Origin of the sequence: Aliiglaciecola sp. CAU 1673, assembly GCF_029223185.1 — a bacterium.
Taxonomy (GTDB): domain Bacteria; phylum Pseudomonadota; class Gammaproteobacteria; order Enterobacterales; family Alteromonadaceae; genus Bowmanella.
The window spans coordinates 171,286-228,956 of the sequence record NZ_JARHUG010000004.1 but is presented as its reverse complement, the minus strand read 5'-3'; the positions used below and the strand labels follow the sequence as shown (position 1 = coordinate 228,956).

The 57,671-nt window shown below is 49.5% G+C and carries 51 protein-coding genes and 2 pseudogenes (2 of these 53 only partly in view); 28 read left to right on the top strand and 25 right to left on the bottom strand.

What is annotated here, in order from left to right:
* Positions 1-647, top strand: the 3' portion of a protein-coding gene (locus tag P2G88_RS05600) for an NADP-dependent isocitrate dehydrogenase (RefSeq protein ID WP_275794759.1). Its footprint begins 1,585 nt before the window's first position; the window shows 647 of its 2,232 coding nt (coding positions 1,586-2,232); the start codon falls outside the window, past its left edge; its stop codon occupies positions 645-647.
* 107 nt (positions 648-754) lie between these two features.
* Positions 755-2,020, top strand: coding sequence for an NADP-dependent isocitrate dehydrogenase (gene icd / locus P2G88_RS05595; RefSeq protein WP_275794757.1), 1,266 nt, complete (start codon positions 755-757; stop codon positions 2,018-2,020).
* Between the two features lie 72 nt (positions 2,021-2,092).
* Here the strand turns inward: icd and cspD are convergent, their stop codons facing one another.
* Positions 2,093-2,314 carry a cold shock domain-containing protein CspD gene (gene cspD / locus P2G88_RS05590; RefSeq protein WP_275794756.1) on the bottom strand — a complete coding sequence of 74 codons (222 nt, stop codon included), beginning with the start codon at positions 2,312-2,314 and terminating at the stop codon, positions 2,093-2,095.
* A 196-nt stretch (positions 2,315-2,510) separates the two neighbouring features.
* On the opposite strand from cspD, the gene clpS reads away from it, so the two are divergent.
* Positions 2,511-2,825: an ATP-dependent Clp protease adapter ClpS gene (gene clpS, locus P2G88_RS05585; protein WP_275794755.1), complete on the top strand. Its 315-nt coding sequence runs from the start codon at positions 2,511-2,513 to the stop codon at positions 2,823-2,825.
* A gap of 43 nt (positions 2,826-2,868) precedes the next feature.
* On the top strand, positions 2,869-5,136 hold the full coding sequence (clpA, locus tag P2G88_RS05580; RefSeq protein WP_275794754.1) for an ATP-dependent Clp protease ATP-binding subunit ClpA: 2,268 nt from the start codon (positions 2,869-2,871) through the stop codon (positions 5,134-5,136).
* A 62-nt stretch (positions 5,137-5,198) separates the two neighbouring features.
* On the opposite strand, the gene infA is transcribed toward clpA, so the two are convergent.
* From infA to P2G88_RS05555, 5 genes are all read right to left on the bottom strand, one after another.
* Positions 5,199-5,417 carry a translation initiation factor IF-1 gene (infA, locus tag P2G88_RS05575; RefSeq protein WP_006010397.1) on the bottom strand — a complete coding sequence of 73 codons (219 nt, stop codon included), beginning with the start codon at positions 5,415-5,417 and terminating at the stop codon, positions 5,199-5,201.
* 193 nt (positions 5,418-5,610) lie between these two features.
* Entirely contained in the window at positions 5,611-6,309 is a 699-nt protein-coding gene (locus tag P2G88_RS05570; RefSeq protein WP_275794750.1) for an arginyltransferase, read from the bottom strand.
* Positions 6,306-7,022 (bottom strand): leucyl/phenylalanyl-tRNA--protein transferase, encoded by a 717-nt coding sequence (aat, locus tag P2G88_RS05565; RefSeq protein WP_275794749.1) that lies wholly within the window; start codon positions 7,020-7,022, stop codon positions 6,306-6,308. The genes P2G88_RS05570 and aat overlap by 4 nt, the downstream gene beginning before the upstream one ends.
* A 31-nt stretch (positions 7,023-7,053) precedes the next feature.
* Positions 7,054-8,007 carry a thioredoxin-disulfide reductase gene (trxB, locus tag P2G88_RS05560; RefSeq protein ID WP_275794748.1) on the bottom strand — a complete coding sequence of 318 codons (954 nt, stop codon included), beginning with the start codon at positions 8,005-8,007 and terminating at the stop codon, positions 7,054-7,056.
* A 51-nt stretch (positions 8,008-8,058) separates the two neighbouring features.
* Complete coding sequence (locus P2G88_RS05555; protein ID WP_275794747.1) at positions 8,059-9,537, bottom strand: RimK family protein; 1,479 nt, start codon at positions 9,535-9,537, stop codon at positions 8,059-8,061.
* 170 nt (positions 9,538-9,707) lie between these two features.
* Here P2G88_RS05555 and P2G88_RS05550 point away from each other — a divergent pair, with 170 nt between their 5' ends.
* The 5 genes from P2G88_RS05550 to P2G88_RS05530 all read left to right on the top strand — a co-directional run bounded on the left by P2G88_RS05550 (position 9,708) and on the right by P2G88_RS05530 (position 16,763).
* Complete coding sequence (locus P2G88_RS05550; RefSeq protein WP_275794746.1) at positions 9,708-10,805, top strand: GNAT family N-acetyltransferase/peptidase C39 family protein; 1,098 nt, start codon at positions 9,708-9,710, stop codon at positions 10,803-10,805.
* An 89-nt stretch (positions 10,806-10,894) separates the two neighbouring features.
* Complete coding sequence (yfbV, locus tag P2G88_RS05545; RefSeq protein ID WP_275794745.1) at positions 10,895-11,341, top strand: terminus macrodomain insulation protein YfbV; 447 nt, start codon at positions 10,895-10,897, stop codon at positions 11,339-11,341.
* 147 nt (positions 11,342-11,488) lie between these two features.
* Positions 11,489-13,525 carry a S9 family peptidase gene (locus tag P2G88_RS05540; RefSeq protein WP_275794802.1) on the top strand — a complete coding sequence of 679 codons (2,037 nt, stop codon included), beginning with the start codon at positions 11,489-11,491 and terminating at the stop codon, positions 13,523-13,525.
* A gap of 3 nt (positions 13,526-13,528) precedes the next feature.
* The gene (locus P2G88_RS05535; protein WP_275794744.1) at positions 13,529-14,578 is read left to right on the top strand and encodes a CNNM domain-containing protein; all 1,050 of its coding nucleotides are present in this window, start codon (positions 13,529-13,531) and stop codon (positions 14,576-14,578) included.
* A 58-nt stretch (positions 14,579-14,636) separates the two neighbouring features.
* On the top strand, positions 14,637-16,763 hold the full coding sequence (locus tag P2G88_RS05530) for a patatin-like phospholipase family protein (protein ID WP_275794743.1): 2,127 nt from the start codon (positions 14,637-14,639) through the stop codon (positions 16,761-16,763).
* Here P2G88_RS05530 and P2G88_RS05525 read toward each other — a convergent pair.
* Entirely contained in the window at positions 16,744-17,547 is an 804-nt protein-coding gene (locus P2G88_RS05525) for a thioesterase family protein (RefSeq protein ID WP_275794741.1), read from the bottom strand. The two genes, P2G88_RS05530 and P2G88_RS05525, sit on opposite strands and share 20 nt — an antisense overlap.
* Before the next feature lie 187 nt (positions 17,548-17,734).
* Here P2G88_RS05525 and P2G88_RS05520 point away from each other — a divergent pair, with 187 nt between their 5' ends.
* On the top strand, positions 17,735-20,101 hold the full coding sequence (locus P2G88_RS05520; protein ID WP_275794740.1) for a PilZ domain-containing protein: 2,367 nt from the start codon (positions 17,735-17,737) through the stop codon (positions 20,099-20,101).
* Positions 20,102-20,128: 27 nt separating this feature from the next.
* On the opposite strand, the gene P2G88_RS05515 is transcribed toward P2G88_RS05520, so the two are convergent.
* Entirely contained in the window at positions 20,129-21,751 is a 1,623-nt protein-coding gene (locus P2G88_RS05515) for a response regulator (protein WP_275794738.1), read from the bottom strand.
* A gap of 261 nt (positions 21,752-22,012) precedes the next feature.
* Here P2G88_RS05515 and P2G88_RS05510 point away from each other — a divergent pair, with 261 nt between their 5' ends.
* The 6 genes from P2G88_RS05510 to gmhB all read left to right on the top strand — a co-directional run bounded on the left by P2G88_RS05510 (position 22,013) and on the right by gmhB (position 28,102).
* Positions 22,013-23,503: a CoA-acylating methylmalonate-semialdehyde dehydrogenase gene (locus tag P2G88_RS05510; protein ID WP_275794736.1), complete on the top strand. Its 1,491-nt coding sequence runs from the start codon at positions 22,013-22,015 to the stop codon at positions 23,501-23,503.
* Positions 23,504-23,573: 70 nt separating this feature from the next.
* Positions 23,574-24,731 carry an acyl-CoA dehydrogenase family protein gene (locus P2G88_RS05505; protein ID WP_275794734.1) on the top strand — a complete coding sequence of 386 codons (1,158 nt, stop codon included), beginning with the start codon at positions 23,574-23,576 and terminating at the stop codon, positions 24,729-24,731.
* 10 nt (positions 24,732-24,741) lie between these two features.
* Positions 24,742-25,884, top strand: coding sequence for an enoyl-CoA hydratase/isomerase family protein (locus tag P2G88_RS05500; RefSeq protein WP_275794733.1), 1,143 nt, complete (start codon positions 24,742-24,744; stop codon positions 25,882-25,884).
* 10 nt (positions 25,885-25,894) lie between these two features.
* Entirely contained in the window at positions 25,895-26,791 is an 897-nt protein-coding gene (mmsB, locus tag P2G88_RS05495; protein WP_275794732.1) for a 3-hydroxyisobutyrate dehydrogenase, read from the top strand.
* A 16-nt stretch (positions 26,792-26,807) separates the two neighbouring features.
* Positions 26,808-27,569: an SDR family oxidoreductase gene (locus tag P2G88_RS05490; RefSeq protein ID WP_275794731.1), complete on the top strand. Its 762-nt coding sequence runs from the start codon at positions 26,808-26,810 to the stop codon at positions 27,567-27,569.
* Positions 27,569-28,102: a D-glycero-beta-D-manno-heptose 1,7-bisphosphate 7-phosphatase gene (gmhB, locus tag P2G88_RS05485; protein WP_275794730.1), complete on the top strand. Its 534-nt coding sequence runs from the start codon at positions 27,569-27,571 to the stop codon at positions 28,100-28,102. The genes P2G88_RS05490 and gmhB overlap by 1 nt, the downstream gene beginning before the upstream one ends.
* A gap of 12 nt (positions 28,103-28,114) precedes the next feature.
* Here the strand turns inward: gmhB and P2G88_RS05480 are convergent, their stop codons facing one another.
* Together P2G88_RS05480 and P2G88_RS05475 are read right to left on the bottom strand one after the other, a co-directional pair.
* Positions 28,115-29,653 (bottom strand): DUF3413 domain-containing protein, encoded by a 1,539-nt coding sequence (locus P2G88_RS05480; protein WP_275794729.1) that lies wholly within the window; start codon positions 29,651-29,653, stop codon positions 28,115-28,117.
* Positions 29,650-29,904: a DUF1414 domain-containing protein gene (locus tag P2G88_RS05475; RefSeq protein WP_275794728.1), complete on the bottom strand. Its 255-nt coding sequence runs from the start codon at positions 29,902-29,904 to the stop codon at positions 29,650-29,652. The genes P2G88_RS05480 and P2G88_RS05475 overlap by 4 nt, the downstream gene beginning before the upstream one ends.
* Positions 29,905-30,075: 171 nt before the next feature.
* On the opposite strand from P2G88_RS05475, the gene yejK reads away from it, so the two are divergent.
* The 3 genes from yejK to P2G88_RS05460 all read left to right on the top strand — a co-directional run bounded on the left by yejK (position 30,076) and on the right by P2G88_RS05460 (position 32,835).
* Entirely contained in the window at positions 30,076-31,083 is a 1,008-nt protein-coding gene (gene yejK / locus P2G88_RS05470; protein WP_275794727.1) for a nucleoid-associated protein YejK, read from the top strand.
* Positions 31,084-31,163: 80 nt separating this feature from the next.
* The gene (locus P2G88_RS05465) at positions 31,164-32,045 is read left to right on the top strand and encodes a 6-carboxytetrahydropterin synthase (protein WP_275794726.1); all 882 of its coding nucleotides are present in this window, start codon (positions 31,164-31,166) and stop codon (positions 32,043-32,045) included.
* Complete coding sequence (locus P2G88_RS05460; protein ID WP_275794725.1) at positions 32,038-32,835, top strand: M23 family metallopeptidase; 798 nt, start codon at positions 32,038-32,040, stop codon at positions 32,833-32,835. Before P2G88_RS05465 ends, P2G88_RS05460 begins: the two co-directional genes overlap by 8 nt.
* Here P2G88_RS05460 and P2G88_RS05455 read toward each other — a convergent pair.
* Entirely contained in the window at positions 32,825-34,621 is a 1,797-nt protein-coding gene (locus P2G88_RS05455) for a PDZ domain-containing protein (protein ID WP_275794724.1), read from the bottom strand. The genes P2G88_RS05460 and P2G88_RS05455 overlap by 11 nt on opposite strands.
* A 120-nt stretch (positions 34,622-34,741) precedes the next feature.
* Here P2G88_RS05455 and P2G88_RS05450 point away from each other — a divergent pair, with 120 nt between their 5' ends.
* The 4 genes from P2G88_RS05450 to P2G88_RS05435 all read left to right on the top strand — a co-directional run bounded on the left by P2G88_RS05450 (position 34,742) and on the right by P2G88_RS05435 (position 37,895).
* A complete protein-coding gene (locus P2G88_RS05450; protein WP_275794723.1) occupies positions 34,742-35,425 on the top strand; it encodes a flagellar brake protein in 684 nt (227 codons plus the stop codon).
* A 10-nt stretch (positions 35,426-35,435) separates the two neighbouring features.
* Positions 35,436-35,897: an Mpo1-like protein gene (locus tag P2G88_RS05445; RefSeq protein WP_275794722.1), complete on the top strand. Its 462-nt coding sequence runs from the start codon at positions 35,436-35,438 to the stop codon at positions 35,895-35,897.
* Positions 35,898-36,007: 110 nt separating this feature from the next.
* A complete protein-coding gene (locus P2G88_RS05440) occupies positions 36,008-37,093 on the top strand; it encodes a histidine kinase (RefSeq protein ID WP_275794721.1) in 1,086 nt (361 codons plus the stop codon).
* Positions 37,077-37,895 (top strand): LytTR family DNA-binding domain-containing protein, encoded by an 819-nt coding sequence (locus P2G88_RS05435; RefSeq protein ID WP_275794720.1) that lies wholly within the window; start codon positions 37,077-37,079, stop codon positions 37,893-37,895. The genes P2G88_RS05440 and P2G88_RS05435 overlap by 17 nt, the downstream gene beginning before the upstream one ends.
* On the opposite strand, the gene P2G88_RS05430 is transcribed toward P2G88_RS05435, so the two are convergent.
* The 5 genes from P2G88_RS05430 to P2G88_RS05410 all read right to left on the bottom strand — a co-directional run bounded on the left by P2G88_RS05430 (position 37,885) and on the right by P2G88_RS05410 (position 44,411).
* On the bottom strand, positions 37,885-40,032 hold the full coding sequence (locus tag P2G88_RS05430; RefSeq protein ID WP_275794719.1) for an ATP-binding protein: 2,148 nt from the start codon (positions 40,030-40,032) through the stop codon (positions 37,885-37,887). The two genes, P2G88_RS05435 and P2G88_RS05430, sit on opposite strands and share 11 nt — an antisense overlap.
* Before the next feature lie 221 nt (positions 40,033-40,253).
* Positions 40,254-41,318: an extracellular solute-binding protein gene (locus tag P2G88_RS05425; RefSeq protein WP_275794718.1), complete on the bottom strand. Its 1,065-nt coding sequence runs from the start codon at positions 41,316-41,318 to the stop codon at positions 40,254-40,256.
* 85 nt (positions 41,319-41,403) lie between these two features.
* Positions 41,404-42,897 (bottom strand): methyl-accepting chemotaxis protein, encoded by a 1,494-nt coding sequence (locus P2G88_RS05420; protein WP_275794717.1) that lies wholly within the window; start codon positions 42,895-42,897, stop codon positions 41,404-41,406.
* 95 nt (positions 42,898-42,992) lie between these two features.
* A complete protein-coding gene (locus P2G88_RS05415) occupies positions 42,993-43,721 on the bottom strand; it encodes a transporter substrate-binding domain-containing protein (RefSeq protein WP_275794716.1) in 729 nt (242 codons plus the stop codon).
* 12 nt (positions 43,722-43,733) lie between these two features.
* Positions 43,734-44,411 carry a TorF family putative porin gene (locus P2G88_RS05410; RefSeq protein ID WP_275794715.1) on the bottom strand — a complete coding sequence of 226 codons (678 nt, stop codon included), beginning with the start codon at positions 44,409-44,411 and terminating at the stop codon, positions 43,734-43,736.
* Positions 44,412-44,717: 306 nt separating this feature from the next.
* Between P2G88_RS05410 and P2G88_RS05405 the strand changes: the two genes are divergently transcribed.
* Both P2G88_RS05405 and P2G88_RS05400 read left to right on the top strand, forming a co-directional pair.
* Complete coding sequence (locus P2G88_RS05405; protein ID WP_275794714.1) at positions 44,718-47,828, top strand: efflux RND transporter permease subunit; 3,111 nt, start codon at positions 44,718-44,720, stop codon at positions 47,826-47,828.
* Between the two features lie 21 nt (positions 47,829-47,849).
* Entirely contained in the window at positions 47,850-48,920 is a 1,071-nt protein-coding gene (locus P2G88_RS05400; protein ID WP_275794713.1) for an efflux RND transporter periplasmic adaptor subunit, read from the top strand.
* Here P2G88_RS05400 and P2G88_RS05395 read toward each other — a convergent pair.
* Positions 48,904-49,905 (bottom strand): ATP-dependent 6-phosphofructokinase, encoded by a 1,002-nt coding sequence (locus tag P2G88_RS05395; RefSeq protein ID WP_275794711.1) that lies wholly within the window; start codon positions 49,903-49,905, stop codon positions 48,904-48,906. The two genes, P2G88_RS05400 and P2G88_RS05395, sit on opposite strands and share 17 nt — an antisense overlap.
* Before the next feature lie 95 nt (positions 49,906-50,000).
* Here P2G88_RS05395 and P2G88_RS05390 point away from each other — a divergent pair, with 95 nt between their 5' ends.
* Positions 50,001-50,846: a DUF6279 family lipoprotein gene (locus tag P2G88_RS05390; RefSeq protein WP_275794710.1), complete on the top strand. Its 846-nt coding sequence runs from the start codon at positions 50,001-50,003 to the stop codon at positions 50,844-50,846.
* Between the two features lie 5 nt (positions 50,847-50,851).
* Positions 50,852-52,045: an L-2-hydroxyglutarate oxidase gene (gene lhgO, locus P2G88_RS05385; RefSeq protein WP_275794709.1), complete on the top strand. Its 1,194-nt coding sequence runs from the start codon at positions 50,852-50,854 to the stop codon at positions 52,043-52,045.
* 35 nt (positions 52,046-52,080) lie between these two features.
* Here lhgO and P2G88_RS05380 read toward each other — a convergent pair whose 3' ends face one another.
* Entirely contained in the window at positions 52,081-52,365 is a 285-nt protein-coding gene (locus P2G88_RS05380; protein ID WP_275794708.1) for a hypothetical protein, read from the bottom strand.
* Positions 52,362-54,014 carry a tetratricopeptide repeat-containing response regulator gene (locus P2G88_RS05375; protein WP_275794706.1) on the bottom strand — a complete coding sequence of 551 codons (1,653 nt, stop codon included), beginning with the start codon at positions 54,012-54,014 and terminating at the stop codon, positions 52,362-52,364. The genes P2G88_RS05380 and P2G88_RS05375 overlap by 4 nt, the downstream gene beginning before the upstream one ends.
* A 201-nt stretch (positions 54,015-54,215) precedes the next feature.
* Here P2G88_RS05375 and P2G88_RS05370 point away from each other — a divergent pair, with 201 nt between their 5' ends.
* Positions 54,216-54,677, top strand: coding sequence for a VC2046/SO_2500 family protein (locus P2G88_RS05370; protein WP_275794704.1), 462 nt, complete (start codon positions 54,216-54,218; stop codon positions 54,675-54,677).
* 40 nt (positions 54,678-54,717) lie between these two features.
* Here P2G88_RS05370 and P2G88_RS05365 read toward each other — a convergent pair.
* The 6 genes and pseudogenes from P2G88_RS05365 to P2G88_RS05340 all read right to left on the bottom strand — a co-directional run.
* Positions 54,718-54,783: pseudogene (locus tag P2G88_RS05365) on the bottom strand (SEC-C metal-binding domain-containing protein); the annotation flags it as partial.
* 39 nt (positions 54,784-54,822) lie between these two features.
* Positions 54,823-55,182 (bottom strand): annotated as a pseudogene (locus tag P2G88_RS05360) (YchJ family metal-binding protein); the annotation flags it as partial.
* A gap of 25 nt (positions 55,183-55,207) precedes the next feature.
* Positions 55,208-55,594: a hypothetical protein gene (locus P2G88_RS05355; protein ID WP_275794703.1), complete on the bottom strand. Its 387-nt coding sequence runs from the start codon at positions 55,592-55,594 to the stop codon at positions 55,208-55,210.
* 118 nt (positions 55,595-55,712) lie between these two features.
* A complete protein-coding gene (locus P2G88_RS05350) occupies positions 55,713-57,029 on the bottom strand; it encodes an anti-phage deoxyguanosine triphosphatase (RefSeq protein ID WP_275794702.1) in 1,317 nt (438 codons plus the stop codon).
* A gap of 3 nt (positions 57,030-57,032) precedes the next feature.
* Positions 57,033-57,644 (bottom strand): 5'-deoxynucleotidase, encoded by a 612-nt coding sequence (yfbR, locus tag P2G88_RS05345; protein ID WP_275794701.1) that lies wholly within the window; start codon positions 57,642-57,644, stop codon positions 57,033-57,035.
* Positions 57,641-57,671 carry the 3' end of a pyridoxal phosphate-dependent aminotransferase gene (locus P2G88_RS05340; protein ID WP_275794699.1) on the bottom strand. It continues 1,196 nt past the right edge of the window, so only the last 31 of its 1,227 coding nucleotides appear in the window; its start codon lies beyond the right edge, outside the window — the gene reads right to left on this strand; the stop codon is at positions 57,641-57,643. The genes yfbR and P2G88_RS05340 overlap by 4 nt, the downstream gene beginning before the upstream one ends.

Here is a 57,671-nt window from a genome sequence, read left to right as displayed (position 1 = left end):
ACACCATGGAGCGTTGTATCCGCGGTTTGGATACCATATCTGTGACGGGTAACGTATTAAGAGATTACCTGACCGATCTGTTCCCTATTTTGGAGCTTGGCACCAGTGCCAAAATGCTCTCCATCGTGCCTCTGATGGCTGGTGGTGGCCTGTTTGAAACCGGCGCCGGCGGCTCAGCGCCCAAGCATGTTCAACAGTTTGTGGAAGAAGGACATTTGCGTTGGGACTCCCTTGGTGAATTTCTCGCTTTAGCCGTATCTCTTGAGGAAGTAGCCATCAAGCACAGCAATAGCAAGGCCAAGGTATTGGCTGTAGCCCTGGATAAAGCCACGGAAAAGCTGCTGAATGAGAACAAGTCGCCGCTTCGCCGTGCTGGTGAATTAGACAACCGTGGCAGCCACTTCTATCTTGCCATGTATTGGGCCGAAGCCTTGGCTGCCCAAACCGACGACAAGGCATTGGCTGAGCAATTTAAGCCTTTGGCAGAAAAGCTGGCCGCTAACGAGGCCAAGATCCTTGCCGAAATCGACGCCACTCAGGGGCATCCGCTGGATATCGGTGGTTACTACTACCCCGATGAAGCAAAGATCAGCAAGGCCATGTTCCCAAGCGAAGTGTTCAAAACCGCCTTGGCAAGCGTCCAGTAAAACACCTCTTTTACTATCTTAAGCCCGGCTTTATGCCGGGTTTTTCTTTTGTACCAGTGCTCCTTGGCTATGCTTTATCTGGATCCAGTTGGTGAAGGAGCAGGTAAATGAACAGCAAGGTGGTTATCCCCGATAAAGGGGAAAAGATCAAGATCAGTAAAGAGGGGGCTCTAGAGGTACCCAAACATCCCATCATTCCCTTTATCGAAGGGGACGGAATAGGTGTTGATGTGACGCCGGTGATGCAGAAGGTGGTCAATGCGGCGGTGAACAAGGCATTTGGTGGAGAGCGTCAGATCGCCTGGATGGAAGTGTATGCAGGTGAAAAGGCTACCAAAGTCTATGGTAGTGAGGTGTGGCTGCCTGAGGAAACCCTGGAGCTTGTTAAAGCTTACAAGGTGGCGATAAAGGGCCCGCTAACCACCCCGGTAGGCGGTGGGATCCGTTCACTGAATGTCGCCCTTCGGCAAGAATTGGATTTGTATGTATGCTTGCGGCCTGTCCGCTACTTTCAGGGGACTCCCAGTCCGCTCAAACAACCTGAAAAGACCGATATGGTGATTTTTAGGGAAAATTCAGAAGACATATATGCCGGTATCGAATACAAAGCTGGCAGCGCGCAGGCACAAAAGGTCATCGACTTCTTAAAAAATGAGATGGGGGCCACCAAGATCCGTTTTGACAAGGATTGTGGTATTGGCATTAAACCCACCTCCAAAGAGGGCTCTTATCGACTGGTGCGTGCGGCATTGCAATATTGTATCGACAACAATCGGGACTCCCTGACCTTGGTGCACAAAGGCAATATCATGAAGTTTACCGAAGGTGCATTTAAGGACTGGGGGTATGAATTAGCCAAACAGGAATTTGCTGCCAAAGAAATTGATGGTGGTCCCTGGTGCGCCTTTTCCCACCCCAAGACCGGTAAGCAGATCGTGGTCAAAGATGTGATTGCCGATGCTTTTTTACAGCAGATTTTGCTGCGGCCTGAAGAATACGATGTGATTGCCACCATGAACCTTAATGGTGACTATATCTCCGATGCCCTGGCAGCCCAAGTGGGCGGCATTGGTATCGCGCCGGGAGCCAATCTCGGAGAAGGCGTTGCTATTTTTGAGGCTACCCACGGAACGGCCCCGCGTTATGCGGGACAAGATAAGGTTAATCCCGGCTCAATTATTCTTTCTGCGGAAATGATGCTGCGACACCTAGGATGGACAGAGGCCGCAGACCTTATTATCAAAGGTATGGAAGGGGCGATACAGGCGAAAACCGTCACCTATGATTTTGAGCGGCTCATGGAAGGAGCAACGTTACTAAGTTGCTCTGCCTTTGGCGATGCCATGATCAACCATATGTGCCCTGAAGCTTAATAAACATCAAAAGGCAGATGCAACAGCACCTGCCTTTTCAAGCCATATACTTCTAACGCCGGAGCGGTAGGCTTATCTTTGCGGTTCGTCGTCCGCTACCGCGATATTTTCGGCGTGCAGCCCTTTAGGGCCTTGCTGGACTTCGAAGGTCACTTCTTGCCCGGCTTTCAGTGAACGGTAACCGTCCATCTGAATCGTAGAATAATGGGCAAAAACGTCTTCACCGCCGTCTTCGGGAACAATAAAGCCAAACCCTTTTGCGTTATTGAACCATTTTACCTTGCCAACTGCCATACTTCTGCTTCCTCTTGAGCCCTTGATCTGTCCTGAAGCCGTCCTCATATAATGCAAAGAGGGCAGCGGTTTCCGAGAATGGAAACATAGAAAAATGTAGATTTTTTAGCCTCTGTGTGTCAAGGCCATTTTTTACATTTCATTAAAAAGTCAAAAATCCCATAATGGAAGCCAACACAAGAGCTATTATTTTTGTATGAGTAGAGACAATATTATCAGCCACGATAAACAACTTGAGGCGGTGAAGAAAAAGGTTGAACCGCCGCCGATGTATAAAGTGATATTGAATAACGATGACTACACTCCGATGGATTTTGTTGTTGAGGTATTGATGCGCTTTTTCAGCATGAATGCGGAGAAAGCCAATCAGTTGATGTTGACCGTGCATTATCAGGGCAAGGCAATTTGTGGCATATTTACTGCGGAGATTGCGGAGACCAAAGTGATGCAGGTCAATCAGTACGCCAGAAAACACCAGCACCCGCTGATGTGTTCGATGGAGCAAGCTTAGTCAGGCAATGTCTGAATAAGGGCCAGTAGTAAAAGGGGCAAGTATGTTGAATAAAGACTTGGAACAAACCTTAAACCAGGCATTTATCTTTGCCAGGGAGCATCGTCACGAGTTTATGACGGTGGAGCACTTGCTCTTGGCCTTACTAGACAATAAGTCCGCCAGAGATGCGCTGAGGGCTTGTGGTGCCAATATTGAAGCAATCAAAACTGAGTTAACCGACTTTGTTAAAGATACAACGCCTTTGATTCTGGATGGTCCGGAGTCTGATCGCGAGACACAACCTACGTTAGGGTTCCAACGGGTATTGCAACGAGCGGTTTTCCACGTGCAATCCTCCGGCAAGGATGAAGTGACCGGCGCCAATGTGTTGGTGGCCATTTTCAGCGAGCAGGAATCTCAGGCGGTTTATATTCTGAAGAAAGCAGATGTTACCCGACTTGATGTAGTTAACTATATCTCCCATGGGGTGACAAAAGGTGATGAAGATCGCCCTAGTCAGGCGGATCGTGAGGAAGAAGGTCCAGAAGTGGAAGAGGGGACATCAACGCTGGATAAGTATTCCACTAACCTCAACCAGCAGGTTAGGGAAGGCAAGGTTGATCCTTTGATCGGTCGCGACCTCGAGCTTGAACGTACGATTCAGATCCTTTGCCGTCGTCGCAAAAATAACCCCTTGCTGGTGGGCGAAGCCGGCGTGGGCAAAACTGCTATTGCTGAAGGCCTGGCTTACCGTATCGTGAGTAAAGAAGTGCCAGATGTGATTGCTGAAGCGACGGTTTATTCACTTGATTTAGGTGGACTGCTGGCCGGGACCAAATACCGTGGAGATTTTGAAAAACGCCTCAAATCCATTCTACGCGAGTTAGAAAAAGATCAGCACGCTATTCTTTTTATCGATGAGATCCACACTATCATTGGTGCCGGTGCCGCCTCCGGTGGGGTGATGGATGCCTCCAACCTGCTCAAGCCCAAATTGTCCAGTGGCGAGCTGCGTTGTATCGGCTCTACTACCTATCAGGAATACCAGGGCATTTTTGAGAAAGATCGGGCACTTGCTCGTCGTTTCCAGAAAATCGATGTCATCGAGCCTACCGTGGATGACACCACCAAGATCCTGATGGGACTAAAATCCCGTTACGAGGAGCATCATGGGGTGCGCTATACGCAAAAAGCGGTGAGGGCGGCAGCGGAATTATCTGCCAAATATATCAATGAGCGCCATTTGCCGGACAAGGCCATTGACGTTATCGACGAAGCCGGGGCCAGTCAGCGTTTGTTGCCGGTATCCCGGCGCAAGAAGACTATTGGTGTACCCGAAATCGAGCAGATTATTGCCAAGATGGCCCGGATCCCGGAGAAATCTGTTTCTGCGTCTGACAAAGAAGTGCTTAAGAATCTGGATCGCAATCTGAAAATGGTGGTCTTTGGTCAGGACAATGCTATCGAAACCCTGACCAATGCTATTCGCTTGTCTCGTTCAGGTCTTGGTAATGAAACCAAGCCCATTGGTAACTTCCTGTTTGCCGGTCCCACCGGTGTGGGTAAAACCGAGGTAACCCAGCAACTCGCCAAGATTATGGGCGTGGAACTGGTGCGTTTCGATATGTCCGAATATATGGAGCGCCATGCGGTTAGCCGCTTGATTGGTGCGCCTCCAGGTTATGTGGGTTTCGATCAAGGTGGTCTTTTGACCGATGCCGTGATCAAGCATCCCTATTCGGTGGTGCTCTTGGATGAGATAGAAAAGGCCCACAGTGATATCTACAACATCCTGTTGCAGGTGATGGACCACGGTACGCTGACCGACAACAATGGTCGCAAAGTCGATTTTCGCAATGTGGTATTGGTGATGACCACCAACGCCGGTGTGCAGGAAACGGTGCGCAAGTCTATCGGCTTTAAGCAGCAGGATCACAGTCATGATGCACTGGCAGAAATCAACCGCATCTTCAGTCCCGAATTCAGAAACCGGTTGGATGGGATCATTTGGTTTAATCATCTCGAGCCTGATGTGATCCTCCAAGTGGTGGATAAATTTGTTGTGGAGCTGGAAGTGCAGTTGGACAACAAAGGTGTATCTTTGGAATTCACCAATGCTGCCAGGACATGGCTGGCTGAAAAAGGCTATGACAAAGCCATGGGGGCCAGACCGATGGCCAGAGTGCTGCAGGAGCACGTTAAGAAAGAGTTGGCAAACGAACTGCTGTTCGGTCGTTTAGCCGATGGCGGCAGCGTCAAAATCGATGTGAAAAACGACAAGTTGTCTTTTCACTATCCAGTGGCCAAGAAGTCCAAGGCCGAAGCCTGATAGAGCCATGGTCCAAATAAAAAAGCCCAACTTTTGTTGGGCTTTTTTGATCATTCTATCAATTAACGCGCGCGATAAATAATCCGACCCTTGGACAAATCATAAGGGGTCATTTCGACTGTGACTTTGTCGCCGGTGAGGATACGGATATAGTTTTTGCGCATTTTGCCGGAAATGTGCGCAGTTACCACGTGACCGTTCTCTAATTCAACACGGAACATCGTATTTGGAAGTGTATCCAGCACGGTACCTTCCATTTCAATACAGTCTTCTTTCGCCATTTAAAAAAATTACCTTTGTTAATACATCGTTGTCAGCATAAATTCACCCGACAAAATGCCTGTCTAAGCCGCAGAAAGAGGGCTTTAAAACAACCGCCTAGTGATTACAGTCTATTTCAAGACTTAGGTTTCTGGACAGGGTAGGGCAAAATGCCGCGCAGATTTTGCCCAATATCCTTTACAGTGTAAAGCGTTAGCCGTGTTTTTTTACCACTAAGTGCCATTGGTGGTTGATGAAACGCTGATGTGGCAGGAAATTGGCTTTGTAATTCATTTTGGCACAATCATCCACCTGATAACCTAGATAGAGGAATTCTTTGTCCATCTGCCTGGCCATTTCTATTTGCTTTAAAATGGCAAAGGTTCCCATAGAGCGCTTCTCACATTCAGGATCAAAGAAAGTGTAAAGTGCCGATAATGCATCGGGTACCTCATCGGTCACGGCAACGCCAACCAACTTGTCTTCCTGATGAAACTCAATAAAGCGCATATTACCGGCAGAGCGACCGATAAAATGGCGATACTGTTCGAGGCTTGGGGGGTACATGCTGCCTTCAGCGTGCCGTGCGCCGATATAGCGTTCATACAGATTGTAATACGAGTCAATGTCTTCATCCCCGAATGTAACATCAATATCGGTGTTGCGCTTAAGGATGCGCTTTTGACTGGAGGATGGTGAAAACACTGCTACTGGAATACGAATGGATTCGCAGGCTGAACAGCTCGGGCAATGAGGCCGGTAAATGTGCTCTCCGCTGCGTCTGAAGCCTGCCGCCAACAGATTACCGTACAGCTCTGCTGCTGGCTCATATTCATCGCTAAGCACAATTAACTGCTCTTGCTGCTGTGGCAGATAACTGCAGGGAAAAGGCCGTGTTAATGCGAACTTCATGGGCTCACTATGAACTGGATTGACTGAGGCGTCCAGCAACCTTCAGGGGCCGGCGTACCAGCACTTTGGTGAAGTCGTTTCAGGAATTGTTGGCGCGGAATTTCTGTCGCGCCTAAAGAGGCCAGATGCGGGTTTTGTAATTGACAATCGATAAAGTCAAAATGGTATTTTAGCAGGTGATTTACTAAAAACAGCATGGCCAGCTTGGAGGCATCGGTGCGCAGGTGAAACATGGATTCGCCACAAAAAACCTTGCCCATACCTAAACCATAGAGCCCGCCGACTAATTCTTCCTCTTCCCATATTTCCACCGAGTGGGCATAGCCCGCTCTATGCACGGCTTGATAGGCGGCTATCATCTGTTTGGTGATCCAAGTACCGCTGCTGCCCCTCGGCGTGCTGGCGCAAGCCTCAATAACCCGGTCAAAGGCAAGGTTGAGACTGGCGCGATATCTTCCCGAGCGTGCCAGCTTGGCCAGGCTTTTCGAGCAGTAGAAATCCTTTAGCTCCAAGATGCCGCGTTTAGAGGGTGACCACCAGAGAATGGGCTCACCCTCGCTGAACCAGGGGAAAATACCATTTTGGTAGGCAAGCAGCAGTCGCTTAACCGATAAATCGCCGCCAAAGGCTAATAACCCATCCGGCTCAATCAGCGCGTTGTCAGGACGGGGGAACCGAAGCCGGTGATCGAGTTTGATAAACTGCTCTTGCATAAGAAAAATAAGGCCTCTTTCGAGGCCCGGATTATTTCAGCGCGTCCAGATACTTTTCTGCATCAAGGGCGGCCATACAGCCGGTGCCGGCTGAGGTAATGGCCTGACGATAAACATGGTCGCAGACATCCCCTGCGGCGAATACACCAGGGATGCTGGTCGCGGTAGCATTGCCTTCCAGACCACTTTGGATCCTGATGTAACCATCATGCATATCCAACTGACCGACAAACATATCGGTATTGGGTTTGTGACCAATGGCTACAAACAAGCCGGTAACGGCCAGTTCACTGGTGCTGTTATTTTCTGTGCTACGAAGACGAAGGCCATTGACGCCCATATCATCGCCTAACACTTCATCCAGCGTTTGGTTCAGGTGCAATACAATATTGCCATTTTCAACCTTGTCCATCAGCCGATCGGTGAGGATTTTTTCACTGCGGAAGCTGTCACGGCGGTGTATCAGGTGCACTTCTGAGGCGATATTGGACAGATACAGTGCTTCTTCCACGGCAGTATTGCCACCACCAATAACCGCTACTTTCTGCTTGCGATAAAAGAAGCCATCGCAGGTGGCACAAGCTGATACGCCTTTACCCATAAAGGCCTGCTCACTCTCCAAGCCCAGGTACTTGGCAGAGGCGCCGGTGGCAATGATCAGCGCATCGCAGCTATAAACACCTTGATCGCCTTTAAGAATAAAGGGACGCACCTTGAGATCAACTTCGTTAATGTGGTCGAAGATAATCTTGGTATCAAAACGCTCGGCGTGCTTTTGCATGCGCACCATTAAATCCGGTCCTGTCAGTCCTTCAGGATCGCCTGGCCAGTTCTCCACTTCAGTGGTGGTGGTCAACTGACCGCCTTGCTGCATACCGGTGATCAGCACAGGGTTAAGATTAGCTCGGGCAGCATAGACTGCAGCCGTGTAGCCGGCAGGGCCGGAACCAAGAATCATCAGGCGGCTATGCTTTATGTCAGCCATAATATCTCCAATTGTCTAACTCTAATCTGGGGTTGTTTGAGCTTGTATGGCTCAGTGGCGTTGTTGCAATTCCAGTCTGCGTAAGAACTCAGCCATCACTTCGTAATACAGAGCTTGTCCAAGAAACTTGTCTTCAACCGCCGAATCGATACTGGGGTTATCGTTCACTTCGATAACCGCCACTTTTCCTTCTTTGGTTTGCTTTAAATCGACACCATAAAAGCCGTCGCCGATCAAACGGCAGGCTTTCAGTGCGGCTTCCAGTACCGCTTGCGGTACTTCATAGGTCGGTAGGGTATCAAATTTACCTGAGGTTACCTTATTGCTGCCGTCATCATGGCGATAGATTTGCCAATGCCCTTTCACCATGTAATAACGACATGCATACAATGGCTTGTTATTCAGCACCCCGACACGCCAATCGTATTCCGTATATAGGTACTCTTGGGCCAAAACCAAGGCGGAGGTCTTACTTAACTTTTTCATGGCATCGGCCAGTTCTTCCATGGATTTGACCTTGTACATGCCTTTAGAGAAGGCTCCGTCAGGTATTTTCAGGACAATCGGGAAACCCAGGTAATCGATGGCAGCTTGCAGGCTGTCTTTATCGGTCTGGCTCATCAACAAGGTTTTTGGCGTGGGGACCTTATTGGCGCGCAATAAGTCAGCCAAGTACACCTTATTGGTGCAACGCAAAATGGAGGTTGGATCGTCTATGACTACCATACCTTCAGCTTCGGCCTTTTTTGCAAAGCGATAAGTGTGGTGGTCAATCGAAGTGGTTTCGCGAATAAAGAGTCCGTCATATTCAGCTAAACGCACATAGTCTTTGGCACCAATCGGCTCCAGGTTAATGCCAAGTTTTTCTGCCGCTTTAACAAAGTTGCTCAGCGCCTTCTTATCGCTGGGCGGTAGTTTTTCCTCTGCATTCACCAGCATAGCCACTTCATATCGGTAATGTTTGCGGGCTTTGGGTTTTCGCCAAAGCCTGTTGCTGTAACGCTCTAAGGTATTGGCTAGAAACTCTTGCTCTTCTTCAACGGTAATTTCCTTAAGGGAGAGAGCATGAACGCGTTCTAAAGACCATTTTTTATCTTTTTCAAGTGTTACTTCCAAGATGGGAGCAGGAAAGCGCTCAAAGAGGTCTTTAGCCAATTCGCTCAACTCGGGCTCTATGCTCTCGCCCAGGAAAACCTTAAAGGTCAGACTTTTCTGTCCGGCGGCCGCTTTGAGCTTGGCCATCGACTTATTCACTTCTTCAAGTTGCAAGCTATAAAGGTTTTTCTGGCGCAAGTCATTGAGTACGGTGATATTGGGGATCACCTTGTGTCCTCTCGCTTCGGCCAGTAATGAGCAGTAGTAGCCACGACCAAGGGCACGTTTGTTGCGGCAAAAGTTCAGTACCCTGACGGTCTTTTCGCCTTTGATTTCGGTTTTTTCCAGGTATTGCTCAAAAGAGATCACTTCTTTGCTGGGGAAGTAGGGGGCCCAATCGGCCAAATCGTCTACAACGATAAAATAACCTGACATAGTTTTTCCTTTTGCGCGGGTGCGTCCTGATGTCGTATTTGCTCAGTAAAATACACCAATTTATCCCTGCTAAATAATAGTTTTACTCGATGAAGCTGGCAGATTCAGCAGATTGCAGTTTTATGAATAAGCCTTAAACTAACGCCACACGCAAATTCGAGCTTAAGCCGTTGGAAAGCCTGCAAACACGTCTTGCCACTGCGGCTGACATCCCTAATCTTGCTGCTCTGGAAAAGGCCTGTTTCGAGACAGATCGCCTATCCAAACGCAGTTTCAGTTATTTTATTCGTCAGGGTCACTGTTCGTTGATTGTCTCTTATCAAGGTCAGATCTTGGCTGGCTATGCGTTAGTGCTTTATCGCAAAGGAACACAGTTGGCGAGGCTCTATTCGATTGCGGTATCAGGTGAATTTCGCGGAAAAGGGGTGGCACAACTTTTACTCAAAGAAGTAGAGCGGCTGGCCAGTGAAGAACTGTGTATTTTCCTTCGACTGGAAGTACGGGTAGACAATGACGCCGCAATTACTCTGTATAAAAAGCTAAAATACCGCAGTATCGGTAAAGTAGAAGGCTACTACGAGGATGGCGCCGATGCATTGCAAATGGAAAAAAGCCTGACCCAGGCCAAGCTCAGTAAAAATCCCACCAAACGCTACGAACAACAGACCGATTTCACCTGCGGACCGGCCAGTTTAATGATGGCCATGAATAAGCTACAACCAGACTATGAGATGGGACTGGAAGAAGAAATTCAGATTTGGCGGGAAGCGACTACTGTATTTATGACCTCTGGCCATGGTGGTTGTAGCGGTTTTGGCCTGGCGCTCAGCGCTTGGCGCCGGGGGTTCAAGGTGCATCTGTACAATAACCAAACCTCAGTACCTTTCATCAATAGCGTCAGGGATCCGCAGAAGAAAGTGGTGATCGAGCAGGTGCATCAGCATTTCATAAAACAATTGGAACACACCGATGTATTGATCCGCTACTCACCGCTAACCCTGCCGCAATTGGATCAGTATCTTTCCCAGGGGGCGGTGTTAGTCAGCCTTATCAGCATGTGGCGACTAACCAGAGATAAAGCACCACATTGGGTGCTGGTGTCTGCCGCTAACCAGGACTGTGTCACCATCACCGATCCTGAGCGAGATAGAGAACCCTGGCAAACGGAGCTGGACTTTACTGATGTGCCTGTAGAGCGCCAGGAGTTTATTCGGATGGCCTCGTTTGGCCGCGACAGGTTGACAAGCACGCTGGTGATTTATCGCTGATTTGCGATGAAGTAACCAAATGCGACGAGCACATTTTGTACAGAAGCTGATAGACTAATATTAAGGCATTTGAAATTTGAGGTAGCCTGATGGCGCAGTCATTGACCACCATGCTCAGGGATGGACGAAGCTATATGGACACCTGGCCCATGCAAAAGGAACTCTATCCTTTGTTTCCTGAATGCCGGGTGATTGCCGCTACTCGCCTTGGCATCAAAGTGATGCCTCCTTTGGCTATTCTGGTTGCCATCGTCCATTACACCGTGCTGGGGCAGGATAACCTTCCGCAAAGTATTGCCTTGGCAGCCTTTTTCTTAAGTATGCCTCTGCAGGGCTTGTTGTGGCTCGGCCATCGTTCTAATCAGATGCTGCCCCCGGGGTTGGTTGCCTGGTACAAAGATCTGCATCAGAAAATGCGATTGCACGGCTGTCAGGTGCAAATGGTCAAAGCCAGGCCAAGGTATAAGGAATTAGCAGGACTACTCAAAACCGCATTCAGTGAACTGGACAGGGTATTCACCAAGCAGTGGTTCTGATCTTCATTTAGCATTTCATCAATAAGGGCTCCTCTGGGAGCCCTTTGTATTTGCAACATTTGGTCAAAACTTTGCTTGTGTTGGGTGACATTCGCCGATTGCAGTGCAACAATCTGCTTTCCAATCAAGGATTTGACAAACATGAAAATGAAATTGTTGAAAAGCTTCGCCATTGCCTTGTCGCTGATATCAGCCTTTGTAAAGGCCGAAACTGACCAGCAAAGACTCAGCGCTGTGGACCTGTTTCAATTGGAATATGCTGCCGATCTGGAGATAAGCCCCAATGGAGACCGGGTTTATTTTGTCCGCCATTTTATGGATATCCAGAGTGACAAGAAGCTGGGCAATATCTGGTTTGTGGATCTCGATGGGAAAATGCGTCCGCTGACCAGCGGTAAACATAGCGATCGTGGATTAGCACTGTCCCCTGATGGTCAAAAACTGGCTTATACCTCCAATGCATCAGGCAGTTCGCAAATTCATATGATGTGGTTGGATAATGGGCAACAAGCCAAACTCACCAATCTGCAAGAAGCGCCTGCGCAACTGAGTTGGTCGCCCGATGGGCGCTTTTTAGCCTTCAGCCAGTTTGTGCCAGAGGAGACTAAGGCACCGGTATCCCTCAAAGGCAAACCCAGTGATGCCAAATGGGCTGAGCCTGCTGTGTTCATCGACGATCTTTATTACCGTCAAGATGGTGCAGGTTACAACAAACCCGGCCATCAGCAGATTTTCGTGCTTAGCACCGACGGTGGTACCCCAAGACAGCTGACTTTTGATGCCTTCGATCATGGTGGTCCTTTGAGTTGGGGAGCCGATGGTCAACACTTGTATTTCTCCGCCAATCGCCATGCAGATCATGAAATGGTACCACTGAATACCGAGCTGTACCGCTTGGCTATCGACAGTGGCGAGATTCAGGCGTTAACCGATAGAAATGGGCCGGACCAATCCCCACATGTCTCTCCTGATGGTAAATGGCTGGCTTATCTGGGCTTTGATGATAAAGGCACAAACTATGAGAACCAGCGCCTTTATCTGATGCCCACAGAGGGAGGTAAAAACAAGGTACTCACCAGCGACTTGGATCGCAGCATCAATCAAATCCAGTGGGATGCTAAGAGCAAAGGGCTGTATTTCAGTTTTGATGATATGGGTAAGACCAAGCTGGCGTATCAATCCCTAAACGGTAATAGGCAGATTCTTACCGACACATTAGGTGGCCAGTCTCTGGGCAGACCCTATGCCAGCGGTGAATTCGCCGTATCCAAAGGCGATGCGGTGGCGTTCAGCTATTCTGTGCCATCCCGTCCGGCCGATGTGGCCTTGGTTAAATCAGGTAAAACCAAGGTACTTACCCATCTTAATGAGGATGCTCTGGGACACAAGACATTAGCCAGGGTTGAAGAAATCTGGTTCAAATCAAGCGCTGACAATCTGGATATTCAGGGATGGGTGGCATATCCACCGGATTTTGATCCTGCTAAGCAATATCCGCTTATTCTGGAAATTCATGGTGGTCCGGTAGCTAACTATGGTCCGCATTTCGCCTCTGAGATCCAGTTATATGCCGCAGCGGGCTATGTGGTGCTCTATGTTAATCCCAGAGGCAGTGACAGCTACGGTGAGGACTTTGCACAGAAAATTCATTTAAATTATCCCAGCCAGGATTATGATGATTTGATGTCTGGTGTGGATGCGTTGATCAAAAAGGGGAACATTGATCCAAAGCGCCTGTATGTTACCGGCGGCTCAGGCGGCGGGGTACTGACCGCCTGGATTGTGGGACATACTGACCGCTTCAAGGCGGCGGTGGTGGCTAAGCCGGTCATAAACTGGTTCAGCTTTGTGCTGACGGCGGATTATTACCCTTTCTTCACTCAATATTGGTTTGGCAAAAAGCCCTGGGAAGATATGCAAGGCTATATGCAGCGCTCTCCCATCAGTTATGTGGGCAATGTCAAAACCCCCACCATGTTGCTCACCGGTGAAGCGGATTACCGTACGCCGATTTCTGAAACTGAACAGTTCTATCAGGCACTCAAGTTACAGGGGGTTGAGACCGCCATGGTGCGTATCCCTGGCGCTTCTCATGGGATCTATATGCGCCCGAGCAATTTGATGAGCAAGGTCGAGTATATTCTTTGGTGGTTCTCTCAGTATCAGCCTGCACAGGAGCCCTAGTGCATGTTGTTGCTGATTATTTATATCGCGATTGCCATTGGAGTATCTTTCCTGTGTTCCATCGCTGAGGCAGTGATCCTGAGTGTGTCCACTGCCTACATTTCGGTATTGGAAGGGGAAGGGCGGCAATCCGGGCAGTTGTTGCAAGCACATACACAGGATATTAACCGGCCGCTTTCCGCCATCCTTACCCTGAATACCTTTGCTCATACCTTTGGCGCAGCTGGCGCTGGGGCACAGGCGGCCATTATCTTTGGTGATGCCTATCTTGGTCTGGCGTCTGCCATTTTGACCCTGATGATATTGATATTCTCTGAAATTATTCCCAAAACCTTGGGAGCCACCTACTGGCGGCAATTGGCGCCGGCCACGGCCTACTTGCTCAAATATCTGATATTGATGATGTATCCCTTTGTGAAGATGTCTCAATGGCTGACCCAGCACATCGCCTCAGAAAACCCCCTGCGAGGCCTTAATCGTGATGAGTTAGTGGCAATGGCGCAGCTCTCCAAGCAAGAAGGACAATTGGCCATTCAGGAAGCCAATATCCTCGAAAATCTGTTGGCGTTGCATCAGATGAAAATTCGTGATGCCATGACCCATCGCACAGTGGTGTTTTCTTTACCCGAGAACATGCAGGTAGAGACGTTCTTTCACAAGCATGATGACGTCAGCTTCTCACGTATTCCCGTGTACGAAGAAGAGCCAGAAAAAGTCAGTGGCTTTGTGCTGAAAACTGACCTGTTACTGGCCCAGGCCAGGGGGAACGGGCACCGACAGCTCAAAGAATATCGCAAGGATATGGTGACCATGCTCAGCAGCATGCCGTTGGCGCAAACCTTTGACTATTTTCTGAATAACCGTGCGCATATGCTGCTGGTGGTCGATGAGTATGGTGGGCTGGAAGGGATCCTGACGCTGGAGGATTTGCTGGAGGCACTGATTGGCATGGAAATCGTTGATGAGAAAGATAAAACCATCAGCATGAAAAAATTGGCCCACTTAATGGCAAAACGCCGTGAAACGGACATGATTATCAAGAAGAACGATTGATAACAGGCGAAGTTGACAAGGGAGTGGTCCGTCACGCCTTGATTGCGGAATATGCTCAATGCACGATGAAAACAGTACGCCTTCCCTTGAGCCATTGTTGAAATACGCCCAGCGAATTAACTGCGCCAAGGGCGATGAACTCATTCATCATAGCGACAACAATCTTTATTTTTACCGGCTGATAAGTGGTGATGCCAGTGTTCGTTTGGTTCGCCAGCAACACCTTATCCAAGTGATGAACGTCAATGCAGGGGATTGGATTGGACTGCGTCCGATGGAAGTGCAGGAGCGATATGGGTTCAGTCTTATTTGCAATGGAGAGTGTGAATTTGATCGTATCCCGTGGTCAGAGATCGAAGAATCGATACAAACAGCGATAGCTGACGCCCAATTGGCGACATTTTCTCACCGACTCCATGTCGTTGGCTTATTGATCAACACCTTCTTACGCAACTACCCCAATGTCTCCGCCGACTTCTTAAAAGATCTGATTAAAAGTGCCCGCTTTACCCGCCTTGAGGAAAATCAAACCCTCTTTGGTCATGGTGACAAGGGACAGGTAATGTATTTTCTGCTTAGCGGCAAAATAGACGTCTATGTGGGTGAAGGGCAGTTAAAGCGGGTTGGCGAAATTTTCCATGGCGAACCTTTTGGCGAGATGTCTCTGTTCAGTAATGAAAGTCGTAATGCCACCTTGGTGGCTACCCGCTCAAGTGACATAGTCAGCTTGGACAGAAGGCATTTTGATCGGCTGTCGATTAAGTACCCCTGGTTAAGCACCTATATCGTCAGCAGCCTTATCGACAGGATCAAGAAACAAAAAGAACGGGGTAAGCGGGAAATCAAACCGGTAAACCGGCTGCTGCTTCAAATTGGTGGTGGTGAGACCCATAAGCTGGGCAAGCGCCTAAAAGATATGCTGGTGTTGCGTGATGTGCGTTTGGTGAGCCGCGAGGAGATCCGCCAGCATTTTGGCGACAAACCCCTTGAACAGCTGGTGCACACCAAACTGGTAGATTACCTTGAAAACGCAGAACAACTGAATCCTACCAATATTTTCTACGCGCAAATAGACGACCTGGAATGGACCAAGTTCTGTCTTGAGCGCGCCGATGAGGTGTGGATGCTGGTCAACACTCAGGAACTACCCGTCAGCACCAAAAAGCAGCTTGCCCCCTTGCTACCGATGTATTCCTGGCAGAAGCAGAAGAAATTCTTGATCCTGCATCATCCCGGCAGTATTGCGCAAAGTGCCCGCTGGCTGGACAGCATTGCCTGTGAACGACATTTCCACACCAATGGTGAGCAGGGCTCTATGGAGCGTCTTACCCGCTATCTGACCGATAAGTCATTTGGTTTGGTGCTTGGGGGAGGGGGCGCTCGCGGATTCGCCCAGGTAGGGGTGCTTAAGGCATTGGAAGAAGCCGGACTTAAGGTCGACTGGGTGGGTGGGACCAGCATGGGCTCCATTATCGGAGGCTGGATTGCCATGGGCTGGGATAGCACTCGCATTTCCGAAGCGGTGAAACGCTTTTTTGTCTCGGTCAACCCCCTTGGTGATTACACCTTGCCGATGATTTCACTGTCTAAAAGTCAGCGCTTGGACATGTTGCTGCAACAGGGATTTGGGGAAGTGCTGATAGAGGATCTGCCTTTACCCTATTTTTGTGTTTCCTCTGACATGAGTATTGCCAAGGAAAAAGATCATGAACGCGGTATTTTGTGGAAGGCGGTCAGAGCCAGTGTCTCCATTCCCGGGGTGGTAGCGCCTGCTATTGAAGATGGACATTATCTTGTGGATGGTGGGCTGTTCAATAATTTGCCCTGCGATCTGATGCGCCAGCGCAACAACGGGCCTATTGCCGCCATCGACGTCAGCCCCGATGATACTTACCTGACGCAACTGGAGTCTGTGCCATCACCTTGGCTCGTCATACTGAATAAGCTGATGGGGCGGCCTCAGCCAAAAGTGCCGACCATATTAGATACGCTTTTACGCTCTTCTTTACTGGCCAGCAAAGACAGACAACGCGCCAACCGGGAAATCGTTGATTACTTCCTGCAACCCAGTATTCAAAACGTTGGCATGCTCGATTTTAAGCATGCCGAGCGCATTATGGCCATGGGCTATCAGGAAGGTCTGCGGTTATTAGAACAAGGACAAATCAGTCAAATACCGCAATGATCTGACGGCTAATGGCGACCAATTCCCCCTTACTATCCCAAATATTGGCTTCGCTGTGGCAATAGCCGTCGGCTGCCTGGCGGGTTTGCGCCTGATAGGCAAACCATTCATCGGGTGCCACGGGACTGTGGGGATGAATAAATTCCAGATTCCAACTCATGGTACTGGCGGGTGCAGGCCAACGCAGCATCTGCAATATGGTGGGGGGCCAGGCATCAATCAGGGCAATTAAATGGGCATCGGTAACTTGTTCTGGTGCTTCTTTAAAACGCATCCAGCCGTGCACATTTGACTCTTTTTTGCCGGTAAAGGGCAGGCCGCCTTCCACCATGGCCAGGTCCATATGTTGCAGAAACTTCGGGGTTACCTTTGGGATTTGCGGAATAAAAGCGGCCTTCTTTGGCGGCGCCATCTGGTGCTTGTCGTGGTTTTCGATTCGAATTTTCGACTCTCTGTCTACGCCAAAGCAAGCCTGACAAAATACCGCCACCTGGTCATTTTGCACGGCTTTTGCAACCACCTGGCTGACATTGCGCCCTTCGCGCAGCACTTCCACATCGATACGAAAGGGCAAATCCGGCTCCAGGGGACCAATAAAGTTGGTGGTTAAAGATCGCAAGCATCGATCCTGACTGACTTTCTCCCTGAGGGCGGCATACAGCAAAGCGGCGGATAAACCGCCGAAGAGAGTACGGCCTTGCGCCCAACTCTTTGGCACCGTAAGGCTATGTGCAGGATCGCTTGCCGATGCTTTGGCTTGGTGGATTAGCTCATCGATATTCATAAACAGCCCCAGTGAATACGTTGTTATAAAGCTTAACTGGTCGGATGTCCTTGGTAAAGGCGAGGTCGGGATCACCTTTGTGTTTTTCGATAAAAAATATTTAACAAATTATTGATAATTGTCTGTTAAAAGAGCAGATTATTGGTGACTGGAGCCGACTCCCCATTCTTTGCGCGGCGTCTGATTTTTGCTGAACAAGGAGAGCAGCACCAACGGGGTATCAGTTTTGGCCTTTAGTGACGAAGAACTCATCATTAAGCAGTATCACAAAGTTGTGAGGGCCCTTATTCCTTACCAGCAGCAAAACAAACTGTTGGAGGGGCTCAACAAGTTTTCTGGTCAATTGCCTGGCCGGATTAGAGCAGTGATCAAGAAAGAAGTCATGCGGCTGACTTCGCCCACTGACACGCCCGCTGATAATTCTGCCTTCGCCCAATTCCCTGTAAAAAAGTTCAAGCATTTTGGCGTCACGATGCGATTGGACCGGGTCGGCAAGGAAATCCTCGAAAAAGAGTCTCAGCTTTATCAAGACCGCTATACCGTTGGGGTGCTTGAGTCTGTGATGAGTTCCGAGTCTTATCAATCACAGGTAAGGCTCGCGCAACAAAAGAAAATTGTTGAAGCCTTTACTGTTCAGACCCAAACCCTTGAGGATATTGAGTTTGGCCCTGACTTAGCCATTTGCCCCAATTATCCGGTGTTTTGTACCCACTTTGAAAAAGGCAAAAGCCTGCCAATTGCCGCGTTGTCAGCCTTTGGCATAACGGTAGAAACCATCAGAACACCTGCTTATGAAGACATCAACGAAGGGGAATTCAGCTTTGTCTTTCCCGATGTTTTTGGTTTTTGCGCGAAGGGTACGGAGCTTCGCTACCGATTTAAGGGGATCAGTTTTAACAAGGACACCAGTAAGTTCGAAACGCAATTCGCTCTCAGTCCCGCCAATGATGAGAAACTGATCCAGCGGCTGGGCCAGTATATCTTGAACGTTCAGACTCAATTGCCTTTGCAGCGTGACTTGGAAATGGAACGCACCATGCACAACCTGGAGCGCGACAGAGTGCTGGATAACAGTCCCTGGCTGCCCATTTTTTTGTGTAAGAGTCCGGTAGGATTAAGGCCCACTGTCGCCTTATTGACCCAGGCCAATATGAAAGCCAATCCCAATCTGAAATCCGGGCGCGACCTGCCTTGCAGACAGATCATGGATAAGGTGTTGGTGGAAATGAAGGAGTGTGACGAGACGTTTCTGTTGATGGGCAGGATAAACAGTAAGCAAGGCCCTGTAGATATCGCTGCTACCCATCGTGAGTTAATTGACAGGGGACTGCTTGGGCAATTTATTCGACTGTTGATGGACAGTGGTGAATTTGTGGTTTATCACCTGCGGCTCAGATGGGTTGAGAATAGGGAGCGCGTCATGGCGTTTGGCTCCCATGACATCATTCCAAGCGATTATCCGGAGCTTGAGAAAATGACCCATATTCTCTATTGCCGCGATGTATCCAGTTGGATTGGCAAACTGCAGGAACGCTCTCCTAAGCCCTTTAAAGTGTTCCCCAAGTCATTTATTAACACTGATGATAAATGGCAGCTGGATGTACTGATGGAAGAGGCCATGGATAGGCGCAAGGAGCCGCGTTACACCCTTAACAAAGCGGCGACGGTGCGCACGGGACTGCTGACCAGTTATGAAGCTGTGGTTACCGATATTTCTGCCTGCGGTATGCGTCTTACCCTGGACGACGAAGATTTTATGGCGCCCGAAGAGGTGAAAGTGACGGTGCCGGGTCTCAGACTTAAGGGAGAGAGTTACAAGGTGCTCTCATACAACCCCCGAGATAAAAGTTTGCGGTTGCAACTTCAGGTCAATAAGAGCAAAGCAGCAGAATTCATACAAGAAACGGTGGTAAGGAATACAGAGTATTTTTCACCACGGGATATTATTCGTCAGCAGCGCAATGTCCATCGCTTTATCTGGGAACTGGCCATGCGTCATGTGCCTGCGATCGCCGTACTGGTTGCTCAGAACCGCTTTACTATCGACAGGCTGAGAACGGTGTATGGTTCGCAGGACTCAACCGATTTAAAACCCTTTCATTCCTTCCAGCATCAGGTTTCGCTGCATGGCTTCTTCGCCGATAAAAAAGCCGATAAACCCAAGTCGTCCCTGCTGCAGGATATGCTCAGTAATAAGCGTCAGGAGGCGCACGCCGTGCATTGTGTGCGCCGCGACGACGGCCGCACTATTTATATTGAAGAGCAGGATTTTTTATATGGACACCTGCGCAATCAAATTTGTGACAAGGTCGCCAGTGATGCCATTTTTGCCTGTGTGAGTCAGATAAATGCGGTCAAATGTAAGGACTATACTTGCCTGACAACCAAACGGCTGGCACAGTTGTCAAAAATTGATAAAGGGGCCTACGAAAAGATGAAGGAAATTCAAAAAGCCTACACCCACGTTTTATATATCACCAATATTTCTGAATTTCACAACGCCCTGTTAAAAGCCGGAATTTATCCGGTGAAGTCGATGGCGGTGGCCAGTTAACAGTCAAAAAGTCCGTCTTTCGGCGATTCAGTTGCTGTCCTCCAGTTCTAATGCTCGTATTTTTCCCTTTATATCTTTAAACCGGTTGGCGTTTGCTGCGCTAAGTTGATGTCCTTGTAATTCATTCACCAGTGCCGAAATCGACGCTTTCTTGTGCTCTTTTGTGGCGGTTTCTGCCATGCAATGCAGTAAGTTAAGACTGAAAGCCGGCTCATCGGGAAACAAAATATAGGCCTGGTAGAACAAATCCTTAGCTTCTGAAAACTGGTTTTTAACGTAAAAGGCTTGTCCTTGCTGGTTAAAAGACACGGCCCGGGCTCGTTTTTCTCCCAATAACTCCTCGTTTTTGGCCATCTTCAAACTGGTAATGGTGCGCTCATTCTCATCTGGCAGTTGTTTGAGTTTTTGTTCCAGTTCCAGCAGCATTTCAGAGGCTCGACAGTCATTGCCAAGCCCGTGCCAGGCACTGACCGCATCTGACAAGGTGGATGCATCCATGGATTGGGTATCCAGCATGGCCTCGTCGGCTAATAACTCCGCCGCTTTTTTGTTGTCCTCTTCCATTAGGGCTGCCAGTGCAGCCAAGTAGTTGCGCTTGGCATCAACATCCTGCAATTGATTACCACGCGCAGCACTACCAATCAAAAAACGGGTCAGTTGCAGATAACGACTGCGTTCTTGCTGTGGCTTTTGCTCGGCCAGGTCGAGGTAAACCCGGGCCAGATCCATGGTAATGTCATAATAGCGCTCACGAAAATTACGGTTGGATTCTCGCTTTTTCTCGAGCAGGCCGATGGCCATATCCACCTCATCACGCATTTGGTAGAGATTGGCTTTTAAGAGCGCAGCCGAAACCGACAGCTCGCTTTCTTTAATGCGGTCGATGTATTGCTGTGCCTTGTCGTACTCCTTTCGCTCAATATTGATCCGCGTCAGCCACTCGCAGGCTTTGTCATTGGTCAGGTGGGTATCCAGCAGGGCTTCGAGCATCTTCTCGCTTTTTTCCACCTCACCATTTTTGTAGGTGCATTGGATAAGGCCCCATTTGGCCCATAAAATTTTATCCGAGGTTTTGAGTATGCCTTCATAAATGGCGGCACCTTCGGCATAACGCTCCAGCCTGACCAACAACCTTGCCTTAAGTTTGACCATGGGGGTTTGGTATTTGGGACGCTCATTGACCTTCAGCATCTCGTCCAGCAGTTCCAGTGCCTGCTGATTTTGCTCTTGATCCATCAGTTTGAGTACCGGCAGCAGGTAGCGATTTTGCTGAATGCAAGCCATCAGGCTTTTTTCCAGGTTACGTATGGTGTAGGGCTTTAACACCAATGCATCGGGGTGGACGTCGAATATCTGGCCGATAATGACCGGGAAGCGATCGGAAGTAATAAAGATGATACAGGTAGAGGGTTTGATCAGGCCTTCCTGCTGAAGTTCATTGACCACTTCCACCCCGTTTTTGTGCAGGCCGAGATGGAAATCCATCAGAACAAGGTCGTAGTGACGTTGGCGCAACACCGATTTGAGTTCCCGTCCGTGGCTGTAACAACCTACATCGGAAAAGCCCATACCCATCAAAAGATTTCTCAAGTTGATTCGGGCAACCCCGTTGTCCTCAACGATAGCAATATTGATTTTGGTGGCTTGCAAACCCTGACTCCGGACCGGGGACACTGCAAAACCATCATAGCAATCAATAGTCTTCGCTGCAGGTGCATTGAACAAAAAGTTGTCATTCATTATTCAGCCACTTGCGGCCTGATGAACATGTACAAGGAAGTTGTCATTGGACCAATCAAATTTTTACAACTTTACGTTAACGTGAAGGTAAAAATTCTGCTAATGTGGGACACACATTTTTTACAACTAACGGTCATAATAATGAATGACCAACAGATGCAAAGGTGAGCCATGAAACATGTCCCTTTACTGATCAACGGTGAGTTTATTTCCTCTCAGTCAGATCAGCAGATCGAGGTTACCAACCCGGCCAACAATGAAGTCATCGCCAAGGTACCTTGTGCAACCAGCAATGAGATGGAAGTGGCAATCGCCAGCGCCAAAGAGGCATTCACAACCTGGCGCAATGTGGCAGTCCCTGAACGTGCCCGTTTAATGATGCGCTATCAGGCGTTGTTAAAAGAGCATCATGATGAAATTGCAAAGATCCTGAGTAAGGAAACCGGCAAGACGTTTGACGATGCTAAAGGCGATGTATGGCGAGGTATCGAAGTGGTTGAGCAGGCCATGAACATTCCGGCTTTACTGATGGGCGAAACGGTGGAAAACGTTGCCCGTGGTATCGACACTTACAGCTATATTCAGCCTCTGGGTGTGTGCGCCGGTATTACGCCTTTTAACTTCCCGGCTATGATCCCGCTGTGGATGTTTCCGTTAGCCATTGCTGCCGGCAATACCTTTGTGCTTAAGCCTTCCGAGCAGGATCCGCTGACGCCGACCCGCCTGGCAGAGTTATTCCTGGAAGCCGGTGCGCCCAAAGGGGTACTGAACGTGGTGCACGGCGGTGCCCAGCAGGTGGATCACCTGTTGACGCATCCCGATATTAAAGCGGTCTCTTTTGTGGGCTCGGTGCCGGTTGGCCAGCATATCTACAAAACCGCCACATCCCATATGAAACGCGCGCAGTGTTTTGCCGGTGCCAAAAACCATTCGGTGATCATGCCCGATGCCAATAAGGCTCAGGTGCTGAACAGCCTGGTGGGGGCGTCCGTGGGCGCGGCCGGTCAGCGTTGTATGGCCATTTCGGTAGCGGTGTTTGTGGGTGAAGCGAAAAACTGGATCCCTGAACTGGCCGAGATGATCGCCAAGGTAAAACCTGGTCTTTGGAACGACAAAGAAGCCGGTTATGGTCCGTTGATTAGTCCTAAAGCCAGAGACCGCGTGCTGTCATTGATTGCACAAGGCAAGGCCGAAGGCGCCAGTTGCTTGGTCGATGGCTCTGGTTTTACCGTACCCGGTTATGAGAAAGGCAACTGGGTGGGGCCAACTGTATTTGCTGATGTCACCGACGATATGAGCATCTACAAAGAGGAAATCTTTGGACCCGTGCTGTGCTGCATGTCGGTGGACTCCCTGGAAGAAGCCATTGCCCTGGTTAACCGTAACCCCTTCGGTAACGGTACCAGCATCTTTACCGCAAATGGCGCGGCTGCGCGTAAGTATCAGCATGAAATCGAAGTCGGACAGGTGGGCATAAACGTGCCGATTCCGGTTCCGCTGCCATTCTTCTCCTTCACCGGCTGGAAGAATTCTTTCTACGGTGATCTGCATGCCTACGGCAAGCAAGCGGTGCGTTTCTATACTGAAACCAAGACCGTCACCAGCCGCTGGTTTGAGGACGATATTCCGCACGGTCCCAATATGACTATTTCCCTGCGATAGTTATTTCTTCGTTTGAATGGCCGGGCATGTCCCGGCCTGTTTCATTCATCTTGTGATAGGTAGATAAGACGTGAACTTTAATCTGACCGACGACCAATTGGCTTTTGCCGAAACCGCCAGACAGTTTGCCCAGCAGGAGCTGGCGCCTTATGCCGCGCAGTGGGATCGCGAGCATACTTTTCCCAAAGCGGTGATTCAAAAAGCCGGTGAGCTGGGTTTCTGTGGTTTATATACTCCCGAAGAGGCCGGAGGCCTGGGTTTATCCAGACTGGATTCATCGATTATTTTTGAGCAGCTGTCTATGGGTTGCACCACCACCACTGCCATGATGACCATTCACAATATGGCCACCTGGATGGTGGCTAGCTTTGGCACCGAAGCCGTCAAAGAAGCATGGTGTGAGTCTTTGGTCACCGGCGAGAAGCTGGCTTCCTATTGTCTGACCGAGCCTGGTAGTGGCTCCGACGCTGCATCTCTTCGCACCAGCGCCAAACGTGATGGCGATTTTTATGTGTTAAACGGCTCCAAAATGTTTATCTCTGGTGCCGGTGAAACGGAACTGTTAGTGGTGATGGTACGCACTGGCGAAGCTGGTCCCAAGGGCATCTCTGCGGTGGTGGTGCCAGCCGATGCAGAAGGTGTCATCTACGGTAAAGCCGAAGAAAAAATGGGCTGGAATGCCCAGCCTACGCGTCTGGTCACCTTCGAGAATGTCAAAGTGCCGGTGGATCATCTGCTTGGCAAAGAAGGCGAAGGCTTTAAATTTGCCATGATGGGGCTTGATGGGGGGCGTATCAATATTGCCACCTGTTCTGTTGGTACTGCGCAGCAGGCTTTGAATACCGCCAAGGCCTATATGCAGGAGCGTGAGCAATTTGGTAAACCTCTGGCTGCGTTCCAGGCGCTGCAATTTAAAATTGCCGATATGAATACCGAGTTGGTAGCGGCAAGACAAATGGTTCGACTGGCTGCGTTTAAGCTGGATAACAACGATCCCGAAAAAACAGCCTACTGCGCCATGGCCAAGCGGTTTGCCACCGATATTGGATTCAAAGTGTGCAATGAGGCACTGCAGATCCACGGTGGTTACGGTTATATTTCTGAGTATCCGTTGGAGCGCCATGTACGCGATGTACGTGTCCACCAAATACTTGAGGGGACCAATGAGATCATGCGTTTGATCATCGCCCGTCGGGTACTGGCTGAAGATGCCGGTTTGCTGGAATAAGGGAGAAACCATGAATGAGATAAGCTCTGAAGCTGCAGTGATATTTGCGGAACTGCCGGCCGGTGAAGGGAAACGCATCGGTCATGCTACGCTGAATAAACCCAAGGCGCTGAATGCGCTGAATCTGGATATGATCCGCCTGCTGCAGCCTCAGCTTGAAGCCTGGAAAGCTGATGAGGGTATTGTGGCCGTGGTGCTTGACGGCAGCGGCGACAAAGCCTTTTGTGCCGGTGGTGATGTGGTGGCCATGCATCAGGCGATGAAGGCCAGTCCCGGGAAGGTGCCTGCCATGCTGGAAACCTTCTTTACCGAAGAATATCGCCTTGATCATTTTATCCATACCTTCGGTAAGCCTTTTGTGGTGTGGGGCAACGGTATCGTCATGGGGGGCGGACTTGGCTTAATGAATGGCGCCAGTCACCGCATTGTGACTGCTACTTCCCGTATCGCCATGCCGGAGATCAGCATTGGACTCTATCCTGATGTGGGTGGAAGCTGGTTCTTAAATCGCATGCCTGGTGGGGCAGGGCTCTTTCTCGGCCTGACCGGCGCCAGCATCAATGCTGCCGATGCATTGTATATCAAACTGGCAGATTACTTTATTAATCATGAGCTTAAAGCGGACTTCCTGGCGCAACTGCAGCAATTAAAATGGGGTAATACGCAAAGCCTCAATAACGAAAAATTGAGTCAGCTGTGTTTGCAGTTCCAGCGTGACAGTCAGTTGCAGGTGCCTAGTGGCAATGTTAAAGCGCATCAGTCTCTGATCAACAAACTAACCGCTCACAACAGTGCCGCAGAAGTGGTTAATGCTATCCTCACCCATGATCCTGGTGAGGATAAGTGGTTATCCAAAGCCATCGACAACCTGCGCCGCGGCTCTCCACTGACTGCCGCTATCGTGTTCAGACAACTTCAGGAAGGCAAGCAAAGGAATCTGGAAGACTGTTTCAGAATGGAACTGGGCTTGTCCTGCCGCTGTGGTGAAACCGGTGAGTTTCAGGAAGGGGTGAGGGCACTTTTGATTGATAAAGACAATCAGCCCACCTGGCTGTATCAGAATGTAGAAGAAATCCCCCAAAAAGAAATCGACAGGTTCTTCACATCCCCCTGGAAAGCAGAAGCGCATCCATTGGCTTCGCTGGACGAATAAAGGAGATCACATGCAAATCGCGTTTATTGGTTTAGGTAATATGGGCGGGCCGATGGCGGCCAATTTGGTTAAGGCAGGACATCGTGTGCATGTCTTTGACCTGGTAGCGGAAAATATGCAGCAATTGGCCAAACTTGGGGCGATTGCCGCTAGCAGTGCCGCTGTGGCAGCGCAAGATGCTGAAGTGGTTATTACCATGCTGCCTGCCGGCAAACATGTGCGTGGTTTGTATCTCGGTGAACATGGGTTGGAGCAGGTGCTGGACGAGGGGACCCTAGTGATTGATTCGAGCACCATCGATGCCGAATCCGCCCGTGTTGTGGCCCAGGGGCTGGCAAAACGGCGCATTGATTTTGTCGATGCGCCGGTATCGGGCGGCGTGGCTGGCGCTGCGGCAGGAACATTGACTTTTATTGTCGGTGGCAGACCAGAGCAGTTTATGCGGGCCAAGCCTGTGCTTGAAGCCATGGGTAAAAACATTTTCCATGCTGGCGATCATGGTGCAGGGCAGGTAGCCAAAATCTGCAACAATATGCTGTTAGCCGTGCTGATGACCGGTACCAGTGAAGCCTTGCAATTGGGCATGGCCCATGGCTTGGATCCCAAGGTGCTATCGGAAATCATGCTGCAAAGCTCGGGTTGCAACTGGACATTGCAAAAATATAATCCTTGCCCAGGTGTGATGGACAATGTGCCTTCAAGCAAAGGCTATCAGGGTGGTTTTATGGTGGATCTCATGCGTAAGGACTTAGGCCTTGCCATGGATACCGCTCAGCAAAGCCATAGCGCTACACCCATGGGGGCGCTGGCGCAAAGCCTGTATGCCGTGCATAGCCAACAGGGCCATGGCCAACAAGATTTTTCCAGTATTTTTAATCTGCTTGGTAAAACTAAGCGGGATAAGTAGAAAAAGAGGACAATCAATGCAGCTTAAAGACAAAGTCATTGCCGTTACTGGCGCCGCTCAGGGACTGGGATTGGCCATGGCCGAGCATCTGGCCGCGCACGGAGCGCACTTGGCGCTTCTGGATCGACAGGAACAAGCCCTTGCCGATGCTGCAGCAGCTTTGCAGTCCCATGGGGTAAAAGTACAGACTTATGCGCTGGATGTGACCAATGAACAGCAGGTCGAACAAACCTTTGCAGCTATTGCCGAATCCTTCGGTGCACTGCATGGGCTGATCAATAGTGCAGGTATTATGCGCGATGGTTTGTTGCTTAAAGTGAAAGACGGCAAAGTCGTGGATAAAATGTCGTTGGAGCAGTTCCAGTCCGTTCTCAATGTCAACGTCACCGGCACGTTCTTGTGTGGCCGAGAGGCTGCGACGCAGATGATCAATACCGGCAGCGAAGGCGTGATCATCAATGTCTCCTCAGTATCCCGCGCCGGCAATATGGGACAAACCAACTATTCGGCCTCCAAGTCTGCGGTTGCCACCATGACGGTGAGTTGGGGCAAGGAACTGGCCCGTTTTGGCATTCGCACTGGCTGCGTGGCGCCCGGTTTGGTGGAAACGGCCATGGCTGCACAGATGCGTCCGGAAATGCGAGAGAAGTTCCTAAGCACGGTGCCGCTGCGCCGCCTGGCCGATCCGGATGAAATGGCGCATGCCGTGCGCTTTATCTTTGAAAATGACTACTTTACCGGCCGGGTACTGGAATTGGATGGTGGTACACGTATCTAATGGATAAGGCGGCATTTCTCGATCGCGATGGCATCATCAATGTCGATCATGGCTATGTCAGTTCGCCTGAACAGTTTGATTTTATGGAAGGCATATTCGAGCTGTGCGCTGCGCTGAAACAAAAGGGCTACAAGTTGGTCGTAGTCACCAACCAATCCGGCATTGGCCGTGGTTATTATTCGGAGCAAAGCTTCTGGCAATTGTCGGATTGGATGCGCGAACAATTTGAAGCCCAGGGGATCGTGTTGGACGGTATTTATTTTTGTCCACATCATCCCTCTGATGCCAGCGGAGAATACCGCTGTGAGTGCCAGTGCCGAAAACCAGCACCTGGTATGTTGCTTAAAGCCGCTGAAGAGCTCGATTTAGCCTTGTCACAAAGTCTGATGATAGGTGATAAGCAAAGCGATATGGAAGCGGCGAAAGCCGCTGGCCTCAAGGGGGGATTCCTCCTTACTGAAGCCACTGGCGGTTCAGATCCGTTTTACCGACAGGTCAGTCGGCTTTCAGCCATTGCGCCTTTGCTGAGCTAGTTCCCGGCAGCCCTAAGGCTGCTGGGCAAACCTGCTCAAATGTTTGATCCCCTGACTTAGTCTGTTCATGTTCAGGGGCTTGGCACTTTCCTCTCCGTCTGGCAAGTCATAGAGTTTGTAGTTGCCTTGGCTATCCACTTCGGTCTTTGTCTGACCTTCGATAAGGACAATCTTGCCGTTACTATTGCTAACCAGCCATTTGCGTTTGCTTGAGAGCAGAGACTGACCAGTGCTGTAGTTTTCCGACGGCGCCTGGCAGCCCAGGAAGTGCATCAAGGTGGGCAGCAAATCTTCATGGCTGGAAGGCACGTCGCCATCGGTCAGATCAATGTTGCTCAGCAGCGCCACTTCTTTGTTGGGTAACATGCGGGTAAGCAGCAAGGTGCTGTTTTTATGTAAATCGCCCGCCAACAGCAGATTCATTTGTTCTTCGTCTACAAAGCCAATGGCCAATTTCGGATTGGTTGAAGGCACAACCTGCGCAAAGGTATCCCAGTCTACCTGCAACGTAGACACCCCCTCAGGTAGCGGTGCAGCGGAGTAAATCATGGTCGGTAAGCCCAGTTTTTGGGTCAGATCCAAAGGCACCGGGCGCTGATTGCTCAGTACGTCCCGATACAACGAAGGGAGTCCGTAGAGGATAGAGAAACGGGCATCTTCCTGGTCACCGGCAATATCGAAGTGGGCTTTTTTCAGGTGCAGATCCAATGCTGAGCCCAAATGACCAATTCGCTTGTCCTGAGTGCCTACCAGCAACACCAGGTTGGCCTGATTGTCGATACCGCAGTACACCGGTGCGGTGGGATAAACTGCTGAGGTAAACTGGCTTTCCAACTGCAATTCTTTACGTCTTTGATAATTTTGAATATCCAATAAATCGTACTTGGATAACAAGGTCTTGGCGGTAGCAGGGTAGGACAAGGGAAACATATCATCCTGTTTGACGATAGGCTGATACAGATTGGCATCTGCCCAGATATGCGCCCCGTGGCTGGCGCTGAAACAGATCACAAAAAAGCTGACAATGGGCAGGCCAATACGCTTTTTCTGGAAGCGTTCGATGCGCTTCCATAGACCGTTTGCAAGCATCAACTGGAAGGACAGCCAGACCACAAAGAGCAAACCGAGAAAGCTCCATTGTTGCCAACTGAAACTGGCAATGAATATCTTGGTTTCGTTGCGAATGAGGTCGGCCGAACCCAGACTTAAGTGCAAACCATGCTTGTTGTATAGCAAGGCATCGAAAGCCAGCAATGCCAGTCCGACTGCCGCCAACACAGAGCTCAAACCCTTGACCAGATTTACATTGGGCAATATGTAGCAAAGGGGCAAAACAAACAGTACAAAGCCCAGGAAAGTAAGAAATGCGATATGGCTAAACCAATTACTCAGCAGGTAAGCCATGCCCAACGCCGAATTCGGCAAAGAAGAATTGAACACGTAAATCGAGGCAATGACGATAGCGATCAGGATATTAGCCAGGGCAAACCAATGTCCCCAACTCACCAATTTGGATACGCGCTGCCTTCTCGGCGTTTCACCTAAGATCATGACGGCTTTTTCTGACTGTGAGCAGGTGCTTGGTTGTCGCGCTGAATGCTTTTTAGCAGGATCTGGCTGAACTGTTCTGCCATGGCCACACGATCCTTGTCAGCAACCTGGTGATTAAACACATTGGTTAAAAGATTGCCCAGCACCATCAGCGACAAGTCGCGACCGGCCTGATGTTTTTCCAGTGCAGCGATAAGATCCTGGGTCAGGGCATCAAATTGGGCATCAGAATACTTGGATTTTTGAGGCATAATGTCGTTCTAGGGTAAAATCTGGCGGCAAGTGTATCATACCAAGTCGATTAATTAAGTGGTCAACACAAGGCGAGTCATTGGGACTTGATATCACTATAATGCGGTCCATCCCATGCGCAAGGTGCGCCTGACCCCCAAAGACCAAATAACAACGAGATCCGAGTTTTCATGAGTGCCATTATTCAAGATTTTGTCGTCCATCAGCTTCGCGTCAATGATAAGCAGGAACTGGCCCTGGTGCCACGAGACCGTTGTTTCGATATCAGTCCGGCCATAGAAGCCCTGGCTTCCCAAATACACAGTGCCTACAACGCGAAACCCGGTAAGGGCGTGGGGGCGTTGGATGATGCCGAGCATCCTCACTTTGCCCAAGAGTTACAACGCTTGATTAGTGCGGAGCAGGATTTCCATGCCTTCAGTGTGACCGTCGCCGAATTACTACGTAAGACGCTGATGGATTTTGCCACCCTGGAAACCGGTTTTTTGATCCTCTGTCGTTATCAATTTCTGGCCACTGACTTTCTAATGATTGCTTTGCTCAATACCAAGCAGCATGTGGAGATCAATCAGCATCTGGAGCTTAACTACAGCGATCATCTGGATTTAAGCCGTATGCAGTTGGCCGTGCGTATCGATTTAACTGATTTGCGGATTGCCGCCGATAAGAAGCGCTATGTCAGCTTTATCAAAGGGCGTGCCGGGCGCAAAGTGTCTGATTTTTTCCTGGCTTTCCTGGGTTGCAATGAACTGTTGGACATCAAGCAGCAAAATCGCCAGTTGGTGACCTCGGTAGATGAGTTTTTGGCCAGTGAGCAGTTAGACCCGCAAGAGAAGCAGCAAAGCCGACAGCAGGTGGCTGATTATTACAAAGAGAAATTGGAGCAGGGTGAGGATATCAGTGTAAAGGAACTGTCAGAGCGGATCAGTCAATCTGGCAGCGACACCGACTTTTATGCCTTTGTAAATGCCGAACAACCGGTGCTGGAGGAAACATTCCAGGCGGATAAAGCGGTGCTCAAGGGGTTAAGTAAGTTTAGCGGTGCGGGTGGTGGCGTTACTTTGAGTTTTGACCGAGCATTACTTGGCGATAAAGTGCAATATGATGCTAACACCGACACCTTAATCATTAGAGGCATTCCTCCGAATCTGAAGGATCAGCTGCTAAAAAACCGTTGATTTATTCAATCAAAACAGATCATTAAGCCCCGTGAGGGGCTATGTTATACTGCTGCTCTTGTTAACCAGGCCGTCCCAACATGCAATTATTCGTCAATGACCTTACCGTAATGGATTTTTCTTACCTTTGTCCTCGTCGTGGCATGGTGGGCGAAAGCTGGATAGTGGATGTGATTTTGGACGGTGGTTTAAACGAAGAAAGCATGGTGCTGGACTTTGGCCTGGTCAAAAAGCAATTAAAGCGGTTGATTGACGAGCATGTAGATCATAAGTTGCTGGTGCCTGCCGACAATCCACTTTGTCAGGTACAGCACAATGAGGCAGAAGAGCGGGTACTGGTGGATTTTCTGCGTGGTAGCGGCTTGTCTATTCACCTGAATTGCCCGGCCGATGCTTATGCCTTTATCTATGCTGATGAAATTTCCATGGCGTCGGTCAGCCAGTATCTTAAAGAGGTGATTGCCACCTCATTGCCGCAAAACGTGCAGGGGCTGACCTTAATGCTTCGTAGCGAGGTCATTAACAGCCCTTATTACCACTACACCCATGGCCTGAAGAAACACGACGGCAACTGTCAGCGCATTGCTCACGGTCACCGCTCTAAGGTGGTGGTCTTCAAAGATGAGCAAAATGCGCCGGATTTAGAGCAGTACTGGGCAACACGCTGGCAGGATATTTATATCGGCACCCGCGAAGATTTGGTTGAACTCGACACTTTACAATTGTCATCTCAGGCCCAGTCGATGGACTTGTCAGGGCACTATCCCTTTGCGTACGAATCTTCTCAGGGACGCTTCGAGCTGGTTATTCCCATGGCCGAAAGTGATTTGATCGACACCGATTCCACAGTGGAATGCCTGGCCCAATTTATGGCCGATGAACACAAGCGCATGCAGCCAAGCGCGCAGTTTAAAGTGATGGCATTTGAAGGGGTAGGCAAAGGGGCAATAGCCTATGCCTAAACTGCTTGGCTGTTTGTTGATGGCTTTTTGCGCCTGGAGTCAGGCATTGGAGCTTCGCGGTGAATTGACGCAGGGGACGCTGCTCAGAGGTCAGGTATTACCAAATTCCAAAGTGTGGCTTAACGATAAAGTAGTGAAAGTGTCACCCGAGGGCCAATTTGTGATTGGTTTTGGCCGTGATGCGGCACTTGAGCATCAGCTTGTCGTGCAATCAGGCAACCACAAAACCCAGCATCCGATTAAACTCAAAGCCCGGGAATATCCAATTCAAAAAGTGGATGGGGTCGAACAGAAATATGTGTCACCACCGGATTCGGTATTAAAGCGTATCGAGGAAGACAATCGTCAGATTGCCAAAGCGCGGGCAAAAGATACTGAATTAATGGGCTTTTGGCAGGACTTTAGCTGGCCGGCAAAAGGCAAAATCAGTGGCGTTTACGGCAGTCAGCGCATATTTAACGGGGTGCCCAAACGTCCTCATTATGGCTTGGATGTGGCAGGACCCGTTGGCACGCCGGTCTATGCACCTGCCGATGGTGTGGTTAGCCTGTTTGTAGCGGATATGTACTACTCAGGCGGTACCCTTATCCTCGACCACGGCTTTGGTGTGTCTTCCACCTTTATTCATTTAAGCAAAGGCCATGTCAAAGCCGGCCAGAAGGTGAAGCAGGGACAGTTGATAGCCGAAATAGGCGCCACTGGGCGGGTAACCGGGCCGCACCTGGACTGGCGTATCAATTGGTTTGATGAGCGTCTCGATCCGGCCCTGCTGGTTCCCGCTAATCCTTAAGTACGGTTCGCCACCTTTTTGATTTTTCACTGTCCATTTCTTTTAGTTCCAGCACTGTATCTGGCGCCTGACAGAGTTTGACGCTGAGAGTGAGCAATCTCCCCTGGCGGAACAGCACTATTTCAACAGGTATTGCCAATGGCAGCTGCGCAAAAAGCTGAGTGGCGTTGGACGCCGTTAACTGCAGATTGTCTGCCGCTATCAATTGATCTTTGGCACAGATCCCGGCTAATTCGGCAGGCGAGTCCTGCAAAACGCTTTGTACCAATAAACCACTATCCCCACCTTTATATAAAATCCCCAGGTAAGGATTGTAGGACTGGGTTTCGGCTGTTAAGCCATCGTTGAACTTGCCGCTACGACGGGTTACCTCCACGCCAACGTCGGATAGTAAGCTGGTTAGATCCAGCTTTTCCTTTGCATGCACCTTTGCCCTTAATGCATCAGCCAATCCCTGGTCAGACAAACGGGCGACCAGCTGCAGATAGTCGGCTTCGCTGGTGCCACGGCCGTGTCTGCCAAATTCCTGCCAAAGAAGTCGCATCATATGATCTAACGAAACCCGCCCCTGACTGTGTGCACGTAATGACAAATCCAGCCACAACGCCAATATACTGCCTTTGGTGTAATAGCTGACGATATTGTTAAGTGCGTCTTCACCCTGCTGGTAAAACTTGGTCCAGGCGTAAAAGCTGGATTCAGCCAGGCTCTGTTTGTACTGGCCCTGCCCACGCTCAACCCGGCTCAGGGTTTTGGAGAGAAGCTTGAGATAATCTGCAAAACTGATGATGCCTGCGCGGTACAAACTCAGATCGTCGTAATAGGACGTGATCCCTTCATAAGCCCAAAGCTGCGTGGTCATGACCTCCTGTCGCAAGTCATAGGGGACAAATTCTGCTGGTTTAATGCGACAGACGTTCCAGGCATGGAAATATTCGTGGGAAGCCAGGCTTAAAAAGGTTTTATAGCCCTCGCTTAGCTCATCTACCCGGTGTGGATTGGGAAAATCGAAGGTGCTGCACAAAAGCGCTGTTGAGTTGCGATGCTCAAGACCACCAAAGCCCTCTGGCAGAATATTCACCAAAAACCAGTACTCTTCAAAAGGGGGAGAGGACACATCGTCATTGCAGAACATGGCCACATGCAGTTCGCACAGTTTTTGTAAATCCTTGACAAGACGCGGGCCGTCGGCATAGTGCTTATTGCAAAGTACAACATGATGGGGAATCCCTCTGACCGGGAATTCCAGTACATCGAACTGTCCCATCTCAACCGGGCAGTCAATCAAATGGGCATAGTCATCTGCCAGGTATTCACCAAAGGCATATTTGGGTGTGCTTGTGGCGCGTGTTAAGCCGGTTGCCACCTGCCATGGTCGCTGACTGCTTTTAGGTGATAACAGCATTATTTGATGAGGTAAATGGTTTAACTCTTCGACCTGCAAAAACACACTGGAGCCATTAAAAAATCCACGGTTGTCATCTAAATAAGCGGTGCGAACAGAGGTGTCAAAGGCATAAATCTGATAGCGCACCAAGCAGCCTTTGCCCTTTGTTTGCAAAGCAAAGCGCTGTTTATCCAGTGGCGCATGATGGAGCACAACACCGTCTTCAGTCACTGCGCTTAGCCCGTGTAAGTGCCTGGCAAAGTCGCGGATCATATAAGAGCCTGGGATCCAGGCTGGTAAGCTCAAATGTAATGTGTCTGAATGATGGGCTGGAATATGCAAGCAGACATCGAAAAGATGTTGTTTGCGGCTATCTACATTGAGGTCAAATCTAATCATTTTGTATGGGATCTTTAGCTAGCACTGAATCAGTCTGCGCAGTAGACTGGTGGTGTAATCAGTAGAAAAACACAATAATAACAATATTATGATAATACCCGGCGGTTGCAGCAGAACTCTATGGCCATTCTAAAAGAAAAATCCGGCTTATCTAATGACGACTTGCGTAAGCTGCGCTCTATGCATCCTGGTATGACGTTGGACATTCAGGTGAAATCTCCCAGCGCGACCAAACGTGTGCGCACCGAATTTGTGGGTATGGATGGCACCCGTTGTATTATTTTGCGACATCCGGATGAAGGCCGTTGGGGCTCAATGAAGGATGCCATTTACGCTGATAATCAAATTATTGTCCGTTATATTCTCGAAGATGAGACAGGCGAGGTTATCGCGTTTAAGAGCAATATCCTGTTAGTGGCTACGCGGCCCAGTCATCTGCTGTTTATTAGTTTTCCCATCGCTATCCAGAATCAGGGCTTACGCTCAGACAAACGGGTATTTACGCGCACACCGGTCGAATTGTTTGATGTCGCTACCAACAAAACACTGTTTGAAGGGTTGGTGTTGGATATTTCCTCCAGTGGTTGTCGCATAGGTATACGTCGGGATGTGCCCGATGGCGGCAAGCTTGCCGGTAAGACGTTGAAAATGGCGATTAAAGCCAGCAAAGAAAAAAGTTATGAGGTGAAGGGACAGGTCATGAATCAGCGCGCTGATGAGACCTACTTTTATTATGGGATCAAGTTCGAGGCACAGGAAGCCTTGCTTACTGAGCTGCTGTCTGAGATTTTGATCGACGTTTAAGGAGAACAATATGCGACAAATAGAAGCGCTGCTGAACGAATATGGCGAAAGCCATACCAATAAAACCAACATCCTGATCCATAGCGTGGCCGTGCCGGCCATCTACTTTGTCACCATCGGACTAATCTGGTCTATTCCTGTGCCTGACTTTATCGCCTATTTTGGTGCTACCTGGGCGCATGTATTGTTGATCCCTGTACTTATCTACTATTTCCGACTCTCCGGTCCTATCGGGGCAGCCATGACATTACTCTCTATCCTGGTACTGCTTGGTATTAATGTGTTGGTGTTTTTTCAATGGTCGGTGTGGAAGTTTTGTTTGGCGATGTTCGTGGTGATGTGGATATTGCAATTTATCGGGCACCACATCGAGGGAAAGAAGCCGTCTTTTTTCAAGGATCTACAGTTTTTATTGGTTGGGCCCGCATGGTGGTGGGTGCATTGGCTAAAGCGTCTGAACATCTCGTACTAGAACTTCTCTACGGAAATGCGGTCAATGACGTCGCTGCTACGACAAGCAGCGACTAGTTGACCATACATATTAAGTATAATCCTTGCAGAGATTGGCTTTGGGACAACCCCTTGATCCACTGGAAAAAACTCTTCGAAGATAAGGAAAGACAGTTTTGGCTGCTGCACTCTGGTGGCTGGCTGGGTTTTGCCCTGGTGTTTTACTTGGGGTCATTCCTACACGACATGCGCAGCATCTGGCTGTTTGTGATCATACTCAACGCCTATGCCGGATGGTTGTTGACCATACCCCTGCGTTATCTTTTCAGGCGTCTTTGGCGACTTGAACCATGGGCAATGATTCTCGCTGCTCTGGCGAGCTCTTATGTGATGGCCATCTTATGGACGGTGGTAAAAAACCTGAATTATTGGGAGCTTTACAAACATGGCTATCGCCCAGATGAGTGGATTTATTATTTCAGCAACAGCGTCAATTCCTTTTCGGTGATTGTGTGCTGGAGTGGATTGTATTTCGGCATCAAATACTATCGATTGATGGTGCAGGAAAAGCAGAATGCGCTGAATGCCTCAACCATGGCGCATCAGGCCCATCTGCGTATGCTGCGTTATCAGCTTAACCCGCATTTTCTATTCAATACCCTTAATGCTATCTCGACCTTGATTCTGATTAAGGACAACCAAACGGCTAATGCGATGGTCTCCCGCTTGAGTGACTTCTTGCGTTACTCTCTGGATAAGGACCCCATTAAAAAAGTTCCATTAGAGCAGGAACTTCAGGCCATCGATCTGTACTTAGATATTGAGAAAGTACGCTTCGAAGATCGATTGACCGTTACCCAGGATATTGCACCGGATACCCGCGAGGCGTTGGTGCCGAGCCTGATACTGCAGCCTTTGATTGAGAATGCTATCAAGTATGCCATTGCCAAATTGGAGGCGGGCGGAATTATCAGCATCAAAGCCAAAAGCTTCGGCCAGGATCTGTTGTTGGAAGTGGCAGATAACGGGCCTGGGGCTAAAATCATCGACGGGCAATTGAGCCGTAGTAATGGAGTGGGTATTCCCAATATCAAGGAAAGACTCACGTCTTTGTATGGTGATAACTTCTCATTTGTCATTACTGACAATAAACCCTCCGGGGTAAAAGTCAGTATCAGGATCCCATTTCAGGTAGGTCAGGATGCAAGCCAAGATTAAAGCCCTAATCGTAGATGATGAACCGTTAGCCAGGCGTGGGCTGGCGGTTAGATTAACCGACTATCCACATGTTGAACTGCTGGATGAGTGTAAGAATGGCACTGAAGCGGTAGAGAAAATACTTCGCCTCAAGCCCGATTTGGTGTTTCTCGACATTCAGATGCCGGGTCTCAACGGCTTTCAGGTCATTCAGCAATTGCGTGAAAAAATGGCACATATGCCACTGGTGGTATTTGTCACGGCCTATGACACTTATGCCATCAAAGCCTTCGATGTGCATGCTCTGGACTATGTGCTCAAGCCTTTGGATGATAAGCGTCTGAAATCAGCGCTGGATAAGGTGATGAGTACTCTGGAGCTACACGAAGAGGGAAGTCGCAAAGAAAAACTTGCCTCTTTGGTGGCGCAGATGACTGGGGATGATTGTGAAGAGATCTTACGCCGATTGGCCGAAGGCGAACCTATCAATCAATATCCGGATATTCTGGCGATTAAAGATGGCAATGAGGTAACCCGAGTACCTATTACCGATATTCAGTGGATAGATGCAGCTGGAGACTATATGTGTGTGCATGCTGGCGATGCTACCCACATTATGCGCCGCACCATGAAAGAGCTGGAATCGGAGTTGGATCCCAGGCGCTTTGTCAGGGTCCATCGTTCGGCCATTGTCAATATTCAGTTCGTTTCAAAACTGGTAAGCCATATCAGTGGTGAATACCATCTTGTGCTCGAAAATGGGGAAGAGCTAAAGGTCAGCCGTAGTCATCGGGACAGAGTCAAGGCGATGATCAATTTGTAGTGCTCTGGGGTTGGGCCACCTCTTCCTGAAGCGGGATGATGATAATGAATTTGGTGCCAACCCCCAACTGTGACTGGCACTCTATGCTGCCTGACAGCTGTTGAACCACAATGTTGTACACCAGATGCAGGCCCAGACCACTGCTTAGTTGTTCATGTTTGGTGGTAAAGAAAGGGTCGAATACCAACTCTCTGATGTCTTCCGGCATGCCTTTGCCATTGTCTGCCACCAATATACGCAACTGATCTTCGGACTGTTCCACCTTGATTTCAATTTTGCCAGCGTTGTCAGCATCAAAGGCATGGGTCAGCGCATTATCAATAAGGTTGGTCAGAATTTGTGTTAGCGCGCCCGGGTGAGAATAGAGGCTAAGTTTGGGATCACAGGTCAATTCTATTTTGTGGGGCGTATTTTCAAACTTGCTGCGCATGGATAGCAGGATCTTATTAATGTATTCGGCGACATTGAATCGTCTTTTATTCTCGCTGGATTGATCTACCGCCACCTGTTTAAAGCTCGAGATCAGGTTTGATGCCCGGTCCAGATTCAGTTGCAGCATGTCCGCGCATTCGACCATTTTGTCGCAGGCTTCCCCGAATGCCTTTTTGCCGATTTGTCCATCCAAGGCTTTGCTGTAAGTATTGTGCAGTTCATTGGATAGCAGCGAAGCGGCCGTTACACAGATGCCAAGGGGGGTGTTGATTTGGTGTGCAACACCGGCGACCAGCCTGCCTAGGGCGGCATGTTTCTCGTTTTGAATGAGCTGTTGCTGAGTACGCTTTAACCGCTCTAATGAATCGCTCAATAAACGGGTTTTTTGCTCCAACTCGGCCGTTCGAACTTCTACTTTTCGTTCCAGTTCAGCATTTAGCTGGCTGATTTGCTGCTTGGACGCCCGTAATTTTTGATTAGTCTCTTCAACTTGTTGAACATATTCCCTCACCTGCAAATAGACGTCATTCATGGCCTTAACGATGGGGGAGAATTCATTACGGCTATGGTACTCAATGGGTTTAAGTACCACTTTGCTATCTTCGTCCTCATAGCTTACCGATTCCCGAATGGTCTTTAAAACGGCGTCAAAGGGTCTGAACAGCAGGTTCAGCACCACAATCATCAATAAGATAAAGGCCAGAGCAATTTGGGCACCATAGAGTAAGATGAGGTCGGAGATACTTTTTATGTCACTGCGCAAATCGGCTACCGGCACCAGCGAGCCAAACAGAAAACCGTCTTCAGTGAAAAAGTAATAAAGCTCATAGGGAATTTCGCTGACCTGGACATCGCTTTTTTTCTTAATCACGCCTGTCTGCGTGTCTTCAAGAAGTTTATTAATGACAGGGAGTTGATATGCCTGTGTCATTACCCTGGAAGGATCCATTGGGTAACTCAGCACTAAGCCTGAATCTCTGTGCACAAAAAAGGGAAAAGCATTCGTGGTGACTTTAACCGCATCCAGGAAGCGGGTTAATTCATCCAGGGACCAATCTACCGTTGCCATGCCGATGGGTTTGCGGCCACTGTCAAACATCACACTGTCTACTGTCATCATCGGCGACAATGAACCGGCATCGTCTACGTAGGGAGCTGTCCAGAGCAGGGGGCGGAAGCTTTTCTGCCTGGTTCCCCAACCACTATTGACGGCCAGGCGATACCAGTCTTGCTGGTGATAATCGTATTCCTGGCTGCTGAGATCCCAGGAAAACACCATGTCACCCAATTGTCTGAAAACATAGGGGCCGTAGTAGCGAATTTCAGGATCAAATGCATAGGGTTCATACCAAATCCCGCCGCCTAAAGCCTGCTCGAAACTGGCAAAATTGTCTTTAAGCAAGTCTTTCACATGGGCAGTGGCTTGCTCAGTTGACAGATGTTGGTTTTGTCGCAGGGCAAACAAGCGTTCACCGGCAATCGCCAGAGCCGTTGCCTTTTGCTCCATTCGCTGGCGGGCATTTTCAATTTTTACGACACTGGCTTGCAGTACCGATTGGATCTGACTTTGACGTAGGGCGTCCAACTCCTGGACATACAGATAGTGATTGACCAGTTGCAAGGTGGAATAGGCAATGATTTCAAACAGGACAATAAAAACCAAGATCCTGGTTTTGATATTCATTTGCCAGCGGTGCTTTTTCATTTAAAGCGAGCCGCTGTGGGGAACAATAACAACAACTGAAGACGCCTTATGAGCTAGCAATCTGCTCTTGTGATGCTGTCCAGTATCCTTATATTTCAATAGGTTACGCAAGTTTTTTAGCATTCTTTAAGGTTGATAATGCTAACCAGCAGCCACTGCTTTGCCGATCGAAGATAGGGCGGTTGCTGGTCTGTAATGCATTGCGTCAATCCTATTTGTAATCAGTTCCCTCTGGCCTTGTCCCACATTTCCTTGTAAATATTGCGCGTCCTTGAGCTCAGAGGCTGCCAGAACATTTCTTCCACGAAGAACGATTCATCGCCTACGCGGCCTTTCTCGATTTGCTCGGGTGTTAACAGTGCCTTGGTTTCGCCATTCACAATGATAGAGCCATACATCTCCAGAAAGCGTTTTTGAGTGGACTCCTGGATCATAAAGTCCATTAGCAGATAGGCCGCATCGAGTTTTTCACCAGAGAGTTGTTTGGCAATCGCCATGGTATCCAACCACACTGTCTGACCCTCTTTGGGATTTGCCAACGCCCATTTTTGACCACGCTTATTGGCTTCTGCTACACCAAACCAATAGGTGGTCACGTAGCTAAGTTGGGGCATCACATCGGCATCGGCCATCCCACCCCAGAATGAATGGGCATTTTTCACCAGCGGATTGAGTTTTTCCTGCACCTGAGCTTGATTAAATTTGCCACTGTCCACATCGTAAACATCAGTGGGAGAATATCCTAAAACCAGCATGGTGGTATAAAGATTGGCTTCAAACTGGTCTTCCGTCACCGCGTATTTTCCAGCATTAGCCGGGTCCCAAAGTACTTGCCAGGAGTCGGGGGCAGGCACCTTTTCGGTGTTATACGCCAGGCCATAAGAGCCGCCTAGCAATGGAACAGAGTACTTTTTGTCATTTTGACTGTCATAACTGGCAATACGAAGGGAAGCCAGGATTTTTGAATAATTGCCAAGCCGGGCTGTATCGATAGGCTGCAACACCTGCATCAGCTTGGCCTGATTCATCTTGTAATAGTTGTGAGTGGGGGTCACCACATCGGCCTTGTTGGCTCGTAAGTCTTTGAATATCTGTTCTGAGTTAGTAATGTACGGGGTCAGGATATTCAGTTTTACGTCCATGCCTTTGGATTTGGCGTGCGCCTCAAAGTCTTCTTTAAAGGGACTGATATAACCTTCCCACTCAAGAATATTCAAGGTGGTTGCTGCCCAGGCATTTACGCAAAGGGCGGAAAAGCCAAGGGCGATAAATTTCAGCAGTTTCATCATTGTCTCTCCGTAAGGAGGCCACTGTGATGGTCCTTCACCGACACGAGGCCGATATTAAAGAAATACTGCAAACGTCGGTTTTTTAAGCTTTAAACTGCCTTGCCAGGCTGCTCAGTTGCTCAGAGGTCTGGCGCATTTTTTGTGAATGCTCAGTCATTAACTCCAGTTGTTCCATACTGTCATGGCCGGCGGCAACAATACGGTTCACATTTTGGCTCAACTCTTCTGCCACCGTACTTTGCTGCTCTACGGCCGTTGCAATTTGAGTGGCCATCCCGGTAATTTGATTGGTTGACTCCAAAATGCTGTTAATGGAATTGCCCGATGTTTTGGCATTTTCCACCGAATCTTTGCTTTTCGCCTGGCTATCTTGCATAACCTGCACCGCTGATTTGGCACCAGACTGCAGCTTTTCGATGGTTTTTTGGATCTGCGCGGTACTGTCTTGGGTGCGACTGGCTAATGCCCTGACCTCATCGGCTACCACTGCAAAACCGCGACCCTGATCACCGGCGCGTGCTGCCTCGATGGCAGCATTTAAGGCTAACAGGTTGGTCTGTTCGGCGATGCTCCTAATCACATCCAATACGGTCACAATGCCTTCCACATCGGTTTCCAATGAGTTGATGACGGTGGCTGCCTGAGTCAATTGATCAGACAAGCCGCTAATCGACTGGATGGACTGATGGACGATAGTGGAGACCCTTTTGGCATCAGAGCTTACTTGATCGGCTGAATCGGCGGTAAGCTGCACATTCTGGGCAATTTCCTTGGACGCCGAGGACATTTGCGTAATTGCTGCGGCAACCTGATCGGTTTCTACCTGTTGGTTTTGGATATGCCCGCGACCCTTGGCGGTTGCGTCATGTACATCTTGAGAAATTTTGAAGGCATGGCCAACAGAATCCTGAATGGAGAGCACCAGAGTTTGGATTTTCTCAACAAAGGCATTGAAGTATGAGGACAGAATGCCAATTTCATTCTCCTCTTTAATTCTCAGACGCTGGGTCAGGTCGCCTTCACCTCTGGCAATATCTTCAAGCGCATGACTGAGCTCTGACAAGGGGGCTATCACCATCCGGTTAACAAGGATATAGAGTGCAATAACCAGAAGGGCATCCAGCAATATCCCTTTGAAAACAGTGATGAAGGCCAGTCCGTCCAATTCATCTTTTATAGATGTATCGTCTATATGGATAGTCACCTTGCCCAAAGGCGTGGTTTCATCTCCCTCCACGTAAACTAACTTTACATCCAAAGTATCACCGGTGGGCTCTCCTTCAGATTTCACCACTAAATCACCGGCATCGTTGAAAAGCTCTAGATACGCTACGTCATCTGATTTGGCTTCGGCATTAAGAATACGCAGCATTTGCGTTTCTTCGAAATTCCACATGGCGGTAGGCAGACTCAACTGCAGACGGTTTGACATCAAAGAAAGCCGCACGTCTTTGCGATGTTCAAGTCTGTCTTTTTGGCTTGTGTAATCGTAGATGCCGAACAGCACCACCAGTACGGTGACAATCAGCAAAGCGGCAAGAATAAGCTTGAAGGAGATGGATTTGGTCAGTTTCATCTTTTACCCACATTTAATCAGGGAGTTTGCCAGCCACAGGAAGGGTGTAAGCCTCCCTGTGGTATATCGGGTATATAGCCCAATATTGGCGGCTTCTATTTCAGATACTCAGCCATGATCGCCGAGACATCTATCTTGCTCAGTCCCTGATTAAATATATCCAACCACTTCTTGCCGTCCTCGGTGTTCTTGAAAGCTACATGTAGGTCCTTGTTGACCAGCAATTTAACGTTCATTTGCACCTTTCCTTTGGCATCGGCCAGGCTCTTGTCATTATCAAGAAGATACTGCAGTACGTTGGCATCAATTACCGCCGCATCGATGCGTTTGGCTGCCACTTTTTGTACATTCTTATCGTCACTAACCACCGCTTGGGCTTTGATGGTGCCAGCGGCAATCAAGGCATCCAACTCTTCGGTATTAACGTAATCCTGAACAACACCAAGCTTATAGTTGGCAAGGTCGGCGGTGGTATTCCAGGTTATCGGTTTATCAGCGCTTTCTACCAATCCTAGGGGACCTTGTCCCATTGGAGTGGAAAACGAAAATTCTTCCGATTCATAAGAATATTCCGGGAAATAGCCCATATATTTGGAGCCTGGATCAGAAGCGAGTTTCATGGCCCTGCTCCAGGGGTAAAACTCCACAACCAACTCATGGCCCATGGCTTTGAAGGCTGCCTTTGCCACAGCCACCGACGCACCTTGTTCCTTAAGATCTTTGTCGGAGTAGGGCGGCCAGCTTAAGGATGTCAAATAGACGGTGTCGGCACTGGCCACTGAAACAATGAATGTAAATAGAAATCCGCATAGGGTGCGTAACATAAAACCTCCCGATTAGAAGCTAAAGGTGCGTCCCAGCGTAAATAACAGGGTTGTATCACCGGCATCATCCAAATCGGTTCCATGTACACCTACTCCAATATCAAAGCCTGCATAGGTGAAATTCGCCATGGCTTGCCAATGGATATAGGAATCATCGCCCTCCCAGTTGTACTCATCTTCATCCAGGCTGGTTGACTTGTCGATGCCCAGTAAGATTGAGAGGTCATCGTTTACCGGAATTGTCTGATTCAGCATAACGATGTAGTGACCCGCGCCGGTGCCAAAGTAGTCCCAGGCATACCAGAAATTCACGGCAGTGTTGCCGAATCCCCATTTCATGTAAGCCTCAGTGTAATCACCCTCATCACTGTAACTGGCGCCATGGTAAGTATAGTGAGCGGCGCCCACATCCAGATTTACCCAGTCATTAATGTCCTGGTAGTAGCCGGCGTAGAGGTCCACTTCCAGATTTGTATCATCGCCAAAGTCCACGTTGGACGCCCAAGAACCTACATAGAAACCAGACTCACCCGCCCAATCGATGCTGCCTTGTAGTGCTGGATCTTCAAGGGTTTGACTGACACCGTTGAACAGATAGTCACTGACACCAGTGACAGTCACTGACCATTCTGCACTTGCCGGCAAACAGACAGTCAGGGGGATTATTGCAGCCAGTAGCCTAGTACGCATGAGTGTTACCTCTATTGTTGGAGTGATAGTTGCTGTTTTCGGGTTAAGTATAGTGCAAACAAATAGTTAGCAAGTTTTTACAGAAAAAAAATTAGCCAGTAAAACCCGAGTGAACTGCTCGGATAAATCCGATCAAGAAGAGCAGGAATGCGAGTGGTTAACAAAGACATACTTTGTAACATCCCTCACCATGTCGGTAGCTGGTCGTAAGGGGCAGGGCATTGACGGATTTCAACTTTTTAAGTCGTGGCGGCGACTTATAGTTGCTATATCAATTTGCCAACTCCTGCTTTTGGGACACTTTTTATGGATATCACCCAGTCAGCCCTAAAAAATGCATCCGGCGTCGCTATCGTTGTCAGTATCGTTTTGGTACTGGGACTGATCAGCCTGTTTCAATTACCGGTACAGCTCTTTCCGGATATTGAACGGCCGCAAATCAGTATTCAAACCTTCTGGCGTGCAGCCTCTCCGGCAGAAATTGAGTCAGAGATCCTCGAGCCTCAGGAAGAGGTGTTGCAGGGACTGCCAGGGATGCGCTCTATGAGCAGCTGGGCAAACCAAGGCAATGCCTGGATAAATCTGGAATTTGGCCTCGAAACGGATATGCAAAAGACCCTGATCGAAGTGATCAGCCGCATGAATCGTATCCCCCCTCTGCCGCGAGATGCCTTATCTCCAAATATTATGCTGGGTGGCTGGGGAGGTGGTGTACCTGCCTTAACCTACTTCTTCTTGCAGCGCCTGCCGGGGAATGAAAATGAGGTCAGCGAATATGCCACTTTTTTTGAAGATGTAGTAAGGCCTCAGCTTGAGTCGATTCCGGGAGTATCCAGGGTCGAGATGCAAGGTGGGCTAGGGGCAGCAGAAGAGTTTCAAATCTTATTTGACCCCTATCGTGCCGCCGAACTGGGTGTGGATCTGACCAATATCGCTGCACTTCTGGGCGCCAGCAATGATGTGTCCGGCGGCTTTGTCGATGTGGGCAGACGGCAATACACCCTGAGATTCAAGGGCAAGTACGCCCCCAAACAGATGGATGAGATGATCCTGGCATGGCGTGACGGTAATCCGGTGCGTTTAGGGGATATTGCCCAGGTGAAAATCCAGCGCGGCGATGCCGCCGATATTGCTATTCAAAATGGCAATCAGGCTGTCTCTGTGCGTATTGACAGGGAAAGCAGCGCCAACGTGTTATCTACCCTCGAGTTGGTTAAAGACAAGGTCGATGAACTCAATGCCACGGTACTCGCTCCTGAAAAATTGACCATGGTGCAGTCATTCGATGCCTCGGTGTTTATTTACCGTGCCATCAATTTGGTTACCGGCAATCTGCTGATGGGCATTTTGCTGGCGGTTGGCGTGCTATGGTGGTTTATGCGACAGGCGCGTGCCACCTTTATTGTAGCGCTATCCATTCCAGTTAGTTTGCTAAGCACCTTTGTGGTATTGCAACTTACAGGTCGCTCGCTGAATGTTATTTCACTTGCCGGTCTGGCTTTTGCCGTAGGGATGGTGCTGGACGCGGCGATTGTGGTGCTGGAGAACATTGTTCGTCATCGGCAGTCACATTCTGATCCGATAAAGGCGGCGCAGCTTGCTACCAACCAAGTATTTGGCGCCCTTTTAGCGTCCACAGCGACCACCGTTGCCATTTTTATTCCGGTGATCTTTATCCGCGATGTGGAAGGGCAGTTGTTTGCTGATTTGGCCCTGACCATTGCGATTGCAGTGTCTATCTCCTTGTTGGTGGCGATCTCCATTTTGCCGGTGGCTGCCAGTCGGTGGTTGAAAAAGGATATTCCTGAGGATCGTCTGGTTAAGCATTGGCACAAGATTGCGAATGGGGTAATGGCGTTAAGTGCCACACAAAAGCGGCGTATAAGTGTATGTCTGACGCTGATGGCCTTGCCATTGCTGGTCACGTTTTTGTTGGCCCCCAAATTGGATTATCTGCCCCCGGTAAAACGTGATGCTGTAGACGCCTTCTTTAATTTCCCTGCCGGTGCCAGCAGCAGCTTCATCAAAGAAGAAGTCGTGGATTTAGTGGTCGAGCGCATGCAGCCCTATATGGCCGGCGAGAAGGAACCGGCGCTGAAAAACTACTACATCCTGACCTGGCCAAATGGCGGCACCATTGGTGCAAGGGCCAAAGATCAGTCCAAAGTCAAAGAGCTGGAAACATTGATGCGCGAGGAGATCTTAAAGGATCTGCCTGACACCGGTACCTTCGCCATGCAGGGGAATTTGTTCGGAGGCTTTGGTAACGGACGCAGCATCGATATGCATTTGCAGGCGACCGATCAAGATGCCTTGCGCGCGGCGGCCCGCGAAGCCATGGACAAAATGCAGCAAGCTTTCCCTGGGGCCAATATCCAGGAGCGTCCCAATCTTAATCAAGCGGAGCCTGAGCTTAGCCTGTCTCCACGTGATGCGCGCATTGTCGAGGTCGGCTTCGACAGACCGAGGGTGGCTAATTTGGTCAGAGCCATGGGAGATGGCATGTATGTGGGTGAATATTTTGACGGCATTAAACGCATGAATATCATCTTTCGTGCGGATCAATGGCAGCACCCTGAGCAGCTCTCGGCAACGCCGATCATGACCCCAAGTGGGGAAGTGGTGCAGTTGGGCGAATTGGTGGATATCGAACGCACTGTTGGTCCCAGCCAGATTCAGCGACTGGACAGACGCCGCACGCAGACATTGTCACTGAATCCGCCTGAGGATATGTCCCTGGAAGAAGCCATGATCAAAGTGCGCAATGAGGTAGAGCCTTATGCCAAAGCGTTGCTCCCCCCCGATGGAGCCATCAACTACGGGGGCAGTGCCAACAGCCTGGATAAAGCCATTATCACCATGAGCCAAAACTTCCTGTTTGCCATGGCGCTGTTGTTTATTTTGATGGCGGGTCTGTTTAAGTCTCTGCGTGATAGTTTGATGGTGGTGCTGAGTATTCCTCTGGCAACAGTCGGGGGCGTGCTGGCGTTAAGACTGCTGAATTTGTTCACCTTCCAGCCCATGGACCTGCTGACCATGATTGGTTTCATCATCTTGCTGGGATTGGTCGTCAACAATGCCATATTGTTGGTACACCAGACCCGTCAGGGTGAGAGTCAGGGGTTATCGCGTGCAGACGCTGTGCATCAGGCTTTGCTGCTCAGGCTACGCCCCATCTTTATGAGCACCCTGACATCCATCTTGGGCATGTTGCCCCTACTGCTCCTGCCCGGCGCCGGTAGCGTTATCTATCGCGGCATGGCGGCTGTGATCGTCGGAGGTATGAGCATCAGCACGTTATTCACCCTGGTGTTACTGCCCACCCTATTACAACTGAATTTTGCGCTACCTAAGGTGCAGGCTGCTGGTCCAATAGGCACCCTGGCCAAACAGCGCCATCGTGATGACAAGATTTAAAATGCGACAAGGAGACTGTTTATGAAATCTCTCAAACCCCTAATGCTATCAGCAGTGGTGCTATCAGGATCTGTGATGGCGCAGGAGCCACCAAAGCCTCCACCGGCCTTGGTGGTAGTGGATAGCATTCGTCAGGAGGCGGTATTTGAGCAGCTGTGGGTACCAGGAACGGTGATTAGCCGCTCTGACGCTCAAATTGCTGCAGAAGTCGCAGGGCGCATTCTGCGTCTGGCAGAAGTGGGCGATGTGGTGGAAGCCGGCGATGTGCTGGTGCAACTGGATGATGAAATGCTGAGGATGCAGGCTTTGCAGCATGAGGCAAACATTGCCAAGTGGTCTGCCCGGGTGGAGTTGGCACAGCGTAAGCAACATCGGTTTCAAACCATGGCGGCAAAAAATGCGGCCTCTAAAGACCAACTGGATGAAATCTTATCTGAGCTGGAAATCGCCCGTCAGGAGCTTACTCAGGCGCAAATAAGCAAACGTCAAACCGAATATCAATTGGCGCAAACACAGGTTAAAGCACCGTTTCGTGCAGTGGTGGCGCAGCGTCTGAAAACCCCTGGTGAATACACCTCAGTAGGGCAATTGTTGCTGCGAGTTGTGGACACCGACAATGTGGAAGCCAGCGTTAAGGCGCCACTTAGCGTCAGTCCTTATTTGCAGATGGGGATGCCGGTAGAGATCAGCGCTAATGGCAAACAGGTGCATGAGGAAATCCGTACCATTGTGCCTGTCGGCAATGGGGCGTCGAGAATGATGGAAGTGCGGGTAGCACTAACCCCAGGAGACTTTGCTATTGGTAGCGCCGTGCGCGTGGCCCTGCCCAAAAGTGCCTTACATGATGCCCTGACGGTACCAAGGGATGCGTTGGTACTCAGACAGGATGGAACCTTTGTTTACACCGTGGGCGAGCAAAACCTGGCTATGCAGGTGCGGGTAAGTACCGGCGTTGGCATGGGTGACAGGATAGAAGTGCAGGGCGATCTTGCCTCGCATAATCTGGTCGTGGTCAGAGGGGCTGAGCGGCTTCGCGAAGGGCAGGAAGTGCGCTTTGAAGCCGCTACCGAAGTGGCTAAGCTGGAGGATTAAACAGGTCGAACATTTGCGTTTGGATCCTGACCAGATAAGGATCCAGCGCTTTGGGCTTGCCCCAACATTGTTCAAAGGGCACTTCCACCACGTTATGATTCTGTTCACCGATCATCACACCGGTTTTACCGGCGAGGATAGCCTCTACGGCATAGGCGCCAAGTTTGGATGCCAACATGCGATCAAGGCTGACCGGTGAGCCGCCACGCTGGACATGGCCGAGGATAACGGGGCGACATTCGATGCCGGTAGTGGCATGCAGCTTGTTGGCCAGGTCGGTGGCGCCACCCGGCCACAGGTTTTCGGTGATGACCATGATGTAGCTGCATTTGCCACGCACCTCTTGCGCCTTCTGAATATGGGCGGCAAGTTGATGCAGATCCGGTGGCGATTGCTGGTAGAGCTCGGGCAAAAGTACTTGCTCGGCGCCGCTGCACACCGCCGCCGATAAGCCGATAAAGCCGGCATGACGGCCCATCACTTCTATCAGGAAAATGCGCTCGAAAGCATCAGCAGTGTCACGGACTTTATCAATACTTTCAAGGGCCGTATCGATGGCGGTGTAGTAGCCAATGGTGGCGTCGGTACCGCAAATGTCATTGTCGATGGTGCCGGGTAAACCGATGATTTGGCCGTCCCAGTATTTGGCCAGGTGCAATGCGCCGCGAAAGGAGCCGTCACCGCCATTGACGATCAGGGCATCAATATTCAGCGCGCTAAGATTTTGTGCGGCTTGCTTGGCGCCTTCGGCGGTCTTAAAGGCCTCACAACGGGCGCTTTTGAGGATAGTGCCGCCGCGCTGGATGATATTGTTGACATCTTCCGGACCCAGGGGAACAAACTCCTGTTCCAGCAGTCCGTTATATCCATGTCGGTAGCCAATGATCTCAAGACCGAAATGGTGAGCGGCTAGAACCGATGCCCGAATGGCGGCATTCATGCCAGGAGCATCGCCGCCCGAAGTTAAAATTGCTATACGCCGCATAATCCTTTTTCTCAGCAATGAGGTAATGTTTAGCATAACGAGCATTACTGGGATGGGCCAGAGGGCAGTGACGGAAATTGTGTTTGGAGAATGGAATGAAAACTGTTGTTAGAGCTTTTTGGGTCAGCGCACTGTTGTTAATGACCAGTGCCTGCTCTTCGACCTTTGTTTACAACAATCTGGATTGGTTGGTGCACTGGTATCTGGATGACTATGTGGACTTGGATCGTACCCAGAAGGAGCATTTTGATATCAATTTGGAGAAATGGTTGGCCTGGCACCGCTCGGAAGAACTGGCTCGTTACCATGCCCATTTGGAATCTCTTAAAAATGCATTGCAAGCAGGTTCCATGGATGAAACACAGTGGCTCGAGCAGTTTGAACTGGCGCGTGATCATTGGGAACGGCTGTTGCGCAAACTGGGCCCGGATTTGGCGGTGTTGATTACTGAGCTAGACGACAAGCAAGTTGAGGAGATGTTTGAGGAATTGGAGGAGGAAAATCGCAAAGAAGAGAAAAAGTGGCAAAAGCGAGTTGAACAAGAGCGCCTGCAGCGTCGTATCGACAACCTGGAAGAGGATGTCAGTCGCTGGATTGGACGCTTAACTGATCAGCAAAAAGCGCTGATTGCCGAATTTTCGCCTCAGTTTCACGAGAATTTTCCGCTTTGGATGGAGTACCGTCGTACCTGGCAATCCCAGGTAAAAGCCTTGCTGGTGGCAGACAGCGACTTGGCCTCCAGGCAAGCTTCATTGGAAGCATTGTTAACCGAGCCACGCCAGGTTCGCACCGAGAACTACCAGCAAAAATCCCGGCAAAATGGCGAACTGTATGCGCGGTTAATTGCAAGTTTGCAGAAGTCGCTCTCCGATAAACAGCGTAAAAAGCTCATCGATGAACTGCAATCCTTACAAGATGATCTTGAAGATCTGATGGAGTAGGCGCGATGCAGCGCCCCTATCAACTCGTCATTGTTGGTGCCGGCATCCTCGGTGCCGCGACCGCAAGAGAATATTTGCAACGCCATCCCGGACACCGGGTATTAGTGATTGAAAAGGAGGGCGAGCCGGCCAGTCATCAGACTGGGCGTAACTCGGGCGTCATTCACGCTGGTGTGTATTACCCGCCAGGAAGTCTCAAGGCCAGGTATTGCAAAGAGGGACTTGAACAAACGATAGCCTTTTGCCAGGACCATAACATTCCCTATCTTCAATGTGGAAAGCTGATCGTTGCAACCAATCCACTGGAAGAAGAGCGACTAGGCGCGCTTTTTGGCCGCTGTCAGGAAAATGGCCTTGATCCGCAATATTTGCACGCCACGGCCTTAAAAACAGCAGAGCCCAATATAGAGGGCAGGGCCGCCATTTTGGTCCGGCAGACCGGTATCGTCGATTATGCGCGTATTACACGCACCATGCTTGGACAGGCACAGTCAATGGGCGCCGAAGTGCAATATAAGGCCAGGGTAATGGCATTGAATGAGACAGAACATGAGATGCGGATTGACACCCCTCATGGCTCGTACCGTGCTGAGCGATTGGTCAACTGCGCGGGGTTGATGGCAGATCGCTTGATTCGACTGCAGGGCATTGCCACCGATTTCCAAATTGTGCCTTTTCGGGGCGAGTATTACCGTTTACCCAGTCGATTCAATCAGATCGTTAATCATCTGATATACCCGGTTCCTGATCCCGCGTTACCTTTTTTGGGTGTGCATCTCACCCCCATTATTGATGGCTCTGTGACGGTGGGGCCTAATGCGGTGCTGGCCCTCGCCAGAGAAGGCTACGACTGGTCAAGTATCAACCCTGCCGACTTGCTTGAGCTATGCAGTTTCAGTGGATTTTGGTCGCTGCTTTGGCGCTATCGGCAAAGTGGTACCTTGGAGTTGGGAAACTCATTGTTTAAATCCCGCTATTTGGCACAGGTGAGAAAATACTGTCCACAAATAGGCATTGATGATTTGCTGCCACATCGCAGTGGGGTACGCGCGCAGGCGGTGACGGCCAGTGGAGAGTTGATGCATGACTTTGCCTTTGTACAGACAGCAAGAAGTCTGCATTTGGGCAATGCTCCCTCTCCCGCAGCAACCAGCGCCATACCTATCGCCAGAGCGATCGTCGATAAGCTTGATGGCTAAGATCAACAGGTTTGCTTTAGCTTAATGGCGATGGTTTATGGCTGCTTTTGGCGCTCGCCAATGGCCTTTTCATCACCTTTACAGATCGTATCGTATTGGTCGCGGTAATAGCGAATATCCAGACAGGCCTCTTCATAGCGCTTCTTCGCGGTTAATGCCTGTTGTGGATAGCGGCTGTCCATCATCACCTTGCGCCACTCGTTACATTGCTGCTCTTGCTGTTTTACTTCAAGAACCCGTTCACAAGGCTTATTGTTTGCAGCGCATCCGTTTAGGACCAGACTCAGTACAATGAGGGATAAGGGCATTAAGGATTTCATCTACGCTCCAATACTTGCTTGATTTTGTCCTTCATGCCGTCCAGCTTGGCCTGATGGTTCTCGGGAAGCCGCATGCCATCAACCATCCTGTATATCTGACGGCAGTTGGATAGCAGGCCAGGTTCACTTTTTTCGTTCTTTTCCAAAAGCTTAAGTAAGCACTGTAATAAGTTCAAGGTAACGCCAGTATTCATTGGAGCTAATTCCAAGGCCTGCTGAAATGCGGCATAGGCGGCTTGATATTTACCCTCTGAATAGGCCTCGATACCCTCTTTATTGAATCGGTTGTAATTCTCACGAACCGCATCGCGCCGAGATTCTGTGGTTTGAATAAGAAACTGCAGATTAGGATCTTTTGCTGCTTCACTTTTTTTAAGTTTGCTCAGTAGTTCTGCGGCATCTTCGAATTCGCCCATGGTACTCATCAAGGTAATGGAATCCGGGGCTAAAGACAGAGGATAGTCTTCAAATTTCTGCTTGATATCATACTGAGCGTCGTTGAGTGAGCGTTTGGCTTCGATCATTTTGCCATCCAGTATATTGATTCTGGCGTTGATGAGTTCTTCAAAGATCCCGTAGTCAAAATCTTCCCGCACCCGGCTTAACAATTCATCATTCTTGTTGCGTTGCAGCATCAGCATGGCTTCCTGTTGATACTTATTGCGCTGCTTCTTATCTTCGGCTCTGTCTGCTGCATCCAAAATGCTACGAATGTAGTTACACAGGTGACTGATACTGCGATGCACCGATTTTTTGCTTTGTTCGAGAATGGCTTGGCAACAGTTCTTCGCCATCTCAAAGTCACCGGCCAGCCTGGCAATCTCACAGCCCAGGTATTGCCTGTTCAAAGAGAAGGGAGCGATATTTAAAGCGGCCTTAATATGTTGCAAGGCTTCATCGTATTGTTCTCTTTTTACATAGCATTGTGCCAATACATCCAGCCCTTCAACGGCATACAAACGTTGTTGTGAAGCCTTTTGTGCCAGTGGAAACGCCTTATCCACCAGATTCAAATGCAAGTAAGTTTTTGCCAGTGCAACGCTGCTCCACGGCAGCGGTTTTTCCTTATGTATGGGCTCGAGAATGTCACGCGCCTCCTGATAATTCTCTACCCGCCACAGCAGGTCGATAAGTAATGAGAGACAATGACGGGTATGGCGGCCATTGGTACTGATATAGTTTTTACAGGCTTGAATACCGCTTTGGTAGTCATCGGCCATGATCTTGTCGTAGATTGGCGCCAACGTTCTTCGCTTCTGATAAGCCTTTAGCAAACGGTTGCTAAGCTGGGCTTGGGAAAAGGGTTTAATCAGGTAGTCGTCTGGCTGTCTCTCAATACTGCCAAGCACCATCGGACGTTCACTGTCCGCAGAGACCATCATGTATACCGTGGTAGACTTAATCAGCTTGCGCACCCTAAGCTCTTCTAATAGCTGATAGCCATTCTTTTTGTCACCGCCAAGATGCAGATCACAGATGATGATATCGAACTTTTCCTGGCGGCAGGCGGCAATAGCAGACTCACCATTTTGAGCGATGACAACCGACAAAGCGCCCAAATTGTTCATCATTCCCCGAAGCAGAATCAAAAAGGGTCGCTGATCATCAATAACGAGTACACGTTTGTTGTGAAAGGAAAGGGAGACCATCTATTGAGAAATATTCAGTTTTTTATCCTAGTGATTGGATTCATCTTGTGTGAAGCCGTCGCTTAAAGCAAGACGTTATGCGATGCCTATTGTTGATTTGCTCTTTTAAAAACCACCACAAAGATATGGCATTAGAACAGCGCTAAAGCATTTTCTTCTTTAAACGATATAAAGAGTGCAGTGCGCTAAGACGGAAAAAGAATGAAGATTTCAGAAGACATTGAGTTAGGCAGTGGCCTTAACCGACTTTGTCAACGCGGTGGGGGCTCAGACTTCTCTTTGGTGCTGGCCATGCTGGCACAAGATTTTCTCTCTCGTCCGCGTTTTGATAAAACATCACTGCCAGAAGCCAGCGAATATGTTCAGGCACTCCCTCATGCACCCAAGGTACCGACCTGCGCCATGCAAGAGGACTGGGAGCATGAAAATCAGGCTTCACGTTACGCCCATCAGCAGGACTTTACTGCACTGCGTCTGTGGCAATGCATGCATCCATCACCACTATCCCAATTTGATAACAAAAAACGCATTCCTGAAGAGGTGATTGCAAACTGTGGTTGGCATGCCCAGCAAAGAATGCTGAAGTCGCAAGAGGTACTTATTGAAACAGATGAAACCGGTCTTTTTGAGGTTATTGAAGCATTGCAACCCAAGGCGGCCTGAAGCCCTCAAATCAACACAGAGCGCTGAGAGCTTAAGAGACTTAGAGACAACACTGCTTAAACTTTTTGCCACTACCACAGGGGCAGGGCTCGTTTCTCCCTGGTTTAATTTGACCGGTATCCGCTAAAATATTGCCACTGTCATACCGCCATTGACCGTTTTCAAGGACAAAAAAGGACTGCTCATGCAGGCGATAAAAGGCATTTTCTGCCCGATAAATTGCGCAGAATGTTACTGTGCCCGTGTCGGAAAAGGCGGGCGCATCTTCCACTGCTAGCCTAAGCCAAATGGTGCCCTTTGCATTCTCATCGATTTCACTGAGGTCAAGATTTTTGGCTGCAGCGCTGCTATAGGTATCGAGCACATACTGATAGTTTTCGGTCACATAAGCACTATAGCGAGAGCGCATCAGTTGCTCTGGACTTACTGGAAGGCTGAGTCCCGTCAAGAAAGGGCTACAGCATTGCTCAAATGGGCGGTCACTGCCGCAAAAACATAGAGACATAATCTGGCTAAGCGAATAAAAGCGCTTACCATGGACCATATACCAGATTGTTGTCCAGCGCTTTGTGCTTCTTCAGATTGATCACTGTCACGCCATGGGTGTGGCAAAGCTGTTCTACGCGCTTGCGACCCACATCATCCAGATTCATATCTTCTACCAAAATGGCGCAGCTGGTGCCGGGTGTCATCAGTCTTTCTAACCAGTTAAGTGTCTGCTCCGCTTTGGGTTTCTGTATGCCGATACTGTTGTTTTCCGGACGGCTGAAGCGCAGTGTGTCGGCCAGCAGATAAACCCATTTGCGGCGGTGCGCGAAGCTTTTCATCAGACTACGCAGCTGCGACTTCTGATAGATAGATAGCTCCATCAGTGCTGGCTGATGAAGGGGAGAAAGTTGTGGGCTAACATGGGCCATACAAAAAACCTTGTTTATTTATACAGTGGTTGGATAAACAGTAGTACTGTATAAATAAACATGCAAGTGTTTTTTTGATTAAAATTTTAGCAATGTTTTGTTGTTGGGGGTGAACACTTCAGTAGCCGCTGGCGGTATGCAATCCACCCGTTTTAGGTAGGAATAATTGCCCATAAAGCCTGGAAGCAAAGTCGTCGGTCATGCCGGCAATATAATCTGCAATAACCCGTTTTCCCTGTCCTTGCTCCTGTGCAATGCACCATCGTCTTTTAGTGTTTTCCGGTAACAAGCGTTCAGGCTCAGCGGCAAAGGCGCCAAACAGAGCAATCACCAGTTGCTGACCTTTATACTCCAGCATCTGTACCTCGGCTTTACTGATGACCTGGTTGTAGACAAAGGCTTTAAACGCCTCTAATGCCTGGTCATAGCCTGACTGCAACTGTGCGTTGTACGCCAGCAAAGACAGTGTAAAAACCGGACTGGTTTCTTGGATCTCAATGGCGGTGATAAAGGCATTCACCAGCGCACCGATAGCATCTTTTCGATCGTAGTGATGGGGGCTGAACAGTTGTGTGGCCAGTTCGCTCATCTGCTTGCTCAGCCAACCCAATTGCAGGGCTTGTATCGGCTTTACCACCCATTGCTCAAAGCTATCCTGGCGAACAATTCCGGTAACAATGGCATCCTCGAGATCATGGATGCTGTAGGCAATATCATCGGCCAGTTCCATTACCGAGCAATCAAAGGACTTATACCGGGTTTTATGATGACGCCCCGGGCGTGCGTCAAATTGACAGAAGGCGTCGCGCTCTTGCCTCGACAATGGAGAGAGCAACCACTCAAATACCGCCAAGTCGTCAGCAAACAGGCCTTTAGGCGGTACCCAGTCTGATACCCTAAGCACAGAGCTCTCAACCAATGCAGGACGGCATTCCAGAGCACTGATAAGGTTTGGATACTTCACCAGGCCCAGCAAGGTTCGCCTGCACAAATTCATGCCGTAACCCTCGGTGTAGGGCTCGAGCTTTGTGACGATACGAAAGGTCTGGCCATTGCCCTCGAAGCCGCCGTCATTGCGCATCATATAATTCAAGGCAATTTCACCGCCATGACCAAAAGGCGGATGGCCGATATCATGGGCCAGGCATAAGGCTTCAATCAGGGTACTGTTCAGTTCAAGCTTGTCTGCCAATGCCGGGTATTTTTGCCCAAGTTGGGCGGCAATTCCCTGACCAATCTGTGAGGCTTCAAGTGAATGGGTCAGGCGGGTACGGTGAAAGTCATTCATGCCTACGCCAAGTACTTGAGTCTTGGCCTGCAAGCGCCGAAATGCAGCCGAATGCAGCACTCTGGCCTTGTCGCGTTGGAAGGGGGAGCGGTGATCACCTTCTCTTTGTGACTGTGCTTGCCGCCTGGCCAACCAATCTGCAGACATGGCTTACTCCTGTGTGATTTCGTCCAAACTTAATGAAAAACTGGGCACGTAGGCTTCAAGGAAGTAGTTTACTTCGGGAGAGTGGTAGTCTTTGAGGATCTTGTCCAGGCGCTTTTTGGCCAGTTCAAATTCCTTGTTGCCGGCGGAAAGCTCTTCCAACGTCTTTAAATACGCGCAGACAACGTCGGCTGCCTTGATGATAAATTTCTCATCTTCGCTGTGATAGCTATTGTCGATAAGCCTGGCATAGTCATCGCGCAGCTCTGCCGGTGCCATTTCAATCAATTTTTGCTCAGCGATCTGCTCGATTTTCTTATATTCCTGCTGGATAGCCGGGTTGTAGTATTTTACCGGAGTGGGCAGATCGCCGGTCAGCACCTCTGAGACATCATGAAACAGCGCTTGGGTGGCGATACGTTCGGCATTCAATGCGCCGCCAAAATGATGGTTGCGAATAAGTGCCAGCGCGTGGGCGACCATGGCCACCTGTAAACTGTGCTCTTGTACATTTTCCTGACAGACATTGCGCATCAGCGGCCAGCGACTGATCAATTTCATTCTGGCCAGATGGGCGAAGAAATGGCTGGGTGTGGTATTTACTGTGGGATCCTTCACAAGCTTGCGCCTTGCTGATAATTCATA

Bases quoted from the DNA above. Each gene is read 5' to 3' on its own strand.
- P2G88_RS05475 (WP_275794728.1), bottom strand. From the start codon at position 29,904: ATGCCTCAAAAATCCAAGTATTCTGATGCCCAATTTGATGCCCTGACC.
- clpS (WP_275794755.1), top strand. From the start codon at position 2,511: ATGAGTAGAGACAATATTATCAGCCACGATAAACAACTTGAGGCGGTG.
- P2G88_RS05400 (WP_275794713.1), top strand. From the start codon at position 47,850: ATGAAATCTCTCAAACCCCTAATGCTATCAGCAGTGGTGCTATCAGGA.
- P2G88_RS05490 (WP_275794731.1), top strand. From the start codon at position 26,808: ATGCAGCTTAAAGACAAAGTCATTGCCGTTACTGGCGCCGCTCAGGGA.
- P2G88_RS05380 (WP_275794708.1), bottom strand. From the start codon at position 52,365: ATGAAATCCTTAATGCCCTTATCCCTCATTGTACTGAGTCTGGTCCTA.
- P2G88_RS05450 (WP_275794723.1), top strand. From the start codon at position 34,742: ATGGCCATTCTAAAAGAAAAATCCGGCTTATCTAATGACGACTTGCGT.
- yfbV (WP_275794745.1), top strand. From the start codon at position 10,895: ATGGCGCAGTCATTGACCACCATGCTCAGGGATGGACGAAGCTATATG.
- P2G88_RS05350 (WP_275794702.1), bottom strand. From the start codon at position 57,029: ATGTCTGCAGATTGGTTGGCCAGGCGGCAAGCACAGTCACAAAGAGAA.
- P2G88_RS05455 (WP_275794724.1), bottom strand. From the start codon at position 34,621: ATGATTAGATTTGACCTCAATGTAGATAGCCGCAAACAACATCTTTTC.
- P2G88_RS05465 (WP_275794726.1), top strand. From the start codon at position 31,164: ATGCAATTATTCGTCAATGACCTTACCGTAATGGATTTTTCTTACCTT.
- trxB (WP_275794748.1), bottom strand. From the start codon at position 8,007: ATGGCTGACATAAAGCATAGCCGCCTGATGATTCTTGGTTCCGGCCCT.
- P2G88_RS05510 (WP_275794736.1), top strand. From the start codon at position 22,013: ATGAAACATGTCCCTTTACTGATCAACGGTGAGTTTATTTCCTCTCAG.
- P2G88_RS05410 (WP_275794715.1), bottom strand. From the start codon at position 44,411: ATGCGTACTAGGCTACTGGCTGCAATAATCCCCCTGACTGTCTGTTTG.
- P2G88_RS05425 (WP_275794718.1), bottom strand. From the start codon at position 41,318: ATGAAACTGCTGAAATTTATCGCCCTTGGCTTTTCCGCCCTTTGCGTA.
- P2G88_RS05460 (WP_275794725.1), top strand. From the start codon at position 32,038: ATGCCTAAACTGCTTGGCTGTTTGTTGATGGCTTTTTGCGCCTGGAGT.
- P2G88_RS05420 (WP_275794717.1), bottom strand. From the start codon at position 42,897: ATGAAACTGACCAAATCCATCTCCTTCAAGCTTATTCTTGCCGCTTTG.
- P2G88_RS05370 (WP_275794704.1), top strand. From the start codon at position 54,216: ATGAAGATTTCAGAAGACATTGAGTTAGGCAGTGGCCTTAACCGACTT.
- P2G88_RS05500 (WP_275794733.1), top strand. From the start codon at position 24,742: ATGAATGAGATAAGCTCTGAAGCTGCAGTGATATTTGCGGAACTGCCG.
- P2G88_RS05445 (WP_275794722.1), top strand. From the start codon at position 35,436: ATGCGACAAATAGAAGCGCTGCTGAACGAATATGGCGAAAGCCATACC.
- P2G88_RS05480 (WP_275794729.1), bottom strand. From the start codon at position 29,653: ATGATCTTAGGTGAAACGCCGAGAAGGCAGCGCGTATCCAAATTGGTG.
- mmsB (WP_275794732.1), top strand. From the start codon at position 25,895: ATGCAAATCGCGTTTATTGGTTTAGGTAATATGGGCGGGCCGATGGCG.
- P2G88_RS05535 (WP_275794744.1), top strand. From the start codon at position 13,529: ATGTTGTTGCTGATTATTTATATCGCGATTGCCATTGGAGTATCTTTC.
- lhgO (WP_275794709.1), top strand. From the start codon at position 50,852: ATGCAGCGCCCCTATCAACTCGTCATTGTTGGTGCCGGCATCCTCGGT.
- P2G88_RS05435 (WP_275794720.1), top strand. From the start codon at position 37,077: ATGCAAGCCAAGATTAAAGCCCTAATCGTAGATGATGAACCGTTAGCC.
- P2G88_RS05415 (WP_275794716.1), bottom strand. From the start codon at position 43,721: ATGTTACGCACCCTATGCGGATTTCTATTTACATTCATTGTTTCAGTG.
- P2G88_RS05405 (WP_275794714.1), top strand. From the start codon at position 44,718: ATGGATATCACCCAGTCAGCCCTAAAAAATGCATCCGGCGTCGCTATC.
- P2G88_RS05555 (WP_275794747.1), bottom strand. From the start codon at position 9,537: ATGTCAGGTTATTTTATCGTTGTAGACGATTTGGCCGATTGGGCCCCC.
- P2G88_RS05570 (WP_275794750.1), bottom strand. From the start codon at position 6,309: ATGAAGTTCGCATTAACACGGCCTTTTCCCTGCAGTTATCTGCCACAG.
- P2G88_RS05525 (WP_275794741.1), bottom strand. From the start codon at position 17,547: ATGAATATCGATGAGCTAATCCACCAAGCCAAAGCATCGGCAAGCGAT.
- icd (WP_275794757.1), top strand. From the start codon at position 755: ATGAACAGCAAGGTGGTTATCCCCGATAAAGGGGAAAAGATCAAGATC.
- P2G88_RS05530 (WP_275794743.1), top strand. From the start codon at position 14,637: ATGCACGATGAAAACAGTACGCCTTCCCTTGAGCCATTGTTGAAATAC.
- P2G88_RS05395 (WP_275794711.1), bottom strand. From the start codon at position 49,905: ATGCGGCGTATAGCAATTTTAACTTCGGGCGGCGATGCTCCTGGCATG.
- yejK (WP_275794727.1), top strand. From the start codon at position 30,076: ATGAGTGCCATTATTCAAGATTTTGTCGTCCATCAGCTTCGCGTCAAT.
- P2G88_RS05390 (WP_275794710.1), top strand. From the start codon at position 50,001: ATGAAAACTGTTGTTAGAGCTTTTTGGGTCAGCGCACTGTTGTTAATG.
- clpA (WP_275794754.1), top strand. From the start codon at position 2,869: ATGTTGAATAAAGACTTGGAACAAACCTTAAACCAGGCATTTATCTTT.
- P2G88_RS05540 (WP_275794802.1), top strand. From the start codon at position 11,489: ATGAAATTGTTGAAAAGCTTCGCCATTGCCTTGTCGCTGATATCAGCC.
- gmhB (WP_275794730.1), top strand. From the start codon at position 27,569: ATGGATAAGGCGGCATTTCTCGATCGCGATGGCATCATCAATGTCGAT.
- aat (WP_275794749.1), bottom strand. From the start codon at position 7,022: ATGCAAGAGCAGTTTATCAAACTCGATCACCGGCTTCGGTTCCCCCGT.
- infA (WP_006010397.1), bottom strand. From the start codon at position 5,417: ATGGCGAAAGAAGACTGTATTGAAATGGAAGGTACCGTGCTGGATACA.
- cspD (WP_275794756.1), bottom strand. From the start codon at position 2,314: ATGGCAGTTGGCAAGGTAAAATGGTTCAATAACGCAAAAGGGTTTGGC.
- P2G88_RS05355 (WP_275794703.1), bottom strand. From the start codon at position 55,594: ATGGCCCATGTTAGCCCACAACTTTCTCCCCTTCATCAGCCAGCACTG.
- P2G88_RS05375 (WP_275794706.1), bottom strand. From the start codon at position 54,014: ATGGTCTCCCTTTCCTTTCACAACAAACGTGTACTCGTTATTGATGAT.
- P2G88_RS05430 (WP_275794719.1), bottom strand. From the start codon at position 40,032: ATGAAAAAGCACCGCTGGCAAATGAATATCAAAACCAGGATCTTGGTT.